The sequence below is a fragment of the Kitasatospora sp. NPDC056076 genome (genome assembly GCF_042266305.1).
GTDB lineage: Bacteria > Actinomycetota > Actinomycetes > Streptomycetales > Streptomycetaceae > Kitasatospora.
Window position 1 is genome coordinate 40892 of record NZ_JBHJWG010000021.1, and the last position, 55722, is coordinate 96613.

49 protein-coding genes and 2 pseudogenes (1 of these 51 running past the window's edge) are annotated in these 55722 nt (G+C 74.0%); 21 read left to right on the forward strand and 30 right to left on the reverse strand.

What is annotated here, in order from left to right:
• Positions 1-180: 180 nt before the first annotated feature.
• Positions 181-567: a hypothetical protein gene (locus tag ACFC1T_RS19420; protein ID WP_375890133.1), complete on the forward strand. Its 387-nt coding sequence runs from the start codon at positions 181-183 to the stop codon at positions 565-567.
• 13 nt (positions 568-580) lie between these two features.
• Here the strand turns inward: ACFC1T_RS19420 and ACFC1T_RS19425 are convergent, their stop codons facing one another.
• From ACFC1T_RS19425 to ACFC1T_RS19475, 11 genes are all read right to left on the reverse strand, one after another.
• Positions 581-1327, reverse strand: a complete 747-nt coding sequence (locus tag ACFC1T_RS19425) for a sirohydrochlorin chelatase (protein ID WP_375890135.1) — start codon at positions 1325-1327, stop codon at positions 581-583.
• 11 nt (positions 1328-1338) lie between these two features.
• Positions 1339-2256 carry an ABC transporter permease gene (locus tag ACFC1T_RS19430; RefSeq protein ID WP_375890136.1) on the reverse strand — a complete coding sequence of 306 codons (918 nt, stop codon included), beginning with the start codon at positions 2254-2256 and terminating at the stop codon, positions 1339-1341.
• Positions 2243-3046, reverse strand: coding sequence for an ABC transporter ATP-binding protein (locus ACFC1T_RS19435; protein WP_375890137.1), 804 nt, complete (start codon positions 3044-3046; stop codon positions 2243-2245). The genes ACFC1T_RS19430 and ACFC1T_RS19435 overlap by 14 nt, the downstream gene beginning before the upstream one ends.
• Positions 3047-3193: 147 nt before the next feature.
• On the reverse strand, positions 3194-4363 hold the full coding sequence (locus ACFC1T_RS19440; protein WP_375890139.1) for an aliphatic sulfonate ABC transporter substrate-binding protein: 1170 nt from the start codon (positions 4361-4363) through the stop codon (positions 3194-3196).
• A 240-nt stretch (positions 4364-4603) separates the two neighbouring features.
• A complete protein-coding gene (locus ACFC1T_RS19445) occupies positions 4604-5941 on the reverse strand; it encodes a sulfate adenylyltransferase subunit 1 (RefSeq protein ID WP_375890141.1) in 1338 nt (445 codons plus the stop codon).
• The gene (gene cysD / locus ACFC1T_RS19450) at positions 5941-6897 is read right to left on the reverse strand and encodes a sulfate adenylyltransferase subunit CysD (RefSeq protein ID WP_375890142.1); all 957 of its coding nucleotides are present in this window, start codon (positions 6895-6897) and stop codon (positions 5941-5943) included. The genes ACFC1T_RS19445 and cysD overlap by 1 nt, the downstream gene beginning before the upstream one ends.
• Complete coding sequence (gene cysC, locus ACFC1T_RS19455; protein ID WP_375890144.1) at positions 6894-7490, reverse strand: adenylyl-sulfate kinase; 597 nt, start codon at positions 7488-7490, stop codon at positions 6894-6896. The genes cysD and cysC overlap by 4 nt, the downstream gene beginning before the upstream one ends.
• A gap of 49 nt (positions 7491-7539) precedes the next feature.
• Positions 7540-8244, reverse strand: coding sequence for a phosphoadenylyl-sulfate reductase (locus tag ACFC1T_RS19460; protein ID WP_375890145.1), 705 nt, complete (start codon positions 8242-8244; stop codon positions 7540-7542).
• Positions 8222-8404 carry a hypothetical protein gene (locus ACFC1T_RS19465; RefSeq protein ID WP_375890147.1) on the reverse strand — a complete coding sequence of 61 codons (183 nt, stop codon included), beginning with the start codon at positions 8402-8404 and terminating at the stop codon, positions 8222-8224. Before ACFC1T_RS19465 ends, ACFC1T_RS19460 begins: the two co-directional genes overlap by 23 nt.
• 72 nt (positions 8405-8476) lie before the next feature.
• Positions 8477-10201: a nitrite/sulfite reductase gene (locus tag ACFC1T_RS19470; RefSeq protein ID WP_375890149.1), complete on the reverse strand. Its 1725-nt coding sequence runs from the start codon at positions 10199-10201 to the stop codon at positions 8477-8479.
• Between the two features lie 199 nt (positions 10202-10400).
• Entirely contained in the window at positions 10401-10484 is an 84-nt protein-coding gene (locus ACFC1T_RS19475; RefSeq protein WP_310593185.1) for a putative leader peptide, read from the reverse strand.
• Positions 10485-10743: 259 nt separating this feature from the next.
• Between ACFC1T_RS19475 and ACFC1T_RS19480 the strand changes: the two genes are divergently transcribed.
• Complete coding sequence (locus tag ACFC1T_RS19480) at positions 10744-12087, forward strand: YihY/virulence factor BrkB family protein (RefSeq protein ID WP_375890150.1); 1344 nt, start codon at positions 10744-10746, stop codon at positions 12085-12087.
• Positions 12088-12358: 271 nt separating this feature from the next.
• Here the strand turns inward: ACFC1T_RS19480 and ACFC1T_RS19485 are convergent, their stop codons facing one another.
• Positions 12359-14197: an FtsW/RodA/SpoVE family cell cycle protein gene (locus ACFC1T_RS19485; RefSeq protein WP_375890152.1), complete on the reverse strand. Its 1839-nt coding sequence runs from the start codon at positions 14195-14197 to the stop codon at positions 12359-12361.
• Between the two features lie 263 nt (positions 14198-14460).
• Here ACFC1T_RS19485 and ACFC1T_RS19490 point away from each other — a divergent pair, with 263 nt between their 5' ends.
• The 4 genes from ACFC1T_RS19490 (at position 14461) to ACFC1T_RS19505 (ending at position 19392) form a co-directional block, all read left to right on the forward strand.
• Positions 14461-15492: a cytochrome c oxidase assembly protein gene (locus ACFC1T_RS19490; protein ID WP_375890154.1), complete on the forward strand. Its 1032-nt coding sequence runs from the start codon at positions 14461-14463 to the stop codon at positions 15490-15492.
• Between the two features lie 376 nt (positions 15493-15868).
• On the forward strand, positions 15869-16990 hold the full coding sequence (gene rsgA, locus ACFC1T_RS19495; RefSeq protein WP_375890156.1) for a ribosome small subunit-dependent GTPase A: 1122 nt from the start codon (positions 15869-15871) through the stop codon (positions 16988-16990).
• 270 nt (positions 16991-17260) lie between these two features.
• Positions 17261-18886 carry a DNA-3-methyladenine glycosylase 2 family protein gene (locus ACFC1T_RS19500; RefSeq protein WP_375890158.1) on the forward strand — a complete coding sequence of 542 codons (1626 nt, stop codon included), beginning with the start codon at positions 17261-17263 and terminating at the stop codon, positions 18884-18886.
• Positions 18883-19392: a methylated-DNA--[protein]-cysteine S-methyltransferase gene (locus ACFC1T_RS19505; protein WP_375890160.1), complete on the forward strand. Its 510-nt coding sequence runs from the start codon at positions 18883-18885 to the stop codon at positions 19390-19392. The genes ACFC1T_RS19500 and ACFC1T_RS19505 overlap by 4 nt, the downstream gene beginning before the upstream one ends.
• A gap of 35 nt (positions 19393-19427) precedes the next feature.
• On the opposite strand, the gene ACFC1T_RS19510 is transcribed toward ACFC1T_RS19505, so the two are convergent.
• Entirely contained in the window at positions 19428-19937 is a 510-nt protein-coding gene (locus ACFC1T_RS19510; RefSeq protein ID WP_375890161.1) for a GNAT family N-acetyltransferase, read from the reverse strand.
• A gap of 44 nt (positions 19938-19981) precedes the next feature.
• Positions 19982-20500 carry a MarR family winged helix-turn-helix transcriptional regulator gene (locus ACFC1T_RS19515; protein WP_375890163.1) on the reverse strand — a complete coding sequence of 173 codons (519 nt, stop codon included), beginning with the start codon at positions 20498-20500 and terminating at the stop codon, positions 19982-19984.
• A gap of 144 nt (positions 20501-20644) precedes the next feature.
• Between ACFC1T_RS19515 and ACFC1T_RS19520 the strand changes: the two genes are divergently transcribed.
• Positions 20645-22225 carry an MFS transporter gene (locus tag ACFC1T_RS19520; RefSeq protein ID WP_375890165.1) on the forward strand — a complete coding sequence of 527 codons (1581 nt, stop codon included), beginning with the start codon at positions 20645-20647 and terminating at the stop codon, positions 22223-22225.
• Here ACFC1T_RS19520 and pth read toward each other — a convergent pair.
• The 4 genes from pth to ACFC1T_RS19540 form a co-directional block, all read right to left on the reverse strand.
• Complete coding sequence (pth, locus tag ACFC1T_RS19525; protein ID WP_375890167.1) at positions 22212-22796, reverse strand: aminoacyl-tRNA hydrolase; 585 nt, start codon at positions 22794-22796, stop codon at positions 22212-22214. The genes ACFC1T_RS19520 and pth overlap by 14 nt on opposite strands.
• Positions 22797-22960: 164 nt before the next feature.
• Positions 22961-23593 carry a DUF305 domain-containing protein gene (locus tag ACFC1T_RS19530; RefSeq protein WP_375890287.1) on the reverse strand — a complete coding sequence of 211 codons (633 nt, stop codon included), beginning with the start codon at positions 23591-23593 and terminating at the stop codon, positions 22961-22963.
• Positions 23594-23715: 122 nt separating this feature from the next.
• On the reverse strand, positions 23716-24378 hold the full coding sequence (locus tag ACFC1T_RS19535; protein WP_375890169.1) for a DUF3105 domain-containing protein: 663 nt from the start codon (positions 24376-24378) through the stop codon (positions 23716-23718).
• Between the two features lie 100 nt (positions 24379-24478).
• Positions 24479-25018 carry a hypothetical protein gene (locus ACFC1T_RS19540; protein WP_375890171.1) on the reverse strand — a complete coding sequence of 180 codons (540 nt, stop codon included), beginning with the start codon at positions 25016-25018 and terminating at the stop codon, positions 24479-24481.
• Between the two features lie 327 nt (positions 25019-25345).
• Here ACFC1T_RS19540 and ACFC1T_RS19545 point away from each other — a divergent pair, with 327 nt between their 5' ends.
• Positions 25346-26908, forward strand: a complete 1563-nt coding sequence (locus ACFC1T_RS19545) for a hypothetical protein (RefSeq protein ID WP_375890173.1) — start codon at positions 25346-25348, stop codon at positions 26906-26908.
• A 774-nt stretch (positions 26909-27682) separates the two neighbouring features.
• Here ACFC1T_RS19545 and ACFC1T_RS19550 read toward each other — a convergent pair.
• From ACFC1T_RS19550 to ureA, 4 genes are all read right to left on the reverse strand, one after another.
• Positions 27683-28282: a TetR/AcrR family transcriptional regulator gene (locus ACFC1T_RS19550; protein WP_375890175.1), complete on the reverse strand. Its 600-nt coding sequence runs from the start codon at positions 28280-28282 to the stop codon at positions 27683-27685.
• A 126-nt stretch (positions 28283-28408) separates the two neighbouring features.
• Entirely contained in the window at positions 28409-29455 is a 1047-nt protein-coding gene (locus ACFC1T_RS19555; protein ID WP_375890176.1) for an agmatine/peptidylarginine deiminase, read from the reverse strand.
• Between the two features lie 31 nt (positions 29456-29486).
• Positions 29487-31208 carry an urease subunit alpha gene (locus ACFC1T_RS19560; protein ID WP_375890177.1) on the reverse strand — a complete coding sequence of 574 codons (1722 nt, stop codon included), beginning with the start codon at positions 31206-31208 and terminating at the stop codon, positions 29487-29489.
• Entirely contained in the window at positions 31205-31915 is a 711-nt protein-coding gene (gene ureA, locus ACFC1T_RS19565; RefSeq protein ID WP_375890179.1) for an urease subunit gamma, read from the reverse strand. The genes ACFC1T_RS19560 and ureA overlap by 4 nt, the downstream gene beginning before the upstream one ends.
• 541 nt (positions 31916-32456) lie before the next feature.
• On the opposite strand from ureA, the gene ACFC1T_RS19570 reads away from it, so the two are divergent.
• Both ACFC1T_RS19570 and ACFC1T_RS19575 read left to right on the forward strand, forming a co-directional pair.
• Positions 32457-32972, forward strand: coding sequence for an ATP-binding protein (locus ACFC1T_RS19570; RefSeq protein ID WP_375890181.1), 516 nt, complete (start codon positions 32457-32459; stop codon positions 32970-32972).
• A gap of 378 nt (positions 32973-33350) precedes the next feature.
• The gene (locus ACFC1T_RS19575; protein ID WP_375890183.1) at positions 33351-35627 is read left to right on the forward strand and encodes a SpoIIE family protein phosphatase; all 2277 of its coding nucleotides are present in this window, start codon (positions 33351-33353) and stop codon (positions 35625-35627) included.
• 85 nt (positions 35628-35712) lie between these two features.
• Here ACFC1T_RS19575 and ACFC1T_RS19580 read toward each other — a convergent pair whose 3' ends face one another.
• The 5 genes from ACFC1T_RS19580 to ACFC1T_RS19600 form a co-directional block, all read right to left on the reverse strand.
• Positions 35713-36828, reverse strand: a complete 1116-nt coding sequence (locus ACFC1T_RS19580; RefSeq protein ID WP_375890185.1) for a DUF2637 domain-containing protein — start codon at positions 36826-36828, stop codon at positions 35713-35715.
• A gap of 230 nt (positions 36829-37058) precedes the next feature.
• The gene (locus ACFC1T_RS19585; RefSeq protein ID WP_375890186.1) at positions 37059-38027 is read right to left on the reverse strand and encodes a (2Fe-2S)-binding protein; all 969 of its coding nucleotides are present in this window, start codon (positions 38025-38027) and stop codon (positions 37059-37061) included.
• A 168-nt stretch (positions 38028-38195) separates the two neighbouring features.
• Positions 38196-39032 (reverse strand): hypothetical protein, encoded by an 837-nt coding sequence (locus ACFC1T_RS19590; RefSeq protein WP_375890188.1) that lies wholly within the window; start codon positions 39030-39032, stop codon positions 38196-38198.
• 248 nt (positions 39033-39280) lie between these two features.
• Positions 39281-40141 carry a hypothetical protein gene (locus ACFC1T_RS19595; RefSeq protein ID WP_375890190.1) on the reverse strand — a complete coding sequence of 287 codons (861 nt, stop codon included), beginning with the start codon at positions 40139-40141 and terminating at the stop codon, positions 39281-39283.
• A gap of 175 nt (positions 40142-40316) precedes the next feature.
• Complete coding sequence (locus tag ACFC1T_RS19600) at positions 40317-40931, reverse strand: NTP transferase domain-containing protein (protein ID WP_375890192.1); 615 nt, start codon at positions 40929-40931, stop codon at positions 40317-40319.
• A 141-nt stretch (positions 40932-41072) separates the two neighbouring features.
• Here ACFC1T_RS19600 and moaA point away from each other — a divergent pair, with 141 nt between their 5' ends.
• The 3 genes from moaA to ACFC1T_RS19615 all read left to right on the forward strand — a co-directional run bounded on the left by moaA (position 41073) and on the right by ACFC1T_RS19615 (position 44778).
• Positions 41073-42068, forward strand: coding sequence for a GTP 3',8-cyclase MoaA (gene moaA, locus ACFC1T_RS19605; protein ID WP_375890194.1), 996 nt, complete (start codon positions 41073-41075; stop codon positions 42066-42068).
• A gap of 259 nt (positions 42069-42327) precedes the next feature.
• Complete coding sequence (locus tag ACFC1T_RS19610; RefSeq protein ID WP_375890289.1) at positions 42328-43044, forward strand: HNH endonuclease family protein; 717 nt, start codon at positions 42328-42330, stop codon at positions 43042-43044.
• A 150-nt stretch (positions 43045-43194) separates the two neighbouring features.
• Entirely contained in the window at positions 43195-44778 is a 1584-nt protein-coding gene (locus tag ACFC1T_RS19615) for an alpha/beta hydrolase (protein WP_375890196.1), read from the forward strand.
• Between the two features lie 223 nt (positions 44779-45001).
• Here the strand turns inward: ACFC1T_RS19615 and ACFC1T_RS19620 are convergent, their stop codons facing one another.
• Together ACFC1T_RS19620 and ACFC1T_RS19625 are read right to left on the reverse strand one after the other, a co-directional pair.
• Positions 45002-47482, reverse strand: coding sequence for an ArnT family glycosyltransferase (locus ACFC1T_RS19620; RefSeq protein WP_375890198.1), 2481 nt, complete (start codon positions 47480-47482; stop codon positions 45002-45004).
• 169 nt (positions 47483-47651) lie between these two features.
• The gene (locus ACFC1T_RS19625) at positions 47652-48773 is read right to left on the reverse strand and encodes an alpha/beta hydrolase (protein WP_375890200.1); all 1122 of its coding nucleotides are present in this window, start codon (positions 48771-48773) and stop codon (positions 47652-47654) included.
• A gap of 160 nt (positions 48774-48933) precedes the next feature.
• Between ACFC1T_RS19625 and ACFC1T_RS19630 the strand changes: the two genes are divergently transcribed.
• The 5 genes and pseudogenes from ACFC1T_RS19630 (at position 48934) to ACFC1T_RS19650 (ending at position 53338) form a co-directional block, all read left to right on the forward strand.
• The gene (locus tag ACFC1T_RS19630) at positions 48934-49827 is read left to right on the forward strand and encodes a hypothetical protein (RefSeq protein WP_375890201.1); all 894 of its coding nucleotides are present in this window, start codon (positions 48934-48936) and stop codon (positions 49825-49827) included.
• 139 nt (positions 49828-49966) lie between these two features.
• Positions 49967-50851, forward strand: coding sequence for a hypothetical protein (locus ACFC1T_RS19635; RefSeq protein WP_375890203.1), 885 nt, complete (start codon positions 49967-49969; stop codon positions 50849-50851).
• Between the two features lie 366 nt (positions 50852-51217).
• Positions 51218-51655: pseudogene (locus tag ACFC1T_RS19640) on the forward strand (trypsin-like peptidase domain-containing protein); the annotation flags it as partial.
• Between the two features lie 204 nt (positions 51656-51859).
• Positions 51860-52585 (forward strand): annotated as a pseudogene (locus tag ACFC1T_RS19645) (putative Ig domain-containing protein); the annotation flags it as partial.
• A 78-nt stretch (positions 52586-52663) separates the two neighbouring features.
• Entirely contained in the window at positions 52664-53338 is a 675-nt protein-coding gene (locus ACFC1T_RS19650; RefSeq protein WP_375890205.1) for an HAD family hydrolase, read from the forward strand.
• Here the strand turns inward: ACFC1T_RS19650 and ACFC1T_RS19655 are convergent.
• On the reverse strand, positions 53326-54060 hold the full coding sequence (locus ACFC1T_RS19655; RefSeq protein WP_375890206.1) for an SDR family NAD(P)-dependent oxidoreductase: 735 nt from the start codon (positions 54058-54060) through the stop codon (positions 53326-53328). The genes ACFC1T_RS19650 and ACFC1T_RS19655 overlap by 13 nt on opposite strands.
• 102 nt (positions 54061-54162) lie before the next feature.
• On the opposite strand from ACFC1T_RS19655, the gene ACFC1T_RS19660 reads away from it, so the two are divergent.
• From ACFC1T_RS19660 to ACFC1T_RS19670, 3 genes are all read left to right on the forward strand, one after another.
• Entirely contained in the window at positions 54163-55017 is an 855-nt protein-coding gene (locus ACFC1T_RS19660; protein ID WP_375890208.1) for a helix-turn-helix transcriptional regulator, read from the forward strand.
• Between the two features lie 56 nt (positions 55018-55073).
• The gene (locus ACFC1T_RS19665; RefSeq protein ID WP_375890210.1) at positions 55074-55310 is read left to right on the forward strand and encodes a hypothetical protein; all 237 of its coding nucleotides are present in this window, start codon (positions 55074-55076) and stop codon (positions 55308-55310) included.
• A gap of 91 nt (positions 55311-55401) precedes the next feature.
• Positions 55402-55722, forward strand: the 5' end (the start) of a protein-coding gene (locus ACFC1T_RS19670) for an aminoglycoside phosphotransferase family protein (RefSeq protein ID WP_375890212.1). It continues 591 nt past the right edge of the window; 321 of the gene's 912 nt are visible here — the first part of the coding sequence; the start codon lies at positions 55402-55404; its stop codon lies beyond the right edge, outside the window.

Below are 55722 nucleotides of genomic sequence, written 5' to 3' on the forward strand. Positions count from 1 at the left end.
TTGTTTTTTTTCAAACCCCCCCCCCCCCGGGGGGGCCCCCCGCCCCCCGGCGGCCCCCGCCCTCGGTGCTGCCGCGAGCCGTCACCCGCCCGAGTGGGTGCGGCTGGCCCGGCGTGCGGGCCGCTGGCACGCTGCGGCCCAGGAGACGGGAGAGGCCCGGTGGCTCGATGGGAGTGGTGGATGGCCGACGAGCCGGAGCTCGAAGCGATCGCCGGGTACGGCGGGACGCGCGAACTGGCCGGGGGCCAGGTCATGGACGCCGAGCCGCCGGCCCCGGAGCCGGCGATGATCACCACCTGGCTGCGGCTGCCCAAGCCGGTGATGGACGAGGTGCGACGACGGGCGCAGGAGCGGGAGACCGAGCCGGGCGTCCTCCTCCGGGAATGGGTCGAAGCCGCCGTCGTGGACCCGGGCGGGACCGTGCCACTGAGTGTGATCACCGCCGCCGTCGCGCGTCACCAGCAGGAGCATGCGGCCCGGACCGGTCGGCACTTCGAGCGGGCGCGGCACTGGGAAGCCGCCGAGATCGCCGCGTACGTGCACCGGGCGGAGACAGAGGCGCGCTGAGCCGGACTCCGGCTCAGGCGCTCAGCGCCGGAACCGTTGCCGCCGCCCGGCGGACCCGGTCGTAGCGTTCCAGCAGCAGTGCGGCCAGCTCCGGGGCGGCGCCGAGGACGTCGGCGACCAGGTCCGCGCCCGCCGCAGCCGCCGCGATGCGGTCCGGCAGCAGGCCCGGGGCCAGCAGGTACGGGGCGACGGCGGTCCGCTCGGCGCCGGCCGCGCGCAGGGCGGCGAGGGCGTCGGGCACGCGCGGGCCCGCCGCCGAGGCGTACGCGACCTCGACGGCGGCCCAGCCGCGGGTGCGGCGCCACTCGGCGGCGACCCGGCGGGTGGCCGCGTCGGCGGCCGGGTCGGAGGAGCCGGCCGCGGCCAGCACCACCCCCGTACGGGCGCGGACCGCCGCGGAGCCGACGTCGAGCCCGGCCCCGGCCAGCCGGCGGTCCAGGGCGGCGAGCAGCAGCGGGGAGGGGCCCAGCACGTCCGCCACCGGCAGGCCCGTGCCGGTGGCGCGCAGCGCGGCGGGGATGTCGTGCTTGGCGTGGAAGGCCCGGTTGAGCAGCAGTGGGACGGCCACCGCGTCCGCCGCCCGCCCGAACCGGCCGGACCGCCCGACCAGCTGGGGGATCCGCGGCGCGCAGTGGTCCAGGTAGGCGGTGGCGACCTCCAGGGCGGGCCGCTGGGCCCGCACCTCCCGGACCAGCGCGGCCACGGTCGCGGCGTGCCGCGGGTCGCGGCTGCCGTGGGCGATGAGCAGGAGGGCGGGCACCGGCGGCCGCCTCACTTGCCGGAGGCCAGCAGGCCGCGGTTGCGCAGCACCCGGCGTTCGACCGGGGTGAAGACGAGCAGTTCGATGGCGATGCCGACGAACAGGATCAGGATGATGCCGAGCAGCACCCCGGACATGTCGGAGAACTCGCGCTGGTCCTCCAGGAACCGGCCCAGGCCCCGGCCGAGGTCGGGGGAGGAGGCGACGAGCTCGGCGGCCATCAGGGAGCGCCAGGAGAACGCCCAGCCCTGCTTGAGGCCGGCCAGGTAGCCGGGCAGCGCGGCGGGGATGAGCACGTGGCGGGCGCCGGTCAGGCCGGTGGCGCCGAGGGTGCGCCCGGCCCGCAGGAACAGCGGCGGGACCTGGTCGATGCCGGCCACCAGCCCGTTGGCGATGGACGGGACGGCGCCGAGCAGGATCACCGCGTACATCATCTGGTCGTTGATGCCGAGCCAGATGACGGCGGCCGGCACCCAGGCGACCGAGGGCAGCGACTGGAGGCCCTGGAGGACCGGGCCGATCGCGGTGCGCACCGGCCTGACCCGGGCGACGACCAGGCCGATCGGGGTGCCGATGACGACGGCGAGCAGGAAGCCCGACAGGCCGCGCCAGACGCTGGTCCAGATGATCGAGAACAGCGTGCCCTGGTACCAGAGGTCCTGGAGGGAGTGCCACACGTCGGTGGGGCTGGGCAGCTTGTACGAGGAGGTGAGGTGCAGGCTGTACGCGCCCTGCCACAGCGCCAGCACCACCAGCACGCCGATCAGCGGCGGCAGGGCCTTGCCGCGCAGCACCTCGCCGAGCGAGCTGCGCCGGGCGGTGACGGAGTCGAGGGCGTCCAGGCCGGCGCCGACGTCGGCGCTGTCGGAGACGCTGTCGGAGACGGGGTTCTTGTCCAGGACGACGGGAGCGGTGTCAGTGCTGGCCATGGCGACGGATCTCCCCACGCAGTTCTTCGGTGATCTCGATGGACAGGTCGGCGACGCCGGAGGACTCGATGCGGCGCGGCTGCGGAAGGTCGATCCGCCACTCCCGGGCGACCCGGCCGGGGCGGGAGGAGAGCAGCACGACGCGCTGGGCCAGCCGGACGGCCTCGCGCACGTTGTGGGTGACGAACAGGACGGACAGCTGCCGTTCGGCCCAGATCCGGGTGATCTCGTCGTGCAGGACGTCCCGGGTGATGGCGTCGAGGGCCGCGAACGGCTCGTCCATCAGCAGCACCTTGCTGCCCTGGGCGAGGGCGCGGGCCATCGCGACGCGCTGGCGCATGCCACCGGACAGCTCGTGCACCCGCTTGCCGTACGCGCCGTTCAGGCGGACGAGTTCGAGCAGGCGCTCGGCCTCGGCCCGGCGTTCGGGGCGGGGGACGCCGGCCAGCTTGAGGGCCAGTTCGATGTTCTTCCCGGCGGTGAGCCAGGGGAACAGGGCGTGTTCCTGGAACATCAGGGCGGGGCGGCCGCCGGACACCTCGATGCTGCCGCGGGTGGGCGCGTCGAGGCCGGCGACCAGGTTGAGCAGGGTGGACTTGCCGCAGCCCGAGGCGCCGAGCAGGGTGACGAACTCGCCGGGCGCGACGTCGAGGGTGATGTCGTCCAGCACGTGGGTGGCGGCGCCCGGGCGGCCGAAGGACTTGTGCACGTGCGAGATCCGGACGGCGGGGGTGCCGCCGGTGGCGTCGGCGCCGGGGGCGTCCGCCGAGGTGGTCAGTGCCGGGGTCATCCGGGCACCTCCTGCGTGAGTGGTCTGGCGGGGCTGGCGGGGGCTGCGGAGCGGGAGGCCGGGTCCGGCCCCGCCCGGCCCGGTGGGCATCGATCGGGGATCGACCGGGCGGGCGGGGGCCGGACCGCGGAGCTGCGGGGCGCCGGGCTACTTGGCGCCGAGTCCGGCGTCCGCCACGGGCGCCTGGCCCTTGGCCGCGAGGACCTTGTTCAGCAGGGTGAGGTCGTAGATGCCGTTCAGGTTGGGCTTCTTGAGGAGCCCGGCGGTGACGGCGTGGTCGGCCTCGGCCTGGAGGGTGTTCGCCAGCGGGTCGTCCAGGAAGTCGATGTCGGACCAGGCCGGGTCGAGGACGGCCGGCTCCAGCGCGTTGCCGGCCTCCTTCTTGATCGCCTCGTTGGCGTCGGCCTTGGCCTTGTCGGGGTTGGCCTTGATGAAGGCGTTGGTGTTCACCGAGCCGCGCAGCACGGCCTCCACCACGTCCGGGTGCTCCTTGAGGAACTTCTGCGAGACGATGATGTTGGTGATCACGAACTTCTTGTCCGGCCAGACGTCCTTCTCGTTGAGCAGGACCTTCGCGCCGAGGGTGACCAGCTTGGAGGCGGTGGGCTCGGGCACCCAGGCGCCGTCGATGGAGCCCTGCCGGTAGGCGTCGGGGGTGACCTTGTTGTCGGTGCGCACCACCGAGACGTCGCCCGCGCCGGACGCCGCGTCGACCTTGTAGCCCTTGCCGGCCAGGTAGTTGAGCAGCGCCACGTCCTGGGTGTTGCCCAGCTGCGGGGTGGCGATCTTCTTGCCCTTGAGGTCGTCCAGCGAGCCGATCTTCTCGGGGTTGACCACCAGCTTGACCCCGCCGGAGGCCGAACCGCCGATGATCTTCAAGGACTTGCCGTCGGACTTGGTGTAGCCGTTGATCGCCGGGGAGGGGCCGATCCAGCCGATGTCGATCGATCCGGCGTTGAGCGCCTCGATCTCCGCCGGGCCCGCGTTGAAGACCTGGGTCTTCACCTGGGTGGCGCCCAACTCCTTCTGGAATATGCCTTCCTGGAGCCCGACCAGCGGGGTGCCGTGGGTCAGGTTGGCGAAGTAGCCGATCTTCACCGTGTCCGCGGTGAGCTTGGGGCCGGACGCCGAGCTCCCCACGGTGGCCGCGGTGTCGGCCTTGGTGTCGGCTTTGGAGCCGTAGCTGCAGGCCGACAGCAGGGCGACGGCGGTCAGGCCGGCGGCGGCGGCCGCGGCCGTGCGTCTGATCCGGCCGGCGTTGGGGCGGGCGGGCCGATCGGAGGGGGTGCGGTACGAGGGTGCCTGGTGCGGTGCCATGGTGGGTCCTGTTCGCGGACGGACCGTCAGGAAGCGGTCCCGGGCGGACGGTGGGAAGGTGGCGCTTGCGGCAGGGGGTGTGCCGGGCAAGCCGGGCGGCCGTGGGGAGCGGCCCGGTGACGGGGCGTTCTCAGCCCCGTCGGCCCGCACATCGGGTCAAGCCGCCCTGGCCGCTGCCGAGGACGCCGCTGCCGATGCGGCCGCCTTCCTTGTCCATGCCCGAGAACGCCTCGCTGGGCATCAGACCCAGTCCTCCTCTTCGGGCGCGCCGGGCGCGCCGTCGGTGCGTACGGTGGCGAAGGCCTCGCCCGCCATGCCGGCGGTGAGGGTGGTGCCGTCGGCCGGGTCGATCAGCAGGAACGAGCCGGTGCGGCGGTTGTCGGTGTAGTCGTCGAGGGCCAGCGGCTCGGCGGTGCGCAGCTTCACGTGGCCGATGTCGTTGACGTTCAACCCCTCGGTGCCGGAGCGCTGTTCGAGGGTGTCGATGTCGATGCGGTAGGTGATCTCCTTGACGAGGGCGCGCACGGTGCGGGTGGTGTGCTTGAGCAGCACCTTGTCCCCGGCGCGCAGCGGCCGCTCGTTGAGGTGGCTGACGGTGGCCTCGATGTCCTTGGTGGGGGCGGGGGAGGCTCCGGCGGTGATGAGGTCGCCGCGGGAGATGTCGAGGTCGTCGGCGAGGCGGACGGTGACCGACTGCGGGGCCCAGGCGAGGTCCGTTTCCCGTCCGAGGGCGTCGATGGCGGCGACGGTGGTGGTGTGGCCGGAGGGCAGCACGGTGACGGGGTCGCCGACGCGCAGCACGCCGGAGGCCAGCTGGCCCGCGTAGCCGCGGTAGTCGGGGTGCTCCTCGGTCTGCGGGCGGATCACGTACTGGACGGGGAAGCGGGCGGGCTCCGCGCCGGGGTCGCTGCCGACCGGGACGGTCTCCAGGTGCTCCAGCAGGGTCGGGCCGCCGTACCAGTCCATCTGCGCGGACGGCTCGACGACGTTGTCCCCGGCGAGGGCGGAGATCGGGACGGCCAGCACGTCCTTGACCCCGAGCGAGGCGGCGTAGGCGGTGAACTCGGCGGCGATCGCGGCGAACACCGGCTCGGCGTAGTCGACCAGGTCCATCTTGTTGACGGCCAGCACCACGTGCGGCACCCGCAGCAGGGCGGCGACGGCGGCGTGCCGGCGGGTCTGCTCGACCACGCCGTTGCGGGCGTCGACCAGGACGACGGCGAGTTCGGCGGTGGAGGCGCCGGTCACCATGTTGCGGGTGTACTGCACGTGCCCGGGGGTGTCGGCGAGGATGAAGCGGCGCCGGGGGGTGGCGAAGTAGCGGTAGGCGACGTCGATGGTGATGCCCTGCTCGCGCTCGGCCCGCAGGCCGTCGGTGAGCAGCGCGAGGTCGGGTGCCTCCTGGCCGCGGCTGCGGGAGGCGTGCTCGACGGCCTCCAGCTGGTCGGCGAGCACCGACTTGGAGTCGTGCAGCAGGCGGCCGACCAGGGTGGACTTGCCGTCGTCGACGGAGCCGGCGGTGGCGAAGCGCAGCAGGGAGGTGGCGCTGGTCCCGACGGTCGTGCTGGTGGTGCTCATTAGAAGTACCCCTCGCGCTTGCGGTCTTCCATCGCGGCCTCGGACAGCTTGTCGTCGGCGCGGGTGGCGCCGCGCTCGGTGAGGCGGCTGGCGGCGATCTCGGCGATCACGGCCTCGATGGTGGTGGCGTCGGAGTCGACGGCGCCGGTGCAGGACATGTCGCCGACGGTGCGGTAGCGCACCAGGCGCCGCTCGACGGGCTCGCTGTCCTTGGGGCCGCCCCACTCGCCGGCGGTGAGCCACATGCCGCTGCGGGCGAAGACGTCCCGCTCGTGGGCGTAGTAGATCTCGGGGAGTTCGATGCCCTCGCGCTCGATGTACTGCCAGACGTCCAGCTCGGTCCAGTTGGACAGCGGGAAGACCCGCACGTGCTCGCCGACGGCGTGGCGGCCGTTGTACAGCGACCACAGCTCGGGGCGCTGGCGGCGCGGGTCCCAGGCGCCGAACTCGTCGCGCAGGGAGAAGACGCGCTCCTTGGCGCGGGCCTTCTCCTCGTCGCGGCGCCCGCCGCCGAACACCGCGTCGAAGCGGTTGGTCTCGATGGCGTCGAGCAGTGGCACGGTCTGCAGCGGGTTGCGGGTGCCGTCGGGGCGCTCGCGCAGTCGGCCGTCGTCGATGAAGTCCTGGACGTGGGCGACGTGCAGGCGCAGGTTGTGCTCGGCGACGGTCCGGTCGCGGTAGGCGAGGACCTCGGGGAAGTTGTGGCCGGTGTCGACGTGCAGGAGGGAGAAGGGCACGGCGGCCGGCGCGAAGGCCTTGAGCGCCAGGTGCAGCATCAGGATGGAGTCCTTGCCGCCGGAGAACAGGATCACCGGGCGCTCGAACTCCCCCGCGACCTCGCGGAAGATGTGCACCGACTCGGCCTCCAGCGCGTCCAGGTGGGACAGCGCGAAGGGCCCCCCTGAATCCTGGCCGGCGTCCTGGGTGCGGACCGGGCTGTCGGTCGCGGTGGTCATGCCAGACCCCTCTCGGTCAGGAAGGCGTGCAGCTCGGCGGCGGACTCGGCGACCGCGCGGCCCTGCGTCTGGAGGCGCAACTCCGGTGCGGCCGGGGCCTCGTACGGGTCGTCGACGCCGGTCAGGCCGGAGATCTCCCCGGCGGCCTGCTTGGCGTACAGGCCCTTGACGTCCCGTTCGGCGCACAGCTCGACCGGGGTGGCGACGTGGATCTCCAGGAACTCGGTGCCGGCCGCGGCGTGCCGCTCGCGCACCGCGGTGCGGGAGTCGGCGAACGGGGCGATCACCGGGGCGAGCACCTTGACGCCGTTGGCGGCGAGCTTCTCGGCGACGAAGCCGATCCGGGTGACGTTGGTGTGCCGGTCCTCGCGGGAGAAGCCGAGGCCCTTGGAGAGGAACTCGCGGATCTCGTCGCCGTCCAGCACCTCGACCTTGTGGCCCTCGGCGCGCAGCCGTCCGGCCAGTGCGAAGGCCAGGGTGGTCTTGCCCGCGCTCGGCAGCCCGGTCAGCCACACGGTGGCGCCGCGCTCGCAGGGGGCGGCCGCGGGGGCCGCCTCTGCGGCTCCGTCGGCGGCCGGGGTGTGAGCTGTCACGGTTCGTTCCTTACGCGGTGGTTGACGGACGGTCAGGAGGCCGGGGGCCTCAGAGGTGGATGCCGCACTCGGTCTTGCCGGAGCCGGACCAGCGGCCGGCCCGGGCGTCCTCGCCCTCGCCCGGCTTGCGGGTGCAGGACAGCGGCGAGCAGCCGATGGACGGGTAGCCCTCCCACAGCAGCGGGTTGAGCAGCACGCCGTTCGCGGCGACGTAGGCGTCCACGTCCTGCTGCGTCCAGCGGGCGATCGGGGCGATTTTGACCTTGCGGCGCTTCGGGTCCCAGGAGACCACCGGCGTGTTCGCCCGGGTCGGGGACTCGTCGCGGCGCAGCCCGGTCGCCCACGCGTCGTAGCCGGCCAGGCCGCGGTTGAGCGGCTCGACCTTGCGCAGCGCGCAGCACAGGTCCGGGTCGCGGTCGTGCAGCCGCGGCCCGTGCTCGGCGTCCTGCTCGGCGACCGTCCTCAGCGGGGTGAGCGTGATGACGTTGACCGGCATGGTCGCGGCGACCGCGTCCCTGGTCCCGATGGTCTCCGGGAAGTGGTAGCCGGTGTCCAGGAACACCACGTCCACCCCCGGGAACACCGAGGAGGCGAGGTGGGCGACCACCGCGTCCTCCATCGAGGAGGTGACGCAGAACCGCTCGCCGAAGGTGTCGGCGGCCCAGCGCAGCACCTCCTGCGGGGTGGCCTCCTCCAGCTCGCGGCCGGCCCGGACGGCGAGCTCCTCGTGGTCAGTCGTGGCCCGGTCGGTCATGCGACGCACCCCCGTTGGTCGGTGACAGCAGGCCGAGGAACTTCAACTGGAAGGCGCGGCGGCAGCCGTGGCACTCCCAGGCGCCGTGGCCGGCCTCGGACGGGCGCAGGTCCTCGTCCCCGCAGTACGGGCAGAAGAACGGCGCGGCTCGCTCACTCATCGCCCACCTCGCTCCGCTCGGCGTTCGCTTCGCGAACAACGCCCTGCCTACCGGTTCGCTCGCTGCGCTCGCTCACGACAGCTGCTCCTCGGTGGCGCGGGCCGTCCACTGGGCGAAGCGCTCGCCCTCGGCGCGGTCGGCCTGGTAGCGGGTCAGCACGCGCTCGACGTAGTCGGGCAGGCCGGCGCTGGTGACCTTGAGGCCGCGGACCTTGCGGCCGAAGCCGGCCTCCAGGCCGAGCGCGCCGCCCAGGTGGACCTGGTAGCCCTCGACCTGCTCGCCGTGCTCGTCGGTGACCAGCTGGCCCTTGAGGCCGATGTCGGCGACCTGGATCCGGGCGCAGGCGTTCGGGCAGCCGTTGATGTTGATGGTCAGCGGCTCGGCGAACTCCGGCAGGCGCTGCTCCAGTTCGTCGATCAGGGTGCGCCCGCGCTCCTTGGTCTCGACGATGGCGAGCTTGCAGTACTCGATGCCGGTGCAGGCCATGGTGCCGCGGCGGAACGGCGAGGGGGTGACCCGCAGGTCGAGCTCCTCCAGGCCGGCCACCACCGAGTCGACGTGCTCCTCGGCGATGTCGAGGACCAGCATCTTCTGCTCGGCGGTGGTGCGCAGCCGGTCGCTGCCGTGGGCGGCGGCGAGGTCGGCGATCCGGCCGAGCAGCTTGCCGTCGACCCGGCCGACGCGCGGGGCGAAGCCGATGTAGTAGCGGCCGTCCTGCTGCTTGTGGACGCCGACGTGGTCGCGCCAGCGGGCGGCGGGCTCGGCCGGGGCGGGCCCGTCGACGAGGCGGTACTTCAGGTACTCGTCCTCCAGGACCTGACGGAACTTCTCCACGCCCCAGTCGGCGACCAGGAACTTGAGCCGGGCGCGGTTGCGCAGGCGCCGGTAGCCGTAGTCGCGGAAGATGCCGATGACACCGCCGTAGACGTCGGCGACCTCGTCCAGCGGGACCCAGGCGCCCAGGCGCACGCCGAGCTTGGGGTTGGTGGACAGGCCGCCGCCGACCCACAGGTCGAAGCCGGGCCCGTGCTCGGGGTGGACCACGCCGACGAAGGCGACGTCGTTGATCTCGTGGGCGACGTCCAGCTGCGGGGAGCCGGAGACCGCGCTCTTGAACTTGCGCGGCAGGTTGGAGAAGTCCTTGTTGCCGATGAAGCGGCGCTGGATCTCCTCGATGGCCGGGGTGCCGTCGATGATCTCGTCCTCGGCGATGCCGGCCACCGGCGAGCCGAGGATGACGCGCGGGGTGTCGCCGCAGGCCTCGGTGGTGGACAGGCCGACGGCCTCCAGCTTCTGCCAGATCGCCGGGACGTCCTCGATCCGGATCCAGTGGTACTGGATGTTCTGCCGGTCGGTCAGGTCGGCGGTGCCCCGGGCGTACTGCTCGGAGACCTCGGCGACCGCGCGCAGCTGGGCGACGGTCAGCCGGCCGCCGTCGATGCGCACCCGGAGCATGAAGTACTCGGCGTCCAGCTCGTGCGGGTCCAGGATCGCGGTCTTGCCGCCGTCGATGCCCTCCTTGCGCTGGGTGTAGAGCCCCCACCAGCGCATCCGGCCGCGCAGGTCCGCGGGGTCGATCGAGTCGAAGCCCCGGTGCGCGTAGATCGTCTCAATACGTGTCCGCACATTGAGACCGTCGTCGTCCTTCTTGAACTGCTCGTTGGCGTTCAGCGGGGTGAAGTGCCCCATGCCCCACTGGCCCTCGCCGCGGTGGCGGGTCACCTTGCGAGCCGCGGCGGGGCGGGGCGCGACCGGGCGGTCGGCCGTGGGCTCGGCAGTCTCGGGAGAGGTGGCCATGGTGAAGTCCTTCTAGGCAGGTGGCGCTGGCGCCGGGTGGGTCGCGGGGCGTGCTCGGCCGTGCGATCGCTGCTGTGACCTGCGGGTTTCTCAGGGCCGGGAGAGCAGCTGACCGGGCCGGGCGGGCGCCTGCGCATCCGCTCGTGCGGGGATGGCGGGGTGGACGGCGCCGGGTGCGGTGGTGCGGCGGGGTGGGAGCTCAGGTCACCGGACAGATGGCGCTGGACACGCGAAGGAGATCGACGTGGAGTCGACCTACTAGGGTGGTTCCGGCGCTAGGCATGGCAAGAGATTCGCACGGCGCGGGACTCGCGGTCCACTAACATCCGCATACTGGACTCCGGAGTTTCGGCATCTGGGACGCCCGGGCGTTCCCGCCGCTCCCGGCCGGGCCTCCTGACGGGCGCTCGGACCGCGGTCCGGTGCGGCGGCCGACGCGGCGGTGCGCACGTGCCCGGACGGCAGCCCGCACGGCCGGGGCGCACGCGCCCGCACCCCGGGGGAGATCAACCGGAGCGACCCGGCCCGATACCGTTAGCCCTGTGCAAGCAGCAGGCGATACGAGCAGACCGAACCCCGAACGGCCCTCCCGGCGCCGGGGCAAGGGCTCCCGGCGCGCGGCCAAACAGGGCCTGTGGCGCCGCACGGCGTGGGACTTGGTCAAGGACACCACCAACACCTGCGTCGAGTACCGGGTCACCGGCCTCGCCGCCGAGGCGGCCTTCTTCACCCTGCTGTCCATCCCGCCGCTGCTGCTCGGCCTCGCCGCCACCCTCGGCTACCTCGACGGGTTCCTCGGCGCGGGCACCATCGAGCGGCTCAAGCACGACATCGTCTCGGCCTCCGGAACGGTCCTGTCCGACTCCTCCGTCAACGAGGTCGTCAAACCGCTGCTCAGCCAGGTCTTCGACCAGGCCCGGCCCGACCTGATCTCGATCGGCTTCCTGCTGTCGCTGTGGTCCGGCTCCAGGGCCCTCTACATCTTCATCGACACCATCACCGTCATGTACGGGCTGGACGGCAAGCGCGGCATCGTCAAGACCCGGCTGCTGTCGCTCGGCCTCTACCTCGGCGCCCTGGTGATCGGCTCACTGGTGCTGCCGCTGCTGATGGCCGGGCCCGGACTGGTCGAGAACGCCGTCCCCGGCGCCGCCGGGCTCGTCGGCGCCGCCTACTGGCCGGTCGCCATCCTGCTGCTGATCGTCTCCCTCACCACCCTCTACCACCTGGCCGTGCCGGTCTCCACGCCCTGGCGCGAGGACATCCCCGGCGCGCTGGTCGCCCTGGTGGTCCTCGTCTTCTGCAGCGTCGGCCTGCGGCTCTACCTGGTCAGCTCGGTCGAGGGCCCCTCGGTGTACGGCTCGCTGGCCGCGCCGGTGGCCGTCCTGCTGTGGATCTTCGTGGTGGCCCTCGCCGTACTCATCGGCGCCGCCATGAACGCCGCCATAGACCGCCGCTGGCCCACCCTGGAGACCGCCGACGCCCGCGCCGAGAACGAGCGCGCCCACGAGGAGGCGGCCGCCGCGGTGGTCCGCGAGGTCGCCGCCCGCCGGGCCGTCGAACGGGCCCGGCGGGCCCGCGAACTCGGACTGGCCGAGGGCGTCGAGGAGGAGTGGGGCGAGGAGGACGGCGACGACGTCGACGTGCCCGCCGAGTACCCCGAGCGGTGGGCCGACGTGCTGGCCGCCGACAACGTGCGCGCGCGGCTCACCGCCCGGCCCGGGCCGCACCACCGGCCCGCCCCGCCGCCGCCGGACAGCGACCGGCCCTCCCCACCGCCGCCGGAGCGGCCGGGGGCGGGTGCGGGACCGGGTGCGGGGCCGGGGGCGGAGCAGGTGCCGGGGTACCCGCCCAGGCCGCCGCAGCCGCCGTGGGAGCAGCGGTAGTGGCGCGGTAGTGGCACGGTAGGGGCACGGCCGTGGCGGCGGCTTGGTACGGGCAGGGCCTCCCTCGCGGGTGCGGGGGAGGCCCTCTGCGTTGCCGGTCGCGTTGTCGGTTGCGCTGACGGCGGTCGGCCGGTGTTCGACTTGTGTACGAATCGTGCCGAGGGCGGTCCGGGCCGGTCGGCGGGGGCCTGCGGCACCTTGACGGGACCTTGACGGCCGGCCGGCGGGGTGTGCCGGTGGGTGCCGGTGGGGCCGGGGTGTGCCGGTGGGGTCAGCCGATCGTCGGGTTCTGCGGGTACGGGGGCTGCTGCGGGTGGCCGTAGCCGTGGGTGGACTGCTCGTTGATCGGCGGGTAGCCGTACGACGCCTGCGCTCCACCGTGCTGGGGGCCACCGTGCTGCGGACCGCCGAACTGCGGACCGCCGTACTGGGGGGTGCCGGGCAGCGTTCCGCCGTGCTGCGGTCCGTCGGGCCGGGGCGCGCCGGGCGCGTGGCCGAAGGAGGGGCGCAGCTCGGTGGGGGCGCCCGGGTCCGCGTGGCCGGGGCCGGGCGGCGCGGACGGCGCGGACGACGGGCCCGCCGGGTCGGGCCCGGTGCCCGGCAGCGGGTCCAGGCCCGCGGCCAGCGGTTCGCCCGCCCCCAGGGTCCCGCCCGGGGTGGCGGAGGCCGGAGTGCCGGCCGCCGCCCGCTCGGCCGGGACGGCCTGCGCCGGGAGCGGCTCCGGGCTGGTCGGGGCCGGGTCCATGGCGGTGCGCCCCGAGGAGTCGCTCAGCTTGATCAGCAGGGCGACCATCAGCCAGTTCGCCAGTAGGGAGGAACCGCCGGCCGCCAGGAAGGGCAGCGCCTTGCCGGTCAGCGGGACCAGCCCGCTCACGCCGCCGACCACCACGAACACCTGCAGCGCGAGGGCCGCCGACAGGCCGGTGGCCAGCAGCTTGCCGAACGGGTCGGTCAGGCCGACCGCGGTGCGCAGCCCGCGCTGGATCAGCAGCACGTACACCAGCAGGATCGCGGTCACCCCGGCCAGGCCGAGTTCCTCGCCGATGGTGGTGAAGATGAAGTCGCTGCGCCCGGCGAAGCCGATCAGCCACGGCCGGCCGGAGCCCAGGCCGGTCCCGGTCATGTGTCCGGTGCCGAGGCTGAACAGGGCCTCGGCGGGCTGTGCGGAGATCGCCTGGTTGTTGACCGGGGGGAAGTAGTCGAGCGGGTGCAGCCAGGCCTCGACGCGTCCGTGCACGTGCGGCTCCACGGTGCCGACCACGGCCGCGCCGCCGACCGCCATCAGCAGGCCGAGCACCACCCAGCTGGTGCGCTCGGTCGCCACGTACAGCATCACGACGAAGACGCCGAAGAAGATCAGCGAGGTGCCCAGGTCGCGTTCGAAGATCAGCACCATCAGGCTGACCGCCCAGATCGCCAGCACCGGTCCGGCGTGCCGCCCGCGCGGGAGGGTCATCCCCCAGACCTTCCGCCCGGCCAGTGCCAGGGCGTCCCGGGAGGCCATCAGGTAGCCCGCGAAGAAGATCGTGATCGCGACCTTCACGAACTCGTCCGGCTCGAAGGAGGGCAGCCCGGGGAGCTTGATCCAGCGCTTGGCGCCGAAGCTGTCGGTCGGCGAGAAGATCGGCGCGGTCAGCAGGATCAGCGCGCCCGCCATCAGCACGTAGACGTAGCGCTGGAAGAAGCGGTGGTGCTTGACGAAGACGATCAGCGCGAGCGCCGCCGCCACCGCGATGAACGTCCACATCAGCTGGCCCGGCGCGGCCGGGAGCTTCTGGTAGTCGCCCTTGGCGGCGTGCGCGGCCTTGTAGCTGAAGTCCAGCCGGTCCAGCAGCACCAGCCCGAAGCCGGTCAGGAACACGCCCAGCGGCAGGATCAGCGGGTCCGCGTACGGTGCGAACCGGCGCACCGCCAGGTGCGCCACCGCGACCAGCGCGCCGAGGGACAGGCCGTGGACGAGGAGCCCGGGCGGCAGCTTGTCGGTCATCGCCAGCGAGGCGTCGATGTGTCCGGCCAGGCAGACGGCCACCGCGAGCGCCAGCAGGCCCAGCTCGATGTTGCGGTGGCGCGCGGCCAGCCGCCGGCCCTCGCCGCGTGCAGTGCTTTGCACCTCTTGTCGTCCCCTTGCTGTCACCCACGTGGCCGGTATCGCCGACGGTGCATCCTGCCAGACGGGAGCGGGCTCGCGCCGGTTGCGCCTCCGGGGTCGCCATGGGCAGAACTTTGCCTGGGCAAAGCTTTGTTCGGCTTTGGCAAAGCTTTGTTCAGGTCCGGGTATAGAGGTGGGCCCCGGCTGCGGCGGACGGCGTCGGGAAGGCCATCATGGCCGGGCGCCGCGGCCCCTGCGGCGGTAGGGATGAGGTGGGCGGACGGATGAACGGCGCGGTGGACGGCGCGTTGGCCGGCGGGTTGGCCGACGGGGCCCGGGTGCTCGCGTACGGCGGACCGCCCGCGTGGCAGTGGTCCGACCTGGCCACCTCCTGGACCTTCGAACCGGTGGTGCTCGCCCTGTCGCTGCTGCTCGGCGGCTGGTACCTGGCCGCGGTGCGCACCGCGAACCGCGGCGACGGCGCCCGCTGGCAGCCCACCCGCACCGCGGCCTTCCTCGGCGGGCTGCTGCTGTGGATCTGGTGCACCTGCTCCGGCCTCGGGGTGTACGAGCGCGTCCTGTTCACCGACCGGGCCGTGCAGGTCGTGCTGCTGCTCATGGTCGTCCCGCTGCTGCTCGCGCTCGGCGCCCCCGTCTCGCTGCTGGTCCGGTCCTCGCCGGAGCACCGGCGGGAGCGGATCCTGCGGGCGCTGCGCAGCCGACCCTCCAAGGTGCTGATGTTCCCCGCGGTCTCCACCGCGCTGCTGATGGCGCCGCCGTGGCTCCTCTACTTCACGCCCTGGTACGAGTGGTCGGTCTCCAGCGGTGTCGGCAACCTGGTGCTGCACCTGGCGTTGGTGCTGCTGGGCCTCGCCTACTTCTGGCCGCGGCTGCAGCTCGACCCGGTCGGGCACGAGTACCCGCACCTGGTCGGGCTGTTCATCACCTTCGCCGAGGTGATCTTCGACGCGGGGCTCGGGATCGTGCTGATCTACGGCGGGCACCTCGTCGCCGAGCACTACTACGTGGCGCTCGGGCGGCCCTGGGGGCCGAGCCTGGCGCAGGACCAGACTTGGGGCGGCAACGCCTTCTGGGTGCTGGGCGACCTCGTCGGCCTGCCGTTCCTGGCCGCGCTGGTGCGGCGGATGGTGGTGCAGGGGCGCGAGGAGATCAAGGCCGTGGACGCCGAGCTGGACGCCCGCTTCGAGGCGCAGGCCGCGCAGGACCGGGCGGCGGGGCGGCCGGAGGAGGACGAGGGCGGGATGCGGCCGTGGTGGCTGGACGACCCGAACCTCAAGCACCGCTACGGGGGGTAGCGGCGGGTCGGTGCGTCGTGCGTCGTGCGTCGTGGGTCCTCTGTCGTCCGTCGTGCGTCGTCCGTCGCGCATCGTCCGTCGTGCGCCGTCCTGCGGCCGGGCCAATGTTGGCCCGCTGCAACCCCTCCCTGCCGCATTTCCGCAGGTCAAAAATAGGTTGGCCCCAACCGCCCGCCCCGCTAGCGTGTGACACATCGGTTCGGGGGCCATTGGGCCGCCCGAGGAGTAGAGAGCAGGAGGTGAACCCCGTGGTCGTTGTCGCCCCGATAGCTGCCCTGGGCAGCACGCGCGTTCACCACCTCTTCCCGGCCGCCGGCTGAGCCTTCCGCGCCAGCCGTAGCCCGCCGGGACCATCTCCTCCCGAAGGGCCACTGCGTTGTTCAACGCTGCCTCCACTTCGCTGTTCTCCTCCTCCTTCCCCACCGAGAGTTCCCCGCTGGCCCGCTACGGCTGGACGCCCGAGCTCGACGAGCTCTTCGTCCCGCTCGCCGAGGCCGGCCTGCTCCCCGCCCGCATCACCCGGGTCGACCGCGGCCAGTGCGACGCCGTCCTGGCCGACCCGGAGACGGGCGAGCTGCGCACCGTCCGGCTCGACACCCGGCCGGTGGGCGACGCCGACATGATCAACTGCCCCTGCACGGGCGACTGGGCCGCCGTCGACCTGCACGCCCAGCCGATGGCCGCCGTCTCCGCGCTGCTGCCGCGCTCCACCGCGATCATCCGCAAGGTGGCCGGCAAGCGCTCCGACGGCCAGGTGCTGGCGGCCAACGTCGACACCGTACTGATCGCCGCCTCGCTCGCGGCCGATCCCGACCTCGGGCGGATCGAGCGCTTCCTGGCCCTGGCCTGGGAGTCCGGCGCCGAACCGCTGGTCGTCCTCACCAAGGCCGACCTGGTCGACGACGCCGAGTTCATCCGGGCCGACGTCGAATCCGTCGCACCGGGCGTCACCGTGCTGGTGGTCAGCGCGGAGAGCGGCGAGGGCATCGACGTGCTCCGCGCCTGCGCCCCCGGCACCACGGTGCTGATCGGCCAGTCCGGCGTGGGCAAGTCCACGCTCACCAACGCGCTGGTCGGCGCCGACGTGATGACCGTCCAGGAAGCCCGCGAGGTCGACCAGAAGGGGCGCCACACCACGACCACCCGCGAGCTGATACCGCTGCCCGGCGGGGGCGTGCTCATCGACACCCCCGGGCTGCGCGAGGTCGGCCTCTACGGTGGCGAGGGGGTGGACCTGGCCTTCGCCGACATAGCCGAGCTGGCCGAGGGCTGCCGCTTCCACGACTGCAGCCATCACAGCGAGCCCGGCTGCGCGGTCCGCGCGGCGCTGGAGGACGGCACCCTGCCGCAGCGCCGGATGGACAGCTACCTCAAGCTCCAGCGCGAGAACGAGTGGATCGCCTCGCGCACCGACGCCCGGGTCGCCAAGGCCCGGCTGAACAAGTGGAAGGCGATCACCAAGTCGATGCGTGCGGCAGGCGGTCCGGTGAAGCGCTGACCGGATCCGTCCTCGGCGCAGCGGTTCAGCAGCTCCATGGCCCAGCGTCCGCCCGGCGAGCCCGAGCGTGACGCCCCGCACTGACCGGTCGGCCGGCGGCCGGCGGCCGGCCAGTGCGGGGGCGGGCCGAGGCGGAGCCGGGCGGGGCCCGGCGTGGAGCCGGGCATGGAGCCGGACCCGGTGGTGGGTGTGTGGGTGGTGGGTGGTGGCGGCGGGAGGGTGGGGGAGGGGGAGGGGGAGGGGAGGGGAGGGGGAAGCCCCCCAACGGCAATGTCCGATTCCCGCCAGTCACCCCTCCTCCGATCCCGCAAACTGGACAACGTGATCGACGACGACATTCGGTACCGAGCCGTGGACAGCCGCGACGCCCGCTTCGACGGCGTCTTCTTCACGGCGGTCACCTCCACCGGCATCTACTGCCGGCCGAGCTGCCCCGCCGTGACCCCCAAACGTGCCAACTGCCGCTTCTACCCCAGCGCCGCGGCCGCCCAGGGCGCAGGCTTCCGGGCCTGCCGCCGCTGCCGCCCGGACTCGGTGCCGGGCTCCCCGGAGTGGAACCACCGCGCCGACCTGGTCGGCCGCGCGATGCGCCTGATCGGCGACGGCGTGGTGGACCGCGAGGGCGTCGCGGGCCTGGCCGACCGCCTCGGCTACAGCGCCCGGCAGCTCCAGCGCCAGCTCACCGCCGAGCTCGGCGCCGGCCCGATCGCGCTGGCCCGGGCCCGCCGCGCCCAGACCGCCCGGCTGCTCCTGCAGACCACCGAACTCCCCGTCACCGACATCGCGTTCGCGGCCGGCTTCGCCTCCGTCCGCCAGTTCAACGACACCGTGCGCGAGGTCTACGACCGCACCCCCAGCGGCCTGCGCGCCGAGGTGGTGTCCGGCCGCCGCACGGCGACCCCGGCCGGCGGGCTCACCCTGCGCCTGGCCTACCGCGGCGCGCTGGACAGTGACCACCTGATCGACTTCCTGGAGCTGCGCGCCGTCCCCGGCGTGGAGGAGGTGGTACCCGGCGCGCGCCCCGGGGTGCGCACCTACCGGCGCACCCTCGCGCTCCCGTACGGGCACGGCATCGCCGAGGTCGACGGCCTGGCACCGCAGGACCCGCGCACCCGCGGCTGGCTCGACTGCCGCCTGCTGCTCGCCGACCTGCGCGACCTGCCGACCGCCGTCCAGCGCCTGCGCGGCCTGTTCGACCTGGACGCCGACCCGGACACCGTGGACGAGCAGCTCGGCGCTGATCCGGTGCTCGGCCCGCTGGTCCGCGAGCGCCCCGGCCTGCGCTCGCCCGGCCACGTGGAGCCGCACGAGCTCGCCGTCCGTGCCGTGCTCGGCCAGCAGATCACCGTCGGCGCCGCCCGCACCCTGGCGGGCCGGCTCGCGGAGAAGTACGGTGCCGCGCTGCCCGAGCCGAGCGGCGGACTGCGGCTGCTCTTCCCCTCGGCGGCGGTGCTGGCCACCGCCGACCCGGAGGACTTCGCGATGCCCGCGGCCCGCCGCCGGGCGCTCACCGGCCTGTGCGCCGCGCTGGCGGAGGGCGTGGTGCGCCTGGACGGCGGCGTCGACCGGGAGGAGGCCGCCACCCGGCTGCTGGCGCTGCCCGGCATCGGCCCCTGGACGGTCGGCTACCTGCGGATGCGCGCCCTCGCCGACCCCGACGTCTTCCTTCCGACCGACATCGGCGTCAAGCACGGCCTCCTCCGGCTCGGCGCCCCCGGCGACGCCAAGGCCGCCGCCCACGCCGCCGAGGCCTGGGCCCCGTGGCGCTCCTACGCCGTCCACCGCCTGTGGGCCGGCCCCGCGAGCGCCGACAGCACCATCCCCAGCACCAGCACCATCCTCAGCACCAGCACCAGCACCAGCACGAACACCGGAACGGAGAACGACCCGGCATGAGCACCACCGTCTACACCACCATGGAGAGCCCGTTCGGCCCGCTGCTGCTCAGCGGCGCGCTGCCCGAGGACGGCGGCCCCGCGGCCCTGGCCACGGTCACCGCGCCCGGGCAGAAGTACGCGCTGGCCGAGCCCGCCGACGACTGGGAGTACGATCCCGAGGCCCTGGCCGAGCCGGTCGCCCAGCTGACCGCCTACTTCAAGGGCGACCGCACCACCTTCGACTTCCCGCTCGCCCCCGAGGGCACCGAGTTCCGCCGCCGGATCTGGGCCGCGCTGGACGAGATCCCGTACGGCACGACCGTGACCTACGGCCAACTCGCCGAACTGGCCGGGCAGTCGCCGCGGACGGTCCGGGCGGTCGGCGGCGCGGTGGGTGCCAACCCGCTGTTGATCGTGCGCCCCTGCCACCGGGTGCTCGGCGCCGGCGGCGCGCTCACCGGGTTCGCCGCGGGTGTGGACCGCAAGCGCTGGCTGCTGGAGCTGGAGAGCGGCACCCTCTTCTGAGACACCCGTGCCCGGAGGTCCCAACCCCGCAGGCCTCAACCCCGCAGGTCCACCCGCCAGTTGTTGCTGCGCATGAACCGACCGGGCGGGAACTCGAACTCCGTCTCGCCGAGCAGCGTGAACCCGGCCTTCGCGCAGACCGCATTGGAGGCGGGGTTGTCCACCGAGGGGAAGGCGTGCAGGAAGCGGTGCGCGGCCTCGCGCCGGGCGGCGGCGACGGCGGCCCGGGTGGCGGTCGCGGCGATGCCGCGCCCCTGGTGCTCGGGCAGCACGTTCCACCCCATCTCGTGCACGGTCCCGCCGTCCCAGCTGCGGGTGCCGTAGCCGACCGTGCCGACGGCCTCGCCCTCGGGCAGCAGCACGATCCGGTACATGCAGCCCAGCCCGGACGGGACGAAGTCCAGGTAGCGGCCGTGCCGGACGAGCAGCTGCTCCTCCGTCTCCGGCCCGCCGACGTGCTTCTTCATCTCCGGGGTGTTCACCCGGCGCAGCAGCGCGAGGTCGGCGTCCGTCCAGGGTTCGAGCTGTACCTCGGTGGTGGTCATGCCGGGGACGGTAGCGCCCGCCGGACCCCGTCCACCAGCGGTTTTCACCCGCCCGCGGGCCCCTCGGGGCCGACCGCCCCGGGCTCGGCGAGGGCGCGGGCGAGCCGGTCCAGCGCGGGCAGGGCGTGGACGACGGTCGCGCGGTCGGCCGGGTCCAGGGTGCCGAGGGCGGTGGCGATGCGGCGTTCGTGGGCGTGCTGCCAGTCGTCGAGCTGGAGCCGTCCGGCGGGGGTGAGGGCGATGCGGGCGGTGCGCCGGTCGCCGGGGTCGGCCTGGCGGTCGACGAAGCCGGCTTCCAGGAGCTTGCCGACCAGGCCGCTGACGGTGTTGGGGGCGAGCCGCTGGCGGGCGGCGAGTTCGCCGACCCGGAGCGGGGCGGCGGCGAGCGTCTGGAGGAGTTCGACCTGCGCCATCGGCAGGGACTCCCAGGGGTAGTCGGTGCGGATGCTGCTGCGCAGGGCGCGGCGCAGCCGGGTGACGGTGTCGGTCAGCCGCCGGGCGTGCTCGACCGCCGGGTCGGGGCTTTCGGTGGCGGGGTCGGGAACGTGTGGTGACGACGGCATGGCGGACAGCGTATCGCCTGGTACGGGGCGTTCCCGGGGCGCTGTCCGGTCCTCGGACGCGGGGTGGGCGCCCTGCGAGATGTTTCGTATCGCAGGGCGAGCAAGTCGTAGCAAGAACATATCTGCATCCGATATATTCGTGGCATGAACGCCACCGCCTTCACCGCGCGCCTGCTCACCGAGCGGGCCCGGCCCCGCGGCATAGCCGGCTGGCGCCACGCCCACTGGCTGGCCGTCGGCACGGTCTGTCTCGGTGCCTTCCTCGGCCAGCTCGACGCCAGCGTCATCGCCCTGGTCTTCCCCGCCCTCGGCCGCCACTTCGGCGCGGGTTTCGCCGCCGTCGAATGGGTCGCCCTCGCCTACCTGCTCGTCCTGGTCGCCCTGCTGGCACCGGTCGGCTGGCTGTCCGACCTGGTCGGCCGCAAGACCATGTACATCGGCGGCTTCGCCGTCTTCGGCCTCTCCTCCCTCGGCGCCGGACTCGCCGGCAGCCTGTGGATCCTGGTCGGCTGCCGGGCCGTACAGGCCGTCGGCGCCGCGATGATGCAGGCCAACAGCGTCGCCCTGGTCGCCCGCGGTGTCCCCGAGCACGCGATGCGGCGCGCGCTCGGCATCCAGGCCGCCGCCCAGGGGCTCGGGCTGGCGCTGGGGCCGAGCCTCGGCGGGCTGCTGGTGGAACACGCCTCCTGGCAGTGGGTGTTCTGGGTCAACGTGCCGATCGCGCTGTTCGGCATCGTGGCCGGCTGGTACCTGCTGCCCCGCACCCGGACCGCGGCCGACGGGCCGACCACCGTCCCCACCACCGTCCCCACTGCCGTTCCCACTACCGTCCCCGCGCCCCGAGGCTCTGCACGCCGCACGCCGTCCGAGCCCCGCTTCGACCTGCCCGGCATGCTGCTGCTCACCGGCGCGACCACCTCGCTGCTGCTCGCCCTCTCCACCGCCTCCGGTCTGCCGCTGCCCGGCTGGGCCGTGGTCGTCCTGCTGGCGGCCGCCGCGGTGCTCACCCTGGCACTGGTGCGCCAGGAGCGGCGGGCGGCCAGGCCGGTGCTGGCGCCCGGGCTGGTCAACACCCCGGGTGTGCGGTCCGGGCTGGTGGTCGCGCTGATCGGCTACCTGCTGCTGTTCTGCCCGCTCGTGCTGGGCCCGGTGCTGCTCACCGGAGCGGGCGTCTCGACGGCGGCCGCCGGCCTGGTGGTCACCCTGCTGCCCGCCGCGTTCGCGGTCGCCGCGACGGTCGGCGGCGGGTTGCTGCCCCGGGGCTGGTCGGACGTCGCCCGGTGCCGCGCCGGGGCCGGCCTCGCCGCCGCCGGACTGCTGCTGTTCGCCGTGCTGCCCGCCTCGGGCGCGGCGGTGGCGGCCCCGCTGCTGGTGGCCGGCTACGGGCTGGGGCTGCTGCTGCCGGCCAACAACGCCCTGGTGATGAGGGCGGTCCCGGCGGAGTGCTCGGCCGTCGGCGGCGGCATGGTGAACATGGCGCGCAGCCTCGGTACGGCGCTGGGCATGGCGCTGTCGGTCCTCGGTGTCCACCTGGCGGGCGCGGCGTCCGGTGGGCGGACGGTGCTGGTCGCCCTCGCGGCGGTCGCGGTGGCGGCCGTCGCCCTGACCCGCCCGACCGCGCGCCGGGACGGCCCGGACCGGGCGGGCTTCGACCCGCACGGCCCCGACCGGACAGGCCCCGACCGGACGGGCCCCGGCGGCCCGGAGGGCCTCAGGGCGCGGTGATGTTCAGGGCGTCCTGGGCCCGGTTCAGGCCGAGCCGCACCAGCGTCTCCAGGGCGTTCGCGCAGCGCTCCAACACCCCTGGCATCGCGGCCAGTTCCTCGTCCGTGAACTTCTTGAGCACGTAGTCGCCGACGCTCTGTCCCTTCGGCGGGCGGCCGATGCCGAAGCGCAGCCGGATGAAGTCCCGGGTGCCGAGCACGTCACCCACCGAACGGACCCCGTTGTGCCCGCCCGGCCCGCCGCCGCGCTTCAACTTGCCGGAGCCGTAGGCGAAGTCCAGGTCGTCCTGGACGATCACCAGGTGCTCCACCGGCACCCCGTACCGGCGCATCAGGCCGGACACCGGCCGACCGGACAGGTTGATGAACCACTGCGGCTTGGCCAGCAGCACCCGCCGCCCGTCCAGTTCGATCTCCGCGACCGTGCCGCCGATCCCGCGCCGCCGGAACCGGGCGCCGTGCCGTTCGGCCAGCCGGTCCACGGTCAGGAACCCCGCGTTGTGCCGGGTCGTCCGGAACCAGGGGCCGGGGTTGCCCAGTCCGACGATCAGCCAGGGCGCTTGAGGGGTCATGCGGGAACTCCAGGTGCTGTGGAACGGCGGACGGCCGGGGCGCGGTGCGGGCCGGTACGGGACCGCCCGCGCGCCCCGGCCGTCCGGGAGAACGGAGGGAACGGAGGGAACGTGACAACGAGGGAACAGCGGGAACAGAGGAACAGCAGCAGGACCAGCGGGTGTCAGGACGCGGGGACGCCGGGGGCGGCGCCGCGCTCCTTGAGCATGTCGGTCATCAGCTCCACCTCGGAGGTCTGGGCGACCACCATCGACTGGGCGAGCCGCTTCTCGACGTCGTTCTTCGCCATGTCGACGTACCCCTGGGCCATCTCGACGCCGCCCTTGTGGTGCTCGATCATCAGCTGCAGGTAGTACACCTCGGCGTCCCGCCCGCTGAGCGAACGCAGCTTCGCCATCTGGGTGTTGGTGGCCATGCCGGGCATCAGCGAACCGTCGTGGGCCTGGTAGTCGTGGCCCATCCTCATCCACGCCATCGGCTTGGCCGGCGAGTGCTGCGACAGCCCCCACTGGTCGATCCAGCCCATCATCATCCCGCGCTGGTTGGCCTGGGTGTTGATGATGTCGAAGGCGAGGGTGCGGGTCGGCTCGTCGCTGGTGCGGTCCCGGACGATGAACGACAGGTCGACCGCCTGCTGGTGGTGGGTCGCCATGTCACGGGCGAACCCGGCCTCGGGCGAGTCGTCGGCCGGGACGGCCACCGAGGAGGAGCCGGAGGCCGTGGTCGAACCCGCCACCAGGGCCGGCACCCCGAGCGCCAGCGCCACCGCGGCGGCCAGCGCCGCCGGCCACCACATCCGCCGACGGCCCGGCCGGCCGGCCGGCTCCGTCGTCCCGGCCCCGGCCCCGGCCGCGTCCGCGACCCCGGCCGATTCGGCCTCCTCCGCCGGGACGTCCTCGGGGCGGGCCCCCTCGGCGGTCACATCTGCCCCATCGTGCAGGAGGCGCCGGGCTCCTGGGTCTGCTTGCCCTGGACGTACTTGGTGAAGAACTGGCTGACCCGCGGGTCGCTGGCGCTGTCCACGATCAGCTGGGTGCTCCAGGCGTTCAGGGTGATGGTGCCCTGCTCGTCCGGGTACGGGCTCATCAGCGAGTACGGGGTGTTCTTGACCTTGTCGGACAGGGTCTTGATGTCGTCCGGCGTGGCCTTGCCGTTGTACGTCACCCAGACCGCGCCGTGCTCCAGCGAGTGGACGGCGCGCTCGTTCTCGACCGGCTGGTCGTAGACGTGGCCCATGCAGTCCAGCCAGACCGCGTTGTGGTCCCCGCCGACCGGCGGGGTCATCGGGTAGTTGACCTTCTCCTTGACGTGGTTACGGCTGAGGTCGCCGAAGGTCTTCACGCCCGGGATGTCCGCGTTGGCGGCGGCCACGCGGTCCTTCTTCTTCTGGTTCTGGTCCATGACGAACCAGGTGGCGGTGCCGATCGCACCGACCACCAGCACACCGGCGGCCACCGAGGCGATCACCTTGTTGCGGCGGTCGCGGCGCTGCTCGGCGGCGCGCAGCTCGGCGATCCGGGCGCGGCGGTCGACGTTGCCCTTGGCACCGGGCTTGTTGGACTGCTTGGAGGCGGAACCCATGATGGTCGTCCTTGTCCCCGCCGCGCACGGCTGTGGCGGCGGTCGGCTGTAGTGGAGGTAGGGCGGACCCGCCGACGGGAGCGTCGGCGGTGGGTTCCGCTCAGGACCGGTGGACCTGGAGTTCGTGCAGATCCGGCGCGGGGCGCGGACCGTCCAGCAGACCCGCGGGCACCGCCCGGGGCAGCGCCTCGGGCGTCGGCACGGCCAACGGCAGTACGGCGGGCTGCGGATGCGGCGGCGGGTTGGGCAACTGGGCGTCCTGCGGGCAGAACGGGTGGCTGGAGCAGCCGTTGTTGCGCGGTGGCTGGCCGTCGGCGGTGCACAGGATCCAGTGCTCCTGCGGTTCCCCGAACCAGTGGTGGTCGGACGCCCGGACGACGTCGTGGGCGTCGTGGGCGTCGCGGGCGTGCGGTGCCGGCGCGACGGCGTCCGCCGCGCTCGCCAGCGACACGGCGCTCACCAGGGACACGGCGCTCACCGGGGCCGGGCCGGGGCGGACGGGGGCGTCCGCCTTCGCCAGGCCCGAACACGGCAGCGCGGACAACAGCGCGACCAGCAACAGGACCAACAGCACACCCGCCGGGCGGCCCGCCGGTGCGGCCCTCCCCGGTCGGGGCGAGCTCGGGGCCGACGCGGTCATGCGCACATTTAATCAGCCGAACGGGTGAAGCGATGCCCCTCCTCGGACCTCATTTTCGGCCGCCAACACCCCCCAATGTCCAGGAAACGCCCTGCTCGGGGCACATCCGGCAAGCAGGGACGGAACGGGAGCGAACGAGTCGGTGACACCCGTCCCACCCAGCTGCCCGGACGGCCGTGAACCGGCAGGTGAGCGCGGTGGCCGGGATGATCCGATCGGTGACCGGTTGTCGCCGAAACCCGGACACGGTCGTTGCACTTGGAGACAATGACGCCAGTCCGGCCCCGCCGGGGGCGGCGCGACCACGGACCGACCAGGAGCCGCCAGATGAGCAAGCAGGGTGCACCCGCACAGCCGCCCCGGCCCGACGACGGCTGGTGGGACACCGTCTACGACGGTCCGGCGGGCACCCTCCCCGACACCCCGCACGCCGACCCGGGCGACGGCAGCGTCGACGACTGGTTCGACACGGCGGCCGGACTCATCGGGCCGCAGCGCACCGCTCCGCCGGTGCCGGAGCCCGCGGCGGAAGCTGCGGAGGAGCTTGCGGACGAGCCCGCGGAGGCGCCCACGGAGGCGCCCGTGGACGAGCCCGCGGAGGCGCCCGCGGCCGAACGGGACAGCATCGACGACTGGTTCGACGACGCGCTCGGCGTCATCGAGGGCGCCGGCGGCATCGGGCGCCAGCGCAGCTCGACCGAGACCCAGCAGGCCCCCGAGCCCCCCGCGGCGGAGCCCGAGCCCGAGCCCGAGCAGCCGCCCACCCCGGTCTCCCCGGTCCCCCCGGTCTCCCTGGAAAAGCCCGGCGGCGAGCTCGCCCCCGCCCCCACCCCTCCCCCCGCCGCAACCCCCGAGCCCGAACCCGAACCCGACCACGCGCCGCAGCCCGACCCCGAACCCGTGGCCCCCGTCCCCGTCCCCGCCTCGGTCCCCGACCCGCGCCTCGCCATCCGCACCCCGCTCGCCGAGACCCCTCCCACCGTCCCCCACGTCGGCGAACGCCCCCCGACCTACGGTCCCGAGCCGACCGCTGTACCGGAGGCCGACCCCGACACCCTCGACGCCGTCGTGCCGGACACCGCGCTCGAAGGCGCCCAGTACGGGGCGACCGTGCTGCGCGCGGTCTCCGTCCGCGGCGACTCCGCCCGCTACCGCGGCGAGCCGCGCCGGGACAGCCTGTTGGTCACCAGGTTCGGCGACGGCCCCGACGGGCTGCTGCTCGCCGTCCTCGCCGGCTACGAGCGCACCGGCGGCGCCGAGGACGAGTCACTCACCCCGCAGGCCGTCGCCGCGGGGACGGGCGAGGCCTGCCGCCAGCTCGCCGCCACCATCGGACGCAGCCGGACCGGCCTCGCCGCCGACCTGCGCGACGGTGCCCGCGACCGGCTGCGCTACGGCCTCCAGCGCCTGGCCACCGGCGCGGCCGCCCCGCTGCGGACCCTCGTCTCCCAGGCCGAGGGGGACGACAGCCCGTCCCCGGCCTCGCTGCACTGCCTGCTGATGTCGCTGGACCCGGCGGCCGGCTACCGCGCCGCCTTCGGCGTCGGGCCCGGCGGGCTCTACCTGCTGCGCTCGGGCCACTGGATCGACGCCTACGCGGCCCGGCTGCTCCACCACCCGGACGGCCAGCCGCCCGTCCCGGAGGCCCCCGTGCCGGACCCGCGCCCGTTCCGCTTCCGGCTCGTCCCCGCCACCCCGGGCGACATCCTGCTCCTCTGCACCCCTGGCCTGTCCCGCCCCATCGCCGACGAACCGGCCGTCGCCCACTTCCTCTCCTCCCACTGGGCCCACCCCCACCCCCCGGGCACCGTCGACTTCCTCCGCCAGGTCCAAGTCCGCGCCAAGGGCTACGCCGACGACCGCACCGCCGCCGCCATCTGGACCGAATGACCAAGCCCCATCGCACCAGAAGTCGGCCCGCCCGACTTCCAGCGCAGCCCCCCACGGCGCCAGCCGCCCATTGGGCCACCCCCTTCCCGACCTGGAGCCGGCCGGGCGGGGCAGCAAGCCCCGGACACCAGAAGTCGACCCGGCCGACTTCTGGTGCACAGTCCCGGTGCGAGCGCTCGGTGCTCATCGGGGGCGTGGCACTCTCGGGCAAGCGGGTCGGGCTGAGAGAACAGGCCCCGCGTACCAGAAGTCGACCCGGCCGACTTCTGGCTCAACCGGATCTGTGTTCGCCCCCCGGTGCACCGGGTGCCGTGGTGCCGTGGCCCTCCCGCATCAGGTCGGGCGACGGCCGAGGGGCCGAGGGGCGAACGCCCTGCCGGCGGGCCGCAGCTCAGTCCTCCCCGGCCCCGGCCCCGGCCCCGGCCCTGACCCCGACCCCGGCCCCGGCCCTCCGGACACCAGAAGTCGGCTGGGCCGACTTCTGGTGCGGGAGCGGCGAGTGCGCTGGGGAAGAAATCTATAGACCGGTCGGTCCACTTCTGCGCGCGCTGCATGGGAAGTCGGCTGGGCCGACTTTTTGGTGCGGGCAGGGTGGCGGCGTGGTCGAGAAGCCCGATGAATCTGTAGATCGATCTACATATTCTCCGGGATGGCCAGCCAGTAGATCGGTCTACATATTTCCCCCGAGAGGCACGCCGCGCGCGGGGCCCGACCCCCGGCGGGCCGGGGGTGCTGCACCGGAAGAGGCGGCCAGGGCTCAGTGGCCGGGGTGCCTCAGGTGCGGAGCAGGATGGTGGCGACGGCGGTGGCCTGGGTGAGGGCGGTGGGGTGGTGGGCGCCGGGGAGGCCGATGGCGATGGGGACGGCCAGGCCGTCGAGGAGGGCGCGGAGTTGGCCGGCGCGGTCGGCGGCCGGTCCCGGGGTGAAGTGGCCGGTGCTGGTGCCCTGCTCGATGAGGGTGACCAGGTCGGCCTGCCAGGGCGCCTCGATCTCCTGCTGCCCCTGGCGGAGTTCGGCGCTGGCCGGGGAGCGGCCCCAGACTTCCACCCAGAGGATCCAGCGCGGGTCGCCGGGGCCTTCGGCCAGGTAGAGCCGCAGGTAGGCGTCGAGGCGCTGCCAGGGGTCGAGGGCCGGGTCGGTGAGGGCTGCGCGCCGGCGGGCCCCCAGTTGGTCCTCGCTCCAGCGGAGGGTTTCGAGCAGCAGCTGGTCCTTGCTGCCGAAGTAGTAGAGCAGGTGTCCGGCGCTCATCTGGAGCTGTTTGCCGAGCCCGGCCATGGTGAGTTTGGCGAGTCCGTGTTCGGCGATCGCGGCCCGGGCGGTGGCGTAGACCTCCTCGCGGGGGCGCGCCGGGCGGCGCGGGCGGGGGTCGGCCATGGTGGGGCTGCTTCCTGACGCGGGAGACGGGCGAGACGGGCGAGACGAGACGGGGAGACGGCGGCGCTGGTGGAAGTCCGAACGGTACCGGAGCGGGGGAGGCTCCCCGCTCCGGTACCCCCGGCGTCAGGCCTTGGGCTGCTGCTGGGTGATGCAGTGGATTCCGCCCCCGTTGGCGAAGATCCCGCGGGCGTCGACGAGTTCGACGGTGCGGCCGGGGTAGGCCTTGGCGAGGATGTCGGCGGCCTCCTGGTCGCGCGGGTCGTCGAAGGCGCACAGGACGACGGCGCCGTTGGCCACGTAGTGGTTGATGTAGGAGTAGTCGACCGGCTCGCCGTCCTCGTCGAACAGGACGGTGGGGGCGGGCAGTTCGATGACCTCCAGCTGTCGGCCCTGCGCGTCGGTGGCGGCGCGCAGCACGGCGACGAGCTCCTGGCAGACCTCGTGGTCGGGGTGGGCCGGGTCGGGCTGGACGTGGGCGACGACGACGCCGGGGCGGACGAAGGAGGCGACGATGTCGATGTGGCCGCGGGTGCCGAACTCGTCGTAGTCGCGGGTGAGTCCGCGGGGCAGCCAGATGGCCTTGGTGGTGCCGAGGTGGGCGTGCAGTTCGGCCTCGACGTCCTCCTTGGTCCAGTCGGCGTTGCGGCCCTCGCCGAGCTGGACGGTCTCGGTGACGAGGACGGTGCCCTCGCCGTCGACGTGGATGCCGCCGCCTTCGTTGATCAGCCGGGAGGCGAAGCGCTGGACGCCGGTGAGTTCGCTGATGTGCTCGGCGACGTGCTGGTCCTTGTCCCAGCGGGCCCAGGACTGGGCGCCCCAGCCGTTGAAGATCCAGTCGGTGGCGGCCAGCGAGCCCTTGCCGTCGATCACGAACGAGGGGCCGATGTCGCGCATCCAGGCGTCGTCGAGCGGGCGTTCGACGATCTCGACGGCCTCGGAGACGTACCGGCGGGCGTCGGCGGTCTCGCCGGTGTTGACGATCAGCGTGAGCGGCTCGTACCGGACGATGGTGTCGGCGACGGCGGCCCAGGCCTCACGGCCGGCGTGCAGCTGCTCGGGGGTCTCGAAGGTGGGGTTGGTGGTGGGGAAGGCCATCCAGGTGCGCTCGTGGGGGTGCCACTCGGCGGGCATCCGGTAGCCGAGGGAGGCGGGCGTGGGGGTGGTCATCATCGGGTCCTTGAGGAAGAAGTGAGCAACGGGGTCAGAGGAAGTAGAGGCGGCTGAGCGAGACGCTGTCCGCGGGTTCGGAGCGCAGGGGTGCGCCGTCGAGCGAGACCAGTCCGGTCTCGGTGACCTCGACGTGGCCGGTGCGGGCGTTGCGGACGAGGTCGCGCGGTCCGATGCCGCGGGTGCCGCGGACGCCGACCCGGCGGCGGCGGGTGGGGAGTCCGTCGGCGGCTCGGTGGGGGTGGGCGCCGTCGGCGGCGGCCTGGGCGACGAAGGCCACCGAGAGGTCGGCGGCGGTGGCGCCGTGGGCGCCGAACTGGGGCCCCAGGACGAGGGGTTCGCAGCGGTCGGTGGCGGCGTTGGGGTCGCCGGTGACGCCGTACGCGGGGAAGCCGGCCTTGAGGACGAGTTGCGGTTTGGCGCCGAAGTGGTCGGGGCGCCAGAGCACGATGTCGGCGAGCTTGCCGATCTCGATCGAGCCGACCTCGTGGGCGAGTCCGTGGGCGATGGCGGGGTTGACGGTGAGCTTGGCGATGTAGCGCAGCACGCGCTCGTTGTCGTCGCCGCTCGCGCTGGTCCCGTACGAGCCGTTGCCGTCCATCGGTCCGCGTTCGGCCTTCATCTTGCCGGCCATCGCGAAGGTGCGGCGCACGGTCTCGCCGGCGCGGCCCATGCCCTGGGCGTCGGAGGAGGTGATGCCGATGACGCCGAGGTCGTGCAGCACGTCCTCGGCGCCCATGGTGCCGGCCCGGATGCGGTCGCGGGCCATGGCGGCGTCGCCGGGCAGGTCGGTCTTGAGGTCGTGGGCGGAGACGATCATGCCGAAGTGTTCGCCGAGGGCGTCCCGGCCGAAGGGCAGGGTGGGGTTGGTGGAGGAGCCGATGACGTTCGGCACGCCGGCCAGCTTGAGCACGTTGGGGACGTGTCCGCCGCCGCAGCCCTCGATGTGGAAGGCGTGGACGGTCCGGCCCTCCAGCACCCGCAGGGTGTCCTCGACCGCCAGGCACTCGTTCAACCCGTCGGTGTGCAGGGCGACTTGGACGTCGTACTGTTCGGCGACGCGCAGCGCGGTGTCCAGTGCGCGGGTGTGGGCGCCCATGTCCTCGTGCACCTTGAAGCCGCAGGCGCCGCCCTCGGCCAGCGCCTCCACCAGCGGCGCCTCGTCGGAGGACGAACCGCGGCCCAGGAAGCCGATGTTGACGGGCCAGGCGTCGAAGGCGTTGAAGGCGTGGCGCAGCGCCCAGGGCGAGTTGACGCCGACGCCCCAGACCGGGCCGAACTCCTGGCCGATGATCGTGGTGACGCCGGAGGCCAGCGAGGCCTCCATGATCCGCGGCGAGAGCAGGTGGACGTGGGTGTCGACGGCGCCGGCGGTGGCGATCAGGCCTTCGCCGGAGACGATGGTGGTGCCGGTGCCGACGACCACCTCGACGCCGTCCAGGGTGTCCGGGTTGCCGGCCCGTCCGATCGAGGCGATCCGGCCGCCGATCAGGCCGATGGACGTCTTGCGGATGCCCTGGATCGCGTCGATCACCAGGACGTTGCTGATCACGACGTCGCAGGTGTCGCGGACGGCGGCGGGCTTGAGGTGGAGGCCGTCGCGGGCGGTCTTGCCGAAGCCGGCCAGGAATTCGTCGCCGGGGGCCTGGGAGTCGGATTCGACGCGGACGATCAGTCCGCTGTCGCCGAGCCGGATCCGGTCGCCGGCCCGGGGGCCGTGCACGGAGATGTAGTCGTGGGCGGTGAGGGAGCTCACGAGGGCACCTCCTGGTCGTCGAAGTCGGTCAGGTAGCCGGTGGCGCGGGCTTTGGCGAGGGCGGCGTCCTTGGCGCCGGGGGCGTCCAGGGGGCCGTCGACGAGTCCGGCGAAGCCGATCGCGACGCGTGCGCCGCCGATCGGGACGAGGCCGACCTCGACGGTGGCGCCGGGGTCGAAGCGCACCGAGGAGCCGGCCGGGACGGCCAGGTGGGTGCCGTAGGCGGCGGCCCGGTCGAAGGCCAGGCGCGGGTTGGCCTCGAAGAAGTGGAAGTGGGAGGTGACCGAGATCGGCACCCGGGAGGTGTTGTGGACGGGGATGAGCAGGGTCTCCTCGACCGGGTCGTAGCCGGCGCCGTCGCCGGGCAGCGCGCCGCCGGGGGCCTCGTCGCCGAGGGAGCCGGCGCCCCGGAAGGGGTCGTCGACGACGGCGAGCCGGGTGCCGTCCTCGAAGACGGCCTCGACCTGGACGACGGTGACCACGTCGGGCACTCCGGGCAGGACGTCGGCGGCGCTGAGGACCGAGCGGCCGGCCTCGACGGCCTCGGCGAGGCGGTGGCCGTCGCGGGCGGCTTCGCAGACGGTGTCGGCGATCAGGGCGGTCGCCTCGGGGATGTTGAGGCGCACGCCCCGGGCGCGGCGGGCGCGGGCCAGTTCGGCTGCTGTGAAGATCAGCAGCCGGTCCCGCTCGGTGGGGGTCAGTCGCACGGTTCCTCGCTCGCGGTCGCCGGGGAGGGGTGGGTTCGGGGGCCCTGGGCTTCCGGATGATGTTAGAACGGCGTTCAAACATCTCGGTTCATTGAACCCGCACCAGGGCTCTGTGTCCAGCGTTGCCGCTCCCGGAGCCTTCGGCCCCTCGGGCGGGCGGCGGGACGGGCGCTGGGGTGAGCGGCGGGACGGGCGACGGGGCGGGTGGCGAGGGCGAGCGGGCCTGCTCGCCGGGCGGCGCACGGCGGTGGTGCGGGTGGGGGCGCGCGGCCCCGCGCGCGGTCCGTACGGGCGCCGGGTGTGCGCGGGATCGGGTGGGGGCGGTCTCGAAAACAGCCTCTGCGCTTCGCAAACCTGTCCGGCGCGGGCAGTTGGATCACGTGAACCTCCCCGTGCCCCTTTCACCCCACGTGATCGGACGCACACTGTTGCAAACGCCGTCAACTGGGCATGAGGATGGTGGTTCAGTACGAGGGGGCCACCCGGCCGGCGGGGGATCCGGAGGCGGGGGCCCGGATTTTGAGGGCGGGGGCATCTGTTGATGGACGGTCAGTCGCGATTCCCGCGGCAGCGGACGAGTTCGGGCGACGCCTACCGGTCCGGGCCGGTCCAGGGCCCGGTCGTCGGCGCCGGAACGGCCCTGCCGGGTGCGTCGGCCCCGGGGTGCGCGCTGCACCGCCGGCTGCACCTGACGCTCGAACCGGCCGACCTGGTCGGGGTGGGCGCGGTGCGGCACCGGCTGCGTACGGCGCTGAGCCACTGGGGGGTGCCGGAGCTGTCCGACACCGCCGAGCTGCTCTCCTCCGAGCTGGTCACCAACGCGTTGCAGCACACCGGCAAGGGCGCGGTCTTCGACGCGGTGCTCGGTACGGACAGCCGGCTGCGGGTCGAGGTGCAGGACGGCGCGAGCCGGCTGCCCGGGCGGCGGCGCGAGCCGGACGCCGAGTACGCGACCTCGGGGCGCGGGCTGCTGCTGGTGGAGGCACTGGCGGACTCCTGGGGCGTGCAGCTGCGCGGCGACGGCAAGGTCACCTGGTTCGAGCTCGCGATGCCGTAACCCGCCGAAGTCCGCCGACGTCCGGCGGGGCCCGCCAACGTCCGCCGAAGCCCGCCCATGTCCGCCAACGTCCACCGAAGCCCGTCGGCGAACCCGAACGCGACACCCGTACGATTGTTCGTCTCCGATTGATCCGTTCCCGAAGCAAGCCCTGAACACAAGGCGGAGCGCAAGATTTCCGGCCCGTTGCCATTGCCGCTCGGCCGAACATTGGACAGGATGGTGGGAATGTGTGTCCACGTGCGGGAAGCAGCGGGGAGACCGAACCTCGACTGACCACCGCCCGTCGGCACCGCCCGATCCAGCACGACCCATCACACCGCCACGCGGCCCGTCCGGACGGTCGGCGCGGTCCGCCACGGCAGCGGCAGGAGCAGCATGCCCACTGAGCCCGAGTCGCCGGGGCCGACGCTTCCTCCCGGCGTGTCCGCCGCGGAGCGGCACCTGCCCGCCGCGGAGCCGCACCCGCCCGCTCCCCGCACGCCCGCGCAGGCCACCCGCCGCAACTCCGTCCGCACGCCGCCGGTGCTCGCCTCCGGGCGGCTGGCGCCCGTGCTGTCCGGCGGCCTGCCGCCCTCCTCCGCCGACTCCATGCCGGACTGGCTGGAGCCCGCGATGGCCGCCAACGGCATCGGCTCCTTCGACTGGGACATCCGCCGCGACGTCCTGGAGGGTGACCAGCGGGCCTGCGCCATCATCGGACTGGACTCCGTCGAGCGGGACCGCTTCGACCGCACCGCCGCCTCCTTCCTGTCCCTGCTGCACCCCGAGGACGCGCCGGTGGTGCGCCGCCGGGTCGAGCGCGCGGTGGCCGAGCTGGGCCAGTGCGGCGCCTACTACCGCACCGTCGGGCCGAACGGCACGATGCGCGCGGTGCGCTTCCGCGGCCGGGTGCTGGCGGACGCCTTCGGCCGGGCCTCCCGGATGGTGGGCTTCGTCTGGGACGCCACCGTCGAGCTGCACAAGCGCGACCACGCCGACCGGATGGCCCTGCTGCGCGAGGAGCGCTCCCGGTTCATCAAGGAGGCCGCGCGCGCCCTCTCCGAGGCGGTCACCGTGCGTGACGTGGCCCGGGTGTTCACCGAGCTGCCGCTGCCCGGACTACCGCCGGACGGTCTGGTGCTGGCCTCCTTCGAGGCCGGCCGGGCCCGGATCCTCGGCGCCTCCGGCTACCGTTCGCAGGCCCTCGCCGTCTGGGACCGCGCGGTGCTGCCCGCCGGCCACCCGGCCGCCGAGGCGCTCAGGCACCGCACCCCGGTCTTCATCTCCAGCCGGGAGGACTTCCGGGACCGCCACCCCGACGTGTGGGAGCAGACCAGCCGCACCGGCCGCGGCTCCTGGGCGTACCTGCCGCTGGTGGCCAGCGGCCGGGCGATCGGCGTCTGCGTGGTCAGCTTCGACGACGAGCGCGAGCTGGACGCGGACGAGCGCACCCTGCTGTCCACCCTGGGCGGGCTGGTGGCCCAGTCGCTGGCCCGGGCCCGGCTGCACGACGCCGAGCACGAGCTGGCGGCCGGCCTGCAGCGGGTGATGCTGCCCCGCACCGTCCCGTCCGTGCCCGGGGTGACCACCGCGGTGCGCTACCTGGCGGCCGGCTCCGGGCTGCAGATCGGCGGCGACTGGTACGACGTGGTGCCGCTGCCCGGCGGGCACGTCGGCCTGGTGATCGGCGACGTCCAGGGCCACGACGTGCACGCGGCCGGGATCATGGGTCAGCTGCGGATCGCGCTGCGCGCCTACGCCGCGGAGGGCCACCCGCCCGCCGCGGTGATGGCCCGCGCCTCCCGCTTCCTCGCGGACCTGGACACCGACCACTTCGCGACCTGCACCTACGCCGAGGTCAACGTGGACTACGGCGTGGTCTACGCCGTCCGGGCCGGCCACCTGGACCCGGTGGTGCGCCGCGCGGACGGCACCGCCGCCGTCCTGCCGGTGGCCGGCGGGCTGCCGCTGGGCATCGACCCGGACCAGGAGTACCGGGTGACGAGGTTCAGCCTGGACCCGGGCGAGACGGTGCTGCTCTGCACGGACGGCCTGGTCGAGGCCCGCGGTACGGACCTGGACGAGGGCATCGGCCGGCTCACCCGGACCATGGCCCGGCCGCTGCCGGTGGCCGGCGAGGCGGCCCGCGACCCGCTGGAGGAGCTGGCCGACCGGATCACCTCCCAGGCCGCCGACTCCAGCGAGCGCGAGGACGACATAGCGCTCCTGCTGCTGCGCTGGGACGGTCCGGAGGGCGGCCTGGCCGCCCAGCAGCTGCGCCGCCGGATCGGCCAGGCGGACCTGGCCAGGGTCGCCGAGGTGCGCGCCGAGCTGCGGGACGCGCTGCGCCGCTGGGGCGTCGCCGAGTTCATCGACACCGCCGAGCTGCTCTCCTCCGAGCTGGTCACCAACGCGATCCGGCACACCGACCGGGACGCCATGTTCACCGCCCGGCTCTACCGGGAGACGGTCTCGGACGGCGGCCGGGCCCGGCTGCGGGTCGAGGTGGAGGACGAGTCGGACCTCTGGCCGACCCGCCGGACCCCGGGGGAGCAGGCCTCCTCCGGGCGCGGGCTGATGCTGGTCGAGGCGCTGGCGGACGCCTGGGGCGTGGAGCCGCGCGGGTCCGGCAAGCGGATGTGGTTCGAGCTCAGCGGGACGAGCGCGGCCTGACGGTTTCCCGCCCCCGCCCCCGCCCCCTGGGGCCCGGGTGACGCGGGGCCCCAGGGGAACGGTCGGGCCGGGGCCCGGTGACGGGTCAGCCGAACTGCTGCTCCAGGTCCTTCAGTTTGCGCTCCAGCGAGTCCAGCCGGGGGAGCGTGACGGTGTCCTCGTCGGCGGTGAGGTCGATGGTGCGCCGCTCCGGACGGGCCGGCAGGCCCGGCTGGGCGACGGTGCCCTCGGCGGCCTCGACCTCGCGCGCGCGCGTCCTGGCCCCGCGCGCGCCCGACCCGGCCTCCCGGGCGCCCGCCCCGGCGGAGCCGAGGGCCCCGGCCTCCCGGGCGCCCGCCGGGAGCTCCGCCCCGGGCCCGCCGGCTATCGCGGACTCCGGGCCGGCCGACTCCAACTGCCGTGCGGCGCCGCCGCGTCCGCGCCAGTGGCCGCTGCTGCGGTTGATCGCCCGGATCTCGGCCCGTTCTCGGCGCCCGGCGAGCTTGCGGCGCTCCTTCTCCATGGCGCGCTCGCGCTTCTCGTCGCGGACCTCGTCCACCGCCTCGTCCAGGCTGCGGACACCCTCCAGCAGCATCAGCGACCAGGCCGCGTAGGTCTCGCGCGGGGCGCGCAGCCAGCGGACGATGCGGATCTGCGGCAGCGGACGGGGCACCAGGCCCTGTTCGCGCAGCGCGGCCCGGCGGGTCTGCTTGAGCGCGCGGTCGAACAGGATCGCGGCGGACAGCGACATGCCGGAGAAGAACTGCGGGGCGCCGGCGTGGCCGAAGCCGCGCGGGGCGTGCACCCAGTTGAACCAGGCCGAGGCGCCGGCGAAGAGCCAGACCAGCAGCCGGGAGCCGAGCGCCGCGTCGCCGTGGCTGGCCTCGCGGACGGCGAGCACCGAGCAGAACATCGCGGCGCCGTCCAGGCCGAACGGGACGAGGTACTCCCAGCCGCCGGACAGGCCGAGGTTCTGCACGCCGAAGCCGACCAGGCCGTGGAAGGAGAGCGCGGCCGCGACACCGGCGCAGCAGAACAGCAGCGTGTAGGAGGCCGCGCCGTACAGGGATTCCTTGTTGCGGCGCCGTTCCTCGGAACGCTCCCAGGAATCCGCGCCGGCGGCGGATCCCCGGCTTCGGGCCAGGGCCACCAGGAGGGCGCTGACCAGCAGCCCCACGACCCCGGTGACGGCCCAGCCGAGCGGTATGTCGGACAATTTCATTGCCGGAACCAGCCTCGCTTTCTGCGTCGCGTTCCTGCGCCGGTCGCTGCGTTCCAGCAGCGCGGCGGGGACCATCATGACGGATGCCCGGCGGGCGAAAGGCGGATTCGCCGTCAATGCGCTGAGGAGAGGGATTTCTGACCCGTCGCCAATCACATGGTCATATGAATTCGGCGCTGGACATTCCCGGAATCACGGGCTTTTCGAATCCCGGGTCGTACGGATTTCCGTCAACGTCGCGTGACGCGGGGGCAGCCGTTGCACATTTCTGCGGATTCCACGGTGTAGACGAGGCAACAGCTGGCCCGAGCCCGGTCCGTACCCGAAGCACCGCCGCACCCGGGCGCCGGGGGTGCGAAACCGGCGCCCGGAGTGAAGGGGGCCGGGGCGGGAGCGGGGCCCCGGCCCGCGCCGGGCGTGCGCGCCGGTCCGGAGGAGGATGGCCCGGAGGAGGGCTCCCCGGGCTCCCCGGGTGCCAGCAGGGCGGACAGCTCGTCGCGGGCCCGTTCCTGCTCCCCGAGCAGCCCGCCCGCGTACCAGAGCCCCTCCACCACCGCGTCGGTGGCCATCGCCCACAGCACCCGCGGCCCGCGCCGCGCCTCCGGTCCGAAGGCGGCGAGCACCGGGGTCAGGAACTCGGCCAGGGCGCGCCGCAGTTCGGCCGCGAGCGCGTCCTCGTCCGGCACCGTGCGGGCCCCGGCCGTGCGGGCCGCGGGGTCGTCCGGCAGGCAGACGAAGGCCTCCGGGCGCACCGTCAGCTCCATCGAGGCCGGGGCGCGGTGCACCGAGACGTCGCCGGGGCCGAGCAGCGGGACGCGCCGCTCCAGGAACCACGGCACGGTGAACAGCAGCGAGACCGGCCAGACGAAGCGGTGCAGCCCGAAGCCGGCCGCCACGTCCGGGCGCAGCGGCCGCCCGTAGCGGGTCAGGCCCTGCCGGGCGTCGTGGGCGACCAGTTCGCGCAGTGCCGCCGGGTCGGTGGTGAGGGAGGCGACCGGCAGCCAGCCGTCGCCGTGCCGGGGTGGGGCGCAGCGCAGGTCCAGCATCGGGGCCAGCGCGGTCAGCCGGTGGTACGAGGGGGCGCAGGGGGTGGGGGTGTCCGGTGCGTGGGCGGGGTCGTGCGCCTGGGCGTGGTCGTGTGCCCGGGTGGTGCGGGGGGCGCGCGGCGCGGGGCCGGGCCGGGTGCTGCTCGCGGTCATGGGCGGGCCCCATCGGGTCGACCGGGGCCGCCGGTGGACCGCCCGGCAGGGCCGGTCGCGGACGGTCCGCCGCGGCCGGGCCCGGCCGGTCCGGGGCGTGGCGGTGCCCGGGGAACAGCAAGGCGACCTGTCCGGGGCGCTGCTCACCCCGGACAGGTTAGGCTCACCTTAGCTGATAGTTCCCCGGGTCTCGCTGGTGATGCGTCCGTCCGGGGGAGGCCCCGGCGCACGTCCGAGCTGGCGTGCGAGCCAGACCGGCACCCCGCCCAGGGCGTGCACCAGGCGGGTGGCCTCGGCGCGCAGCCGCACCGCCTCGGCGGGTTCGGACACCTCGGCGAGCGCGGCGAGCGCCGGCGCCACCCCCACCGTGAAGCCGAGTTGCTCGCGCAGCCGCAGTGAGGCGTCGAAGCCCTCCCGGGCGTTGCCGCGGTCGCCGCGGGAGAGCGCGAGCGCGCCCAGGTGCCGCCAGGTGTAGGAGCGGAGCAGTTCGTCCCCGCGTTCCCCGGCGCCCTCGTGCGCCCGGCGGTAGGCGATCCAGGCGGCGCTGCGGTCGCCGAGCAGGTTCTCGGCGACCAGTCCGCGCCGGAAGTCCAGCAGGGGCCGGCCCGGCGCGTCCGGCGGCAGCAGCGCCGAGGTGCGGCCGAGGGCGGCCTGGGCCTCGTCGAGGCGGTCGCGCGGGCCGAGCACGCTGGCCAGGTAGGCGAGGAAGCCGCGGGCGCAGCCGGCGGCCGCGCGCTGCTCGGTGCCCTCCGCCAGGGCCTCGGCCAGCCGTAACGCCTGTTCCGCCTGGGTCCAGTGCGCGGCGGTGAACAGGCATTTCTCGATGAGGAGTTCGGCCCGTGCGAGGGCCGCGGCCGGGTCGTGTTCGGCGGCGGGTCGCAGTAGTTCGGCGGCCTCCTGCCAGCACCCCCGGGATCGCAGCCGCCACACGGTGTCGCCCGGTTCCTCCGCTGCCGCCCGCCCCCGTTCGTCCGGGCCGCTCGGGCTCCATCCGTGCTCCGACAACGCCACCTCCTTGTGTGCGCCATCCAGCAAGGGCGCGGACCTGCCTGGGAGCCCTGCCGTCACGGCCCGTTCGCATGGCGGCGGCAGGGTGAACGGCACGGCGAAAGGCCCGCGCTGTGGCGGCAATTCAACACGGGGGTGAGCTTGTGCACCAGATCACGAGCGGAGGTTGTTGCTTTTGTCGGGGAGATGATCTAGTGGGGCGTGCGGCGCCGGGCACCGGGGTGTCGGGGCAGGGGCGGGTCGGGTCAGGAGGTCCAGCCGGTCTCCATCAGGGCCTCGGCGGCGCCGTTGGCGGGTTGGGGCACGCCGGCCAGGTCGAGGCTGAACAGGGCGACCAGCAGTTGTTCGCCGCGCACGGTGGCCTGGTGGGAGTAGCCGGCCAGGGTGAACATGGCGGCGGCCATCTCCTCGGCGTGCAGGGTCTGCAGCCACAGGCACTCGACCGACTTCACGTCGGCGGGCTCGGTCCAGGTGTCGACCTGGGCGACCATCCGGCCGCCCAGCAGGGTGACCCCGTCGCGTTCCTGGGCCTCGGTCAGCTCCAGGTCGTCGAAGCCGAGCCACTCCAGGTAGCGGGCGGCGGTGAACACCGCGTCCTGGGAGGTGCGCACCGGGTGGGGGCGGAACGGGGCGCGGTGGCGGAACGGCCTGGGGCGTCCGGCGGGGCCGCCGCCCTGCGCGGGCGGGGCGGGCACCGGGGCGTTCACCGGGTGCGCCGGGTAGGGGCGGGCGCTCTGCGGGCCGGGGGCGGCGAGCGGGCCGGCGGTGCCGCCGCCCAGCCGGGTGGTGCGGTCCACCGGGAGGCGGACGGTGGCGCCGCAGTTGCAGGTGAACTCGGGCTGCGGCCACTGGTCGGAGCGGCCGCAGTGCGGGCAGCGCATGCTCAGCCAGGAGTCCTCCCAGGAGCGGAACCGCACCTGGACCGGCACCCCGCCGCGCAGCAGCGGGACCTTCAGCGAGGCGCCGCACGGACACGGCAGCGACGGCGGCTCGTACAGGTGCTCGCGGCGGCAGGCGGGGCAGCGGATCGCCCGGGCGCCACCGCCCGCCCCCGGCCCCGACCGCGCGGGGTCGTGTCCGGTGAAGTCGTCGGGCAGTCCTGCCATCGCGGGCTCCGTCCGTCGGTGTCGGGTCGGGGTGGTTGGTTCCCATGCTCCCCGAAACGTCCGGCTTCGGGCGCGGAATGGGGCAATCCTCAGGGACGGATCAGGGACGGATCAGGGGCCGGTCGCCGGTACGGGCGAGGCCAGGCCCCTCCGCGGGGAGGATGCGCGGCCGGCGTCAGCGGGGTGGTCGGTCGACGGACCAGCGGGCCAGGTCGGCGGGGGTGTCCAGGTCGTCGGGGACGGCGACGTCCGCGCACTCGACCAGGACGAGTTCCCCGGCGTGCGCCGCCAGCAGGGCGCGGGCCCCGGCGTCCCCGGACGCGCCCTCGGCGGCCTCGGCGAAGTGCCGCGCGCCGATCAGCACCGGGTGTCCGCGCCGTCCGCCGTACGCCGCGGCGGCCAGGTCGGCGCCGGCCCGGTGCGCGGCCAGCAGCCGGGCGACCGCGGCCGGGGTGACGCCGGGGGTGTCCACCAGCATCACCAGCACCGCCGGGGCCCGCGGCGGCAGTGCGGCCAGTCCGGCCCGCAGCGAGGAGCCCATGCCCTCGGCCCAGTCCGGGTTGGCGACCAGCCGGCAGCCCGGCAGGTGCGCGGTGGAGCGCACCCGCTCGCGGTCCGCGCCCAGCACCACGGTGACGTCGGGGCAGCCGCCGGCCCGGACGGTGGCCACCGCGTGCTCCACCAGCGGCCGGCCCGCGTACCGGATCAGCGCCTTGGGCCGCCCGCCGAGCCGGCGTCCGCCCCCGGCGGCGAGGACGAGGGCCGGGACGGCGGGCGGTGTGGTCTGCATGCGCCCAGCCTGCCCGGTCGGGGCCCGGTCGCGCAGCCGTTCGGCGCTTGTACGAATCCACAAGGCGAAGGCGCAGGTCGCGGGCGGTCCCCGGCGGTTCGGCCGCTGGTCCTGCGGCCCGCTTGCCCCTGTACTGGGGCGATGAACACCGCACCGCGCCCGCTGGTGGACCGCTTCGGACGGGTCCACACCGATCTGCGGGTCTCCCTGACCGATCGCTGCAACCTGCGCTGCACGTACTGCATGCCGGCCGAGGGGCTGGACTGGCTGCCCCGGGCGGACACGCTCGGGGACGACGAGGTGGTGCGGCTGGTGCGGATCGCGGCGCAGCGCCTGGGGGTGCGCTCGGTGCGGCTGACCGGCGGGGAGCCGCTGCTGCGGCGGGGGCTGCCGGGCCTGGTCGGGCGGCTGGCCGCGCTGGGCGTGGAGCTGTCGCTGACCACCAACGGGATCGGTCTGGCCCGGACCGCGGTCGCGCTGCGGGAGGCCGGGCTGGGGCGGGTGAACGTCAGCCTGGACACGCTGCGCGCGGACCGGTTCGCGGAGCTCACCCGGCGGGACCGGATCGCCGACGTGTTCGCGGGCCTGGCGGCGGCGAAGGCGGCCGGGCTGGACCCGGTGAAGGTCAACGCCGTGCCGGTGCGCGGCGTGAACGACGACGAGATACCGGAGTTGGCGGCCTTCGCCGTCGAACACGGCTACCGGATGCGCTTCATCGAGTCCATGCCCCTGGACGCGCAGGGGAGTTGGGACCGCGCCGCGATGGTGACGGCCGAGGAGGTGCTGGCCCGGCTCGGCGATCGCTTCGACCTGGTGCCGGTCGGGCGCAGCGGCAACGCCCCGGCGGAGGAGTGGCGGGTCGCCGGGACGGACACGGTGATCGGGGTGATCGCCTCCGTCACCAGGCCGTTCTGCGGGGGCTGCGACCGGGTCCGGCTGACGGCCGACGGGCAGTTGCGCAACTGCCTGTTCGCGACCGAGGAGTCGGACCTGCGCGCGCTGCTGCGCGGGGGCGCGGACGACGGGCGGATCGAGGAGGCCTGGCGGGCCTCGGTGACGGGCAAGGGGCCCGGACACGCCATCGGCAGCGCCGGGTTCGTCCGGCCGGACCGGCCGATGTCGGCGATCGGGGGCTGAACTCCCGGGCGCGGACGGGGATGGGGGCGGGGACGCGGGCGGGGACGGGGGCGGGGACGGTGACGGGGACCCGGATGGGGCCCGGGCGGCCGGAGTCGACGGAGTGTGAGCTTCGACATGCTCCTGGGCTCCCCGTGGCGTCGGCTTGACCTTCTCTTGGGGTGGCTGGTCTGCTGGTTCGCCGTCAACCCGCCCCTGATCCCGGGAGTTCTCCGTGCCCGCCCGCCGTACCTGGCTGTCCGCCGCCACCGTGTTCCTGATATGCCTGCTCGCCCTGGTCGGCTGGCTGGTCGAGGGCCGCGGCGGGAAGTCGCCGGGCGGGTCCGGACCGTCCGCCGTCGGCACCGGCACCAGCCCGCTGCAGAACCCGGACGGCACCAAGCCCGGCCTGGCGCCGCTGACCACCCCGGAGGAGCAGAAGGCGGGCCGGGAGCTGATCGCCAAGGTGGCCACCGCCCGTACCGGCCCCAAGGACGGCTACGACCGCAACGAGTTCGGCCCCGCCTGGACGGACAGCGTCGAGGGCGTCCCGTACGGCGGCAACAAGTGCGACACCCGCAACGACCTGCTGGCCCGCGACGGCAGCGGTGTCGAGCGCAAGGACGGCTCGGACTGCGTGGTCACCGCGATGACCATCCACGACCCGTACACCGGCCGGACCGTCGAGTGGACCAAGCAGCAGGCGTCGAAGATCCAGATCGACCACGTGATGCCGCTGTCCTACGACTGGCAGATGGGCGCCGCCAAGTGGGACAAGGCCAAGCGGGTCCGGATCGCCAACGACCCGCTCAACCTGATCCCCGCCGACGGCTCGCAGAACGCCTCCAAGGGCGACTCCGGCCCGGCCGACTGGCTGCCCGCCAACGCCGAGATCCGCTGCTCGTACGCGGTGCGCTTCGCCCAGGTCTCGCTCAAGTACCAGCTGCCGGTCACCGAGGCGGACAAGAAGGCGATGCTCCAGCAGTGCGGCGGGTGAGGAAACGATCCTCCTTCGCCGGTCGTACCTCGCGGTCGCGCAGCGGCGCGCCGGCGCGGCGGCGCTAAGGAAGTGCCAAGGAGGCGGCCGGGGGCAGCGGGCGAGATGCCCCGGCGGTGCCCCGGATGGTATTCGTGGGCGGTGCCCCCGATGACCCCCCGCCTGCGGCGACGCGCCCTGCCCGCCCTCGCCGCACTGCTCCTCGCCCTGGCCGCCGGCTGCTCCGGCCCCGGCGGCGCACGCCCCGCGGCCGCGCCGACCAGTCGCCCGCCGCTCGCCGAGCGGGCGCCCACCAGCGCCTCCCCGGCCCTGCAGGCGTACTACGACCAGCGGCTCGCCTGGGCACCCTGCGACGGCGCGGGCGGCGACGCGGGCGCCGACGGCGCGGAGGCGGCCGCAACCGCCGTCCAGTGCGCCACCCTCAAGGCCCCGCTGGACTACGCCGACCCCGGCGGCCGCAGCATCGACGTCGCCGTCGCCCGGGTGCCCGCCGCCGACCCCGCCCACCGGATCGGCGCCCTGCTGGTCAACCCCGGCGGGCCCGGCAACTCCGGTGCCAACATGGCCCGGGGCTGGAAGGACGGCCAGGGCCCGATGCGCGACCGCTTCGACGTGGTCGGCTTCGACCCGCGCGGCTCCGGCGCCACCCTGCCGATCGACTGCCTGGACGACCGCACCCGCGAGCAGTCGATGCGCACCGACGACCCGGCCTACGACCGCGGCCGGGTCCTCGCCGACGCCTGCCGGGCCAAGTACGCCGACATCCTGCCGTTCCTCGGCACCCGCAACAGCGCCCGCGACATGGACGTGCTGCGCAGCGCCCTCGGCGAGCGCAAGCTCGACTTCCTCGGCCTCTCCTACGGCACCTACCTCGGCGTCCTCTACGCCGAGGAGTTCCCCGACCGCACCGGTCGGCTCGTCCTCGACGGCGCCGTCGAACGCAGCACCGACCTGATGCACCTCGACGTCGAACAGGCCGCCGCCACCGAGGCCGGCTTCCGCGCCTTCGCCACCGCCTGCACCGCCGAGGGCGCCGACTGCCCGCTCGGCACCGACCCGGCCGCCGCCCCCGGGCGGCTCGCCGACTTCCTCGACGGCCTCAAGGACCACCCGCTGCCCACCCACGACGGCCGCACCGTCACCGCCTCCCTCGGCTGGGGCGTCGTCATCGACACCCTCGCCGACGGCCACGGCAGCTGGTCCCGGCTGCGCTCCGCCCTCGACCCCGCGCTCACCCGCGGCGAGGGCGACGAACTGCTCCGGTTCTCCGACGGCAACGCCGGCCGCGACGACGACGGCCACTACGAGAACTCCGCGGACGCCTTCGCAGCCATCCACTGCGCCGACGCCCCGCTCGCCCCCAGCGACGCCGACCTGCGCACCTCCCTCGCCGACCTCGCCGCCCGGGCCCCGCTCACCAGCCGCCACGACACCCGGATCGCCCTGCTCGAACCCGACTGCCGCCCCTGGCCGTACCGCTCCACCGAGCGGCCGCACACCGTGACGGCGCCCGGCAGCGCCCCGATCCTGGTGATCGGCGGGACGGAGGACCCGATCACCCCCTACGTGTGGGCGCAGCGGATGGCGGCCGGGTTGCAGCACGGCGTGCTGCTCACCCGCGACGGCGACGGGCACATGTCCTGGTACCACAGCTCCTGCGCGCGCGACGCCGCCGAGGCCTACCTGGTGGACGGGGTGCTGCCGGCCGCTGGGGCGCGCTGCGGCTCCGACTGACGGGGCGTCGGGCCGGGCCCGTGGGGGGCCCGTGGGGGGCCCGTGGGGGGCCCGTGGGACGGGCCCGTGAGAGGGACCCGTGAGAGGGGCAGGCGAAGGTGCAGGCGAAAGGGGCATGCGAAAGGGGCATGCGAAAGGGGGCGTACCGCGCGAACGCGGCACGCCCCCTGGGGAGTTCGGGCTCCGGGCCAGGGTTCCCGGAGCCCGGGTCGGACCGACCGGATCAGGCCTTCGGGGCCGTCAGGTCGTAGAAGGTGGTGCCGCCGACCGTCTTGGCGGTGAAGTGGCTGGTCACCCAGGCCTCGATCTGCGCCGACTCGGTCTGCTGGTCGCCCTCGGCGCCCTCGCCGCCCGCCCCGCCGGCGCCGCCGAAGCCGCGGTGCGAGCCGCCGCCGATGAACCAGTGCACCTTGCCCTCCTGGACGTACTTCTGGAAGCCCGCCAGGCTGAGCGAGGGGTCCGTGCCGTTGAAGCCGCCGAGCGCCATCACCGGCTTGCCGGTGGCGAGTTGGTAGCTCGCGGCGTTCTGCGAACCGGTGGTGGCGGCCGCCCAGGTGTACTGGCCGGAGTCCTGCGAGAGCAGGGACTTCGCCTCGTCGCTCACCTTGGTGCCGCCGAGCAGGCCGCCCATGCCGCCGCCTGTGCCGCCGCCGAAGCCGCCGGGGCCGCCCGCGCCCTCGGGGTCCTGGCCGCCGCCGGGGAACCCGGGGAAGCCGGGCGTACCGGAGGCGCCACCGGAGCCGGTGGACCCGCCCGCGCCGCGCTCGTGGCGGCCGCCGGGGGCGGTGCCGTCGGCGCCCCGGCCGGAGCCGCCGTTGAAGCCGCCCTGACCGCCCTGGCCACCCTGGCCGTTCTGACCGCCCGGGAAGCCGTGGCCGCCCTGGCCACCCCGTCCGCCGAAGCCGCCCTGACCGCCCTGACCACCTTGGCCGGCCTGGCCGCCCTGACCCTGGCCGCCCTGGCCGCCGCCGAAGCCGCCGGGGAAGCCCCGGCCGCCCTTGCCGCCCTTGCCGAAGGAGCCCGGCCCGAAGCCCGCGCCCTTCACGGACGGACCGGCCGTGATGATCGAGCCGTTGTGCGCGGTGCCCACGGTGTCCACCGCGTACGCGGCCGGACCGCCGAGCGCCGCCGCCAGGCCCACCAGGCCCGCCACCGAGGCGATCCGCGCGCCCGTCCGTCCGGAGACCCGGCCCGCCACCTGCCCGGCGACCAGCGCCCCCGCGGCCGCCAGTCCGCCGACCAGCACCGCCCAGCGCAGCCAGGGCAGGAAGTCGGAGCTGCGCCCGAGCAGGACGAACGCCCACCCGGCCGTCACCGCGAGCACGCCGGCCAGCAGCAGCGCGTACGGCAGCCGGTGCCGGGCCCGCCACAGGCCGTCCACGCCCATGCCGAACAGCGCCGCGACGGCCGGGGCCAGCGCCACCGTGTAGTACTGGTGGAAGATCCCGGACATGAAGCTGAAGATCAGCGCGGTGGAGACCAGCCAGCCGCCCCAGACCAGGAAGGCCGCGCGGGCCGTGTCCGGACGGGCGTAGCGGCGGGTCGCCCACAGGCCGACCACGAGCAGGATCAGCGCCGCCGGCAGCAGCCAGGCGATCTGCCCGCCGATGTCGCTGCCGAACAGCCGGGTGATGCCGGTCTGGCCCCAGCCCCGGTTGTGCCCGGCGCCGCCCGGCAGGTCGAGCCCGGCGGGCATCCGGCCGCCGCCGCCCACGCTGCCGCGCTCGTTGCCGTCGACCCGGCCGAGGCCGTTGTAGCCGAAGGTCAGCGACAGGAAGTCGTTGTCCTGCGAGCCGCCGACGTACGGGCGGGCCGAGGCGGGCAGCAGCTCCACGACCGCCACCCACCAGCCGCCGGCGACCACCACGGCCACGCCCGCGAGCAGGGTCTGCCGCAGCCGCCGCCAGAAGCCGGTGGGCGCCACGACCAGGTAGATCACCGCGAACGCGGGCAGGATCAGGAAGGCCGCCAGCGTCTTGGTGAGGAAGGCGAAGCCGAACATCGCGCCGGTGAACAGCAGCCAGCGGGTGCTCGCCGTCTCGACCGCCCGCACCATCCCGTACGCGGCCAGGGTCAGCAGCAGCACCAGCAGCGCGTCCGGGTTGTTGAAGCGGAACATCAGCGCCGCGACCGGGGTGAGCGCCAGCGCGGCGCCCGCCAGCAGGCCGCCGAGCGGGGAGAAGCGGCGGCGCACCGTCGCGTACAGCGCGCCCACGGTGGCGGCGCCCATCAGCGCCTGCGGGGCCAGGATCGACCAGGAGGAGAGGCCGAACAGCCGCACCGACAGCGCCATCGGCCACAGGGACGCCGGGGGCTTGTCGACGGTGATGAAGTTGCCGGCGTCGGAGGAGCCGAAGAAGAAGGCCTTCCAGCTCTGGCTTCCGGCCTGCACGGCCGCCGAGTAGAAGGCGTTGGCCCAGCCGGAGGCGCCCAGGCCCCACAGGTAGAGCACGACCGTCGCGGCCATCAGCGCCAGCAGGGCCGGGCGCACCCAGCGCGGGTCGTCCGCGCGCCCGCGCCAGGCGCGGGCCGGGAGGGTGCGCAGCCGTCCGGACCAGGAGGCCGGGCCCTTGGGGCCGGTCGTCGGCAGGGGCTGCTCGGGGAAGAGCGGCGCCGGGTCCGGCCGCGGCGCCTCCGGTGGCGGGTAGTTCGCGGCCTCGGGCCACGGATCGCCGGCCGGAGGGGAGTAGCTGCTCGTGGTCATGCGCCATACCGTGCGTGGCGTGGCTGAGAGAACCGTGAGATACGGCTGTGAGGCGGGTGTGATCTGCCCGGTTTCACCCGTGCGGCGGCGGGCTTAGGGGGCTCTCGTCCGGTCGGGCTCGGGCGGTCGGGCCGCTCGTCCCGTCGGGCCGCTGGTTCCGTCGGGCCGCTCAGGCGGCGGCAGGCATGGTGATGTGCTTGCCCAGCCACTCCAGGGCCGGGGGGATCTCCCGGGTCCAGGTGTGGAAGTTGTGGCCGGCGGTGTCCAGGGTGATCGTGGACATCTTGGTGGGCGCCTTGAAGGCGGCGACCATGGCCTTGGTGTCGTCGTAGTTGTTCTCGTCGTTCGCGGTGGTCAGCAGCAGCGAGACCGGGGCGGCCGGCTGGTTCTTGAGCCGCCACAGCAGGTCGTTCTCCTGCTTGAGCTTGTCGTTGCCGCCGAACAGGTCGCCGGTGGTCGGGTCGTGGGCGGCGCTGTAGTAGCCGGAGAGCGCGACCGCGGCCGGGTAGGAGTCGGGCTTGCGCAGGGCGAACTTGAGCGCGCAGTAGCCGCCGGTGGAGTTGCCGATCACGGCCCGGTTGGAGGGGTCGGTGCCGATCCGGTAGGTGGTGGCGAGGGCCTTGGGCAGGTCGCTGGTGAAGAAGGTCTCGACCTGGGGGCCGTTCGGCACGTCGACGCACTCGGTGTCCCGGTTGTCGACGAGGGTGGGGCGGGTCATCACCAGGATGGTCGGCGGCAGCTTCTTCTGCTCGATGGCGTCGAGGGTGGACGCCGGGTACTGCATCAGCGAGATCAGCTTCTCCGGGGTGCCCGGGTAGCCGGTCAGCACCACGGCCATCGGGAAGCGCTGCTTGGCGAAGCCCGGCTGGAAGTACTGCGGCGGCAGGTAGACGTACGCCTCGGTGCTCAGGCCGGTGCCGGCCCCTTTGACGTCGACCTTCTGGATCATCCCGGAGCGGTCCGGCTCCGAACCCTGGGACGAGTAGAACTTCTGCTCGCCGGTGACGGACACCCCGGAGGCGTTCGGCTGGTGGTCGACCACCGTGCCGAGGCCGCCGCTGGTGCCGAGCAGGTCGGTCCAGGAGCTGTAGAAGCCGAAGTAGCTGTTGGCGATCAGGCCCATCGCGGCCAGCACCGACAGCTGGGTGGCCAGGAAGGCGCCGATCCGGCCCAGCCAGGACTTCCAGCCCTTGCCGCCGAACTTGGGCCAGAACCACATGGTGGCGGCGAAGACGACGATCGCGATGACCGACGTGATGACCTGGAGGGGGAGTCCGGTGAGGCTGAGCACGTGCCCGATCGTAGTTGACCCCGGCGTCGACCCCGCCGGGCGGGGCGGGACGGCCCCCGCGGGTGGTCGCCGGAAACGGATTGACCGGGGTGGTTCGTACTCGGGACCATGTCGCGGGGTGTGCGCGCGGTGCGCGTGCCGGGTGACATGGGGTGGGGTCATGAAGTCCATCGGCAAGGCCGGCCTGGCCATCGGTTCGGCGCTGCTGCTCGCGGCGTGCTCGGGCGGAACGACGGCGGGCAGGCCCGGGCCCGGGGCCACGACGAGCGCGGTGGCGTTCGGCCCGGTGCTCAGCAAGAACATCGAGCCGGTCGACAACGCGCTCGCCCGGATCCCCGGGGCCAAGAACCTGAGCGACCTCGAGGCCGTGATGAGCGCCCTCAGCACCGCCGCGCACGACGCCTCCAGGGCGCTGAACGTGGCGGACGCCCCCGCCGCGGTCACCGGGGACCGGCACGACCTGGCGAACGCGCTGAGCGTGCTCCAGTCCGACGCGACGGATGTCCGTCTCGGCATCAAGTCCCGGAACGTCTGCGCACTGGACTCGGCCGAGGCCCAGCTGGGCGCGGGCGAGGGCTTGAAGTCCGTACCGGCGGTCCTGGCGAAACTGACGGCGGCCGGCTACGCGGCGAACCTCACCGTCCCCCAGCTGCCCAAGCAGCAGTCCCGCTCGCTGGACAACGGCACGATGATCAGCAAGGGGAAGCTGCACGGCTACGGCGAGTTCAAGGTCGACAACGGCAGCAAGGCGGACGCGGTCGTCTCGCTCGTGCTGGGCGGCAAGGCGGTGCACTCGATGTTCGTGGCCAAGGGACAGAAGGCCGCCGTCCAGGGCGTGGAGGACGGGACGTACGACGTCTACGTCTCCCAAGGGGCGGACTGGGACTCCGCGGCCAAGTCCTTCACCCGGAGCTGCGCGTTCACCAAGTTCGAGGACACCTTCCCGTACGAGACCGGCCGCACCTCGACGTCCTGGTCGATCACCCTCCAGCCGGTGGTCGACGGCAACGCCGAGACCAACGACGTGGACCCGAACTCCTTCCCGCAGCTGTAGCGCCCGGCCGGGCGGCCCTTCCGGCGGCTGTCCGAAACCGCTTGACCGGGACGGTTCGTGCTCGGCAGCATGTGGCCCGTCTGTGCACGGAGTGTGCGCACGGTGTCATCGGGGTGGGGTTGTGACGTTATCGGGGTCCGTGGGCAGGTCCGGTCTGGTCGTCGGCGCGGTGCTGCTGTTGGCGGCGTGCTCGGGCGGTGGCGGGGGTGGTACGGCGGCGCCGAGTGCCACGCCGACGCCGTACGGTTCGGTGCTCGATCAGGCGCTGGCGCCGATCAACACCGGCCTGGGGAAGGCGGCCGCGGCCACGACCAAGCCCGATCTCGACTCCGCGCTCGGCACCGTCGAGTCCAACGCCGGCCGTGCTGTCCGGAGTCTGAACGCCGCCGGCACGCCGGGTGAGGCCGAGGCGGCGCGCACCGAGTTGGTGAACGGCCTGACCGCGCTCTCCGCCGAGTCGTCGGCTCTGCGGTCCGATCTGGTGAAGCGGAAGCTCTGCACGGTCGGGGCCGCCCAGGCGCGACTCGGCGGCGGCCAGGGGCTGTCCGGTGTCTCGGCGGCCCTGGCCAAGCTGACGGCCGCCGGCTACCGGACCGCCCTGACCGTCCCGGAGTTCCCCAAGCCGCCGGCGAAGCCGCGGACCCTGGAGAACGGCACGATGGTCCGGGAGGGCGCGAAGGACGGCAGCGGCTCGGTCGAGCTCAACAACGACAGTCCGGACGACGCCGTCTTCACGCTCGCCGTGAACGGCAAGTCGGTGGCCTCGGTGTTCGCGGCGAAGGGGCGGCGGACCGGCATCGAGGGCGTCGAGGCCGGCTCGTACGACTTCTACCTGACCACCGGGGTGGACTGGGACTCCGAGGCGAAGCAGTTCACGCAGGACTGCGATTTCATCAAGTACCAGGACCAGTACACCTTCAAGCCGGCCGGGACGAAGTGGAAGGTCGATCTCGGGCCGGGGGACGGGAGCCAGGGCTACGCCAAGGTCCAGGGGCAGACGGTGAACTCCGCGCCGCAGCCGTGACCTTCGCCGACTCGTCCCGTAACGGGCATACCAGGACGGGTTGTTGCCAAACGATGGCACAACCCGGCCCCTGGGGTGGCGAGTTGTGCGGGAACTGTTGACCGCTTGAAGTGACCATGGCACTTTCGTGCGGGCGTGGGCCTCGGCGACCAGCCGGGCGGCCCGCGATCCCCCACAAGGAGAGCCATGTTCAAGAGACTTGTCGCGATGGCCGGTGCGAGCGCCGTCGTCGCCGGAGGGCTGGTCCTCGCCGCCGCCCCCGCCCACGCCGTCCAGGCCGCCGACCTGACGTCGACCATCGCCCTGGACGACTGCTCCGCCTCGCTCGTCCGGTTCCCCACCTCGGCCTCCGGCGACCGGGCCATGATGCTCACCAACGGGCACTGCCTGCCGTCCATGCCCCCCTACGGCCAGGTCATCCAGAACGTCAGCGCCAGCCGCAGCGGCACCCTGCTGGACGGCGCGGGCAACAGCCTCGGCACCGTCCAGGGCGACAAGGTGATCTACGCGACGATGACCGGCACCGACGTCGCCCTCTACGAACTCACCGACACCTTCGCCTCGATCACCTCCAAGTACGGCGCCACCGCCCTCACCATCAACGACGCCCACCCGGTCGACGGCTCGTCGATGTACATACCGTCCTCGTACTGGAAGCAGGTGTGGAACTGCTCCGTCAACGGGTTCGTGCCCACCCTGCGCGAGGACCAGTGGAGTTGGCACGACTCGCTGCGCTACAGCTCCGGCTGCAACACCACCCACGGCACCTCCGGTTCGCCGATCATCGACTCCGCGAGCGGGCGGATCGTCGGCATCAACAACACCGGCAACGACGACGGGGAGATGTGCACCCTCAACAACCCCTGTGAGGTCGCCGCCGACGGCTCCACCAAGGCCTTCAAGGGCCAGAGTTACGGGGAGGAGACCTACTGGTTCACCACCTGCGTCAACTCCGCCCGGACCGTCGACCTCACCGTGCCCGGCTGCCTGCTCACCAAGCCGGCCGGCGCCGCCGTCTCGGTGGGCAACCCCGGTGACCAGTCCACCGCGGTGGGCGGCTCGGTCAACCTGCAGATCAGCGCCTCCGGCGGCACCGCCCCGCTGTCCTACAGCGCGACCGGCCTGCCCGCCGGCCTGTCGATCAACTCCTCGACCGGCCTGATCTCCGGCACCGCCTCCACCGCGGGCAGCTCCAGCGTCACCGTCACCGTCACCGACGCGGCCGGCAAGTCGGCCGGCACCAGCTTCGCCTGGACGGTCACCGGTGGTGGCGGCGGTTCCTGCACCCCGGCGCAGCTGCTCGGCAACCCGGGCTTCGAGACCGGGACGGCGTCGCCGTGGACGGCTTCGAGCGGTGTGATCGACAACGGTTCGTCCGAGCCGTCGCACGGTGGTAGTTGGAAGGCGTACCTGGACGGCTACGGCAGCACCCACACCGACACGCTGTCCCAGACGGTGAGCATCCCGGCGGGCTGCAAGGCGACGCTGAGCTTCTGGCTGCACATCGACACCGCCGAGACCGGCAGCACCGCGTACGACAAGCTGGCCGTCTCGGTCAACGGCACCACGCTCAAGACCTACTCGAACGTGGACGCCGCGGCCGGCTACCAGCAGCGCACCTTCGACCTCTCGGCCTACGCGGGCCAGAGCGTCACCGTGAAGTTCACCGGCACCGAGGACTCCTCGCTGCAGACCAGCTTCGTGATCGACGACACCTCCGTCCAGACCGGCTGACGCACAGTCGGCTCAGGGGCCCGGCGGCTACGGCCGCCGGGCCCCTGGCCGTTACCGGGCCCGCCCTATGCTGAGCGGATGATCGAACCGATAGACCTGGTGATTTTCGACTGCGACGGCGTCCTGGTGGACAGCGAGATCATCGCCGTCCGCGTGGTCGGGCAGCTGACCGCCGAGCTCGGCTGGCCGCTCACCGAGGCCGAGGTGGTCGAGAAGTTCGTCGGCCGGTCCGAGGCGGCCAACCACGCGATGCTGGCGGAGCGGCTCGGGGAGGAGGCCGCGACGCTGTTCGACAAGCGGTTCCGCGAGCTGCACGCCGAGGCCGTGGACGCCGGGCTGACGCCGGTGGACGGGCTGCCGGAGGCGCTGGACGCCCTGGCGGAGCTCGGGTTGCCGATGTGCGTGGCGTCCAGTGGCACGCACGAGAAGATGCGGCACACGCTGGGCCGGACCGGGCTGTACGGGCGCTTCGAGGGCCGGATCCACAGCGCCACCGAGGTCGAGCGCGGCAAGCCCGCGCCCGACCTGTTCCTGCACGCCGCGCGCAGCATGGGCGTCGACCCGGCCGCCTGCGTGGTGGTCGAGGACAGCGGCCCCGGGGTGGCGGCCGCCCGCGCCGCCGGGATGCGGGCGCTCGGCTACGCGGGCGGCGTCACGGCGGCGGAGCGGCTCGCCGGGCCGGGCACGGTGGTGTTCCGGGACATGCGCGAGCTGCCCGCGCTGATCGCCGCCGGGGCGGTTCACCAGGGGTAGGTGCCGCCCTCGGGGTGGAAGAACTGGCCGGTGGGCGCGGTCAGCGCCGCGCCGAGCTGGCGGGCGATCCGGCGGCCGCCCTCCTGGACGTCGGACGGGCCGGAGTGGTCGTTGATGTCGGTCGCGCAGTGGCCCGGTTCCAGGGCGCTGACCTTGATCCCCTCGGCGCGCAGGGTGCGGGCGTAGACCAGGGTGACGGCGTTCAGCGCGGCCTTGGAGGTGTTGTAGCCGAGCAGCGCCGCGTACTCGCCGACCGGGGTGTCCGGGTCGGCGAGGACGGAGGAGCTGCCGAGGCCGCTGGAGACGTTGCCGATCAGCGCGGCCGGGGAGCGGCGCAGCAGCGGCAGCATGGCGTTGATGACGGTGACGGCGCCGAAGACGTTGGTCTCGTAGGTCGCGCGCAGGTCGTCCAGGGGCAGCCTCTCGGGGGTGGTGCCGAGGTCCCGGGTGATCCCGGCGTTGTTGACGAGGGTGTCCAGCCGCCCGTACTCGGCGTCGACCAGTGCGGCCGCGGCGGTGACGCTCGCCGGGTCGGTGACGTCCAGGCGGACGGCGCGGGCGGTCAGGCCCTGGGCGGTGAGGCCGGCGGCGGCCGCGGCGCCGCGCTCGGGGTCGCGGGCGCCGAGCAGCAGGGTGTGCCCGGCGCGGGCGAGTTCGGTGGCGGTGGCGAGGCCGATGCCCTTGTTGGCGCCGGTGATCAGGACGATGCGGTTCGTGGTCATGCCCCGACTCTGGCCGGGCGGCGGCCGGGCCGGGAGAGCACTGTCGAGGGTGGTACCGGGAGTGCCATGGTCGGCGTGCGGCGGGCGGGCCAGACTGGGGGCGTGGAACACGTGGACCGGGCGGAGCTGGCCGCCTTCCTGCGGCGCTGGCGCGCCCGCATCCAGCCCACCGACGTCGGCCTCCCGGACGGCGGGCGGCGCCGTACCCCGGGCCTGCGCCGGCAGGAGGTCGCGCAGCTCGCGGGCATGTCGGTGGAGTACTACATCCGGCTCGAACAGGGTCGGGGGCCGCGCCCGTCGCGGCAGATGATCGGGGCGATCAGCCGGGCGCTGCGGCTGTCCGCGGACGAGACGGCCCACCTGCACCACCTGGTCGGCGAGGCGCCGCTGCCGCCGACCGCGCTGCCCCGCGACGTCCGGCCCGGCGTGCTGCACCTGCTCGACCGGCTGGACGACACCCCGGCGATGGTCTGCAGCGCCGCCCGCGACGTCCTCGCCTGGAACGCGATGGCGGCCGCACTGCTCGGCGACTTCTCCGCGCTGCCGCCCGGCGAGCGCAACCTCATCTGGCGCTTCTTCACCGACCCGGACACCCGCGCCCTCCAGGACCCGGCCGGCCAGGCCGTGTTCGGCCGCCGGGCGGTCGCCGACCTTCGCTCCGCGGCCGCCCGCTACCCCGCCGACAGCAGCCTGCGCCGCCTGGTCGACCGGCTGCTCGCGGCCAGCGAGGAGTTCCGCGAGCTGTGGGCGCGCCAGGACGTCGAGATGCGCCGCTCGACGACCAAGCGCCTCCTGCACCCGGTGGTCGGCCCGCTCGACCTCGACTGCGAGGCCCTGCACGACCCGCACCGCGACCAGTGGACGATCTTCTACACCGCCGCCCCCGGCACGCCCTCGCACTCGGCCCTGCGGCTGCTCAAGGTCCTGGGCAGTCAGGACCTCGCGGTCCGGGGCTGAGCGAGCGCGATCCTCGGCTATATTGAACGCGTTCAAATAACGTCCGAGGGGGGCGCATGGACGTCGTGGCGCGCGCGGTGATCGTTTGGATGGCGACCTGGGGGGCGCTCGTCACGTTGCTCCTGCTGCCGTTGCTGCTTCCGGATCGATGGCACTACTACATCTACTCGCCCGCCAGCGAGGGGCTGTGGATGCTGTCCGTGCTGGTCGGCCCCTTCGTGGCCGGCGGGCTCGGCAGGCGGTGGATCCGTACCGGCGTCTGGCGGGGCGGGGCCGGCGGGGGCGAGGCCTGAACCGGTTGCCGGGTTGCCAGGGCCGGCGGGACAGGTCGTGCCCTGGTAATTCGCTTGCCGGGGGCGGTCGGTGCTGGCAGGGTCGGGCGCCATGCCCCGGAAGATGCACGCGGACGAACTGGACGTCGACGAGGAACTGGTCCGCCGGATGGTGGCCGCGCGGTTCCCGCGGTGGGCCGGCCTGCCGGTCGAGCCGGTGGACTCGGCCGGGACCAGCAACGCGATGTTCCGGCTCGGCGCCGAGCTGGTGGTGCGGATCCCGCGCATCCCCGGGGCGGTCGAGGACATCGGCAAGGAGTACACCTGGCTGCGCCGGCTGGCCCCCGAACTCCCCGTCGCCGTACCGGTTCCGGTGGCCCTGGGGGAGCCGGTCGACGGCTGCCCGTGGGAGTGGTCGGTGCTGCGCTGGCTG

What these genes read in the sequence shown, in the direction of transcription:
- ACFC1T_RS19505 (WP_375890160.1), top strand. Translation starts at nt 18,883, where the DNA reads ATGAGCACCACCGTCTACACCACCATGGAGAGCCCGTTCGGCCCGCTG.
- ACFC1T_RS19615 (WP_375890196.1), top strand. Translation starts at nt 43,195, where the DNA reads ATGACCCCCCGCCTGCGGCGACGCGCCCTGCCCGCCCTCGCCGCACTG.
- ACFC1T_RS19510 (WP_375890161.1), bottom strand. Translation starts at nt 19,937, where the DNA reads ATGACCACCACCGAGGTACAGCTCGAACCCTGGACGGACGCCGACCTC.
- cysD (WP_375890142.1), bottom strand. Translation starts at nt 6,897, where the DNA reads ATGACCACCGCGACCGACAGCCCGGTCCGCACCCAGGACGCCGGCCAG.
- ACFC1T_RS19530 (WP_375890287.1), bottom strand. Translation starts at nt 23,593, where the DNA reads ATGTGGTGGCCGGCGGCGCTGGCCGCCGCGGTGGCGCTGGCGCTCGGG.
- ACFC1T_RS19555 (WP_375890176.1), bottom strand. Translation starts at nt 29,455, where the DNA reads ATGATGACCACCCCCACGCCCGCCTCCCTCGGCTACCGGATGCCCGCC.
- ACFC1T_RS19440 (WP_375890139.1), bottom strand. Translation starts at nt 4,363, where the DNA reads ATGGCACCGCACCAGGCACCCTCGTACCGCACCCCCTCCGATCGGCCC.
- moaA (WP_375890194.1), top strand. Translation starts at nt 41,073, where the DNA reads ATGAACACCGCACCGCGCCCGCTGGTGGACCGCTTCGGACGGGTCCAC.
- ACFC1T_RS19665 (WP_375890210.1), top strand. Translation starts at nt 55,074, where the DNA reads ATGGACGTCGTGGCGCGCGCGGTGATCGTTTGGATGGCGACCTGGGGG.
- ACFC1T_RS19535 (WP_375890169.1), bottom strand. Translation starts at nt 24,378, where the DNA reads ATGGGTTCCGCCTCCAAGCAGTCCAACAAGCCCGGTGCCAAGGGCAAC.
- ACFC1T_RS19650 (WP_375890205.1), top strand. Translation starts at nt 52,664, where the DNA reads ATGATCGAACCGATAGACCTGGTGATTTTCGACTGCGACGGCGTCCTG.
- ACFC1T_RS19475 (WP_310593185.1), bottom strand. Translation starts at nt 10,484, where the DNA reads ATGCCTAGCGCCGGAACCACCCTAGTAGGTCGACTCCACGTCGATCTC.
- ACFC1T_RS19435 (WP_375890137.1), bottom strand. Translation starts at nt 3,046, where the DNA reads ATGACCCCGGCACTGACCACCTCGGCGGACGCCCCCGGCGCCGACGCC.
- ACFC1T_RS19500 (WP_375890158.1), top strand. Translation starts at nt 17,261, where the DNA reads ATGTCCGATTCCCGCCAGTCACCCCTCCTCCGATCCCGCAAACTGGAC.
- ACFC1T_RS19550 (WP_375890175.1), bottom strand. Translation starts at nt 28,282, where the DNA reads ATGGCCGACCCCCGCCCGCGCCGCCCGGCGCGCCCCCGCGAGGAGGTC.
- ACFC1T_RS19490 (WP_375890154.1), top strand. Translation starts at nt 14,461, where the DNA reads ATGAACGGCGCGGTGGACGGCGCGTTGGCCGGCGGGTTGGCCGACGGG.
- ACFC1T_RS19595 (WP_375890190.1), bottom strand. Translation starts at nt 40,141, where the DNA reads ATGGCAGGACTGCCCGACGACTTCACCGGACACGACCCCGCGCGGTCG.
- ACFC1T_RS19570 (WP_375890181.1), top strand. Translation starts at nt 32,457, where the DNA reads ATGGACGGTCAGTCGCGATTCCCGCGGCAGCGGACGAGTTCGGGCGAC.
- ACFC1T_RS19575 (WP_375890183.1), top strand. Translation starts at nt 33,351, where the DNA reads ATGCCCACTGAGCCCGAGTCGCCGGGGCCGACGCTTCCTCCCGGCGTG.
- ACFC1T_RS19465 (WP_375890147.1), bottom strand. Translation starts at nt 8,404, where the DNA reads ATGAGTGAGCGAGCCGCGCCGTTCTTCTGCCCGTACTGCGGGGACGAG.
- ACFC1T_RS19620 (WP_375890198.1), bottom strand. Translation starts at nt 47,482, where the DNA reads ATGACCACGAGCAGCTACTCCCCTCCGGCCGGCGATCCGTGGCCCGAG.
- ACFC1T_RS19445 (WP_375890141.1), bottom strand. Translation starts at nt 5,941, where the DNA reads ATGAGCACCACCAGCACGACCGTCGGGACCAGCGCCACCTCCCTGCTG.
- ACFC1T_RS19545 (WP_375890173.1), top strand. Translation starts at nt 25,346, where the DNA reads ATGAGCAAGCAGGGTGCACCCGCACAGCCGCCCCGGCCCGACGACGGC.
- ACFC1T_RS19585 (WP_375890186.1), bottom strand. Translation starts at nt 38,027, where the DNA reads ATGACCGCGAGCAGCACCCGGCCCGGCCCCGCGCCGCGCGCCCCCCGC.
- ACFC1T_RS19420 (WP_375890133.1), top strand. Translation starts at nt 181, where the DNA reads ATGGCCGACGAGCCGGAGCTCGAAGCGATCGCCGGGTACGGCGGGACG.
- ACFC1T_RS19515 (WP_375890163.1), bottom strand. Translation starts at nt 20,500, where the DNA reads ATGCCGTCGTCACCACACGTTCCCGACCCCGCCACCGAAAGCCCCGAC.
- ACFC1T_RS19470 (WP_375890149.1), bottom strand. Translation starts at nt 10,201, where the DNA reads ATGGCCACCTCTCCCGAGACTGCCGAGCCCACGGCCGACCGCCCGGTC.
- ACFC1T_RS19580 (WP_375890185.1), bottom strand. Translation starts at nt 36,828, where the DNA reads ATGAAATTGTCCGACATACCGCTCGGCTGGGCCGTCACCGGGGTCGTG.
- ACFC1T_RS19630 (WP_375890201.1), top strand. Translation starts at nt 48,934, where the DNA reads ATGAAGTCCATCGGCAAGGCCGGCCTGGCCATCGGTTCGGCGCTGCTG.
- ACFC1T_RS19460 (WP_375890145.1), bottom strand. Translation starts at nt 8,244, where the DNA reads ATGACCGACCGGGCCACGACTGACCACGAGGAGCTCGCCGTCCGGGCC.
- ACFC1T_RS19655 (WP_375890206.1), bottom strand. Translation starts at nt 54,060, where the DNA reads ATGACCACGAACCGCATCGTCCTGATCACCGGCGCCAACAAGGGCATC.
- ACFC1T_RS19540 (WP_375890171.1), bottom strand. Translation starts at nt 25,018, where the DNA reads ATGACCGCGTCGGCCCCGAGCTCGCCCCGACCGGGGAGGGCCGCACCG.
- ACFC1T_RS19430 (WP_375890136.1), bottom strand. Translation starts at nt 2,256, where the DNA reads ATGGCCAGCACTGACACCGCTCCCGTCGTCCTGGACAAGAACCCCGTC.
- pth (WP_375890167.1), bottom strand. Translation starts at nt 22,796, where the DNA reads ATGACCCCTCAAGCGCCCTGGCTGATCGTCGGACTGGGCAACCCCGGC.
- ACFC1T_RS19520 (WP_375890165.1), top strand. Translation starts at nt 20,645, where the DNA reads ATGAACGCCACCGCCTTCACCGCGCGCCTGCTCACCGAGCGGGCCCGG.
- ACFC1T_RS19600 (WP_375890192.1), bottom strand. Translation starts at nt 40,931, where the DNA reads ATGCAGACCACACCGCCCGCCGTCCCGGCCCTCGTCCTCGCCGCCGGG.